50 protein-coding genes (1 of these 50 cut by a window edge) are annotated in these 56,473 nt (G+C 67.1%); 15 read left to right on the top strand and 35 right to left on the bottom strand.

Annotated elements, in window-relative coordinates:
* The 4 genes from CBM2594_RS17220 to CBM2594_RS17205 form a co-directional block, all read right to left on the bottom strand.
* Positions 1-1,515, bottom strand: the 5' portion of a protein-coding gene (locus CBM2594_RS17220; protein WP_116358044.1) for an 8-amino-7-oxononanoate synthase. It extends 534 nt beyond the left edge of the window; the window shows 1,515 of its 2,049 coding nt (coding positions 1-1,515); the start codon lies at positions 1,513-1,515; the stop codon falls past the left edge of the window.
* 20 nt (positions 1,516-1,535) lie between these two features.
* Positions 1,536-2,918: a hypothetical protein gene (locus tag CBM2594_RS17215; protein WP_116358043.1), complete on the bottom strand. Its 1,383-nt coding sequence runs from the start codon at positions 2,916-2,918 to the stop codon at positions 1,536-1,538.
* 49 nt (positions 2,919-2,967) lie between these two features.
* Positions 2,968-3,921: a hypothetical protein gene (locus tag CBM2594_RS17210; RefSeq protein WP_116358042.1), complete on the bottom strand. Its 954-nt coding sequence runs from the start codon at positions 3,919-3,921 to the stop codon at positions 2,968-2,970.
* Positions 3,922-4,179: 258 nt separating this feature from the next.
* Positions 4,180-5,226 (bottom strand): hypothetical protein, encoded by a 1,047-nt coding sequence (locus tag CBM2594_RS17205; RefSeq protein WP_232346657.1) that lies wholly within the window; start codon positions 5,224-5,226, stop codon positions 4,180-4,182.
* Here CBM2594_RS17205 and CBM2594_RS26855 point away from each other — a divergent pair.
* Positions 5,225-5,581: a hypothetical protein gene (locus CBM2594_RS26855; RefSeq protein ID WP_232346656.1), complete on the top strand. Its 357-nt coding sequence runs from the start codon at positions 5,225-5,227 to the stop codon at positions 5,579-5,581. The genes CBM2594_RS17205 and CBM2594_RS26855 overlap by 2 nt on opposite strands.
* Before the next feature lie 130 nt (positions 5,582-5,711).
* Here the strand turns inward: CBM2594_RS26855 and CBM2594_RS17200 are convergent, their stop codons facing one another.
* Both CBM2594_RS17200 and argC read right to left on the bottom strand, forming a co-directional pair.
* Entirely contained in the window at positions 5,712-6,680 is a 969-nt protein-coding gene (locus tag CBM2594_RS17200; RefSeq protein WP_116358040.1) for a threo-3-hydroxy-L-aspartate ammonia-lyase, read from the bottom strand.
* 240 nt (positions 6,681-6,920) lie between these two features.
* Positions 6,921-7,850, bottom strand: coding sequence for an N-acetyl-gamma-glutamyl-phosphate reductase (gene argC / locus CBM2594_RS17195; protein ID WP_116358039.1), 930 nt, complete (start codon positions 7,848-7,850; stop codon positions 6,921-6,923).
* Positions 7,851-7,979: 129 nt separating this feature from the next.
* Here argC and CBM2594_RS17190 point away from each other — a divergent pair, with 129 nt between their 5' ends.
* The 5 genes from CBM2594_RS17190 (at position 7,980) to CBM2594_RS17170 (ending at position 12,731) form a co-directional block, all read left to right on the top strand.
* Positions 7,980-8,864: a LysR family transcriptional regulator gene (locus tag CBM2594_RS17190; RefSeq protein ID WP_116358038.1), complete on the top strand. Its 885-nt coding sequence runs from the start codon at positions 7,980-7,982 to the stop codon at positions 8,862-8,864.
* Between the two features lie 145 nt (positions 8,865-9,009).
* On the top strand, positions 9,010-9,912 hold the full coding sequence (locus tag CBM2594_RS17185; RefSeq protein WP_116359662.1) for a LysR substrate-binding domain-containing protein: 903 nt from the start codon (positions 9,010-9,012) through the stop codon (positions 9,910-9,912).
* Positions 9,913-10,077: 165 nt separating this feature from the next.
* Positions 10,078-11,046, top strand: a complete 969-nt coding sequence (locus CBM2594_RS17180; RefSeq protein WP_232346655.1) for a tripartite tricarboxylate transporter substrate binding protein — start codon at positions 10,078-10,080, stop codon at positions 11,044-11,046.
* Between the two features lie 48 nt (positions 11,047-11,094).
* Complete coding sequence (locus CBM2594_RS17175) at positions 11,095-11,823, top strand: RraA family protein (protein ID WP_116358036.1); 729 nt, start codon at positions 11,095-11,097, stop codon at positions 11,821-11,823.
* The gene (locus tag CBM2594_RS17170) at positions 11,781-12,731 is read left to right on the top strand and encodes an NAD(P)-dependent oxidoreductase (RefSeq protein ID WP_116358035.1); all 951 of its coding nucleotides are present in this window, start codon (positions 11,781-11,783) and stop codon (positions 12,729-12,731) included. The genes CBM2594_RS17175 and CBM2594_RS17170 overlap by 43 nt, the downstream gene beginning before the upstream one ends.
* Before the next feature lie 134 nt (positions 12,732-12,865).
* Here CBM2594_RS17170 and CBM2594_RS17165 read toward each other — a convergent pair whose 3' ends face one another.
* From CBM2594_RS17165 to CBM2594_RS17150, 4 genes are all read right to left on the bottom strand, one after another.
* On the bottom strand, positions 12,866-14,191 hold the full coding sequence (locus CBM2594_RS17165) for an MFS transporter (protein ID WP_116358034.1): 1,326 nt from the start codon (positions 14,189-14,191) through the stop codon (positions 12,866-12,868).
* A gap of 78 nt (positions 14,192-14,269) precedes the next feature.
* Positions 14,270-15,127: an NAD(P)-dependent oxidoreductase gene (locus CBM2594_RS17160; protein WP_116358033.1), complete on the bottom strand. Its 858-nt coding sequence runs from the start codon at positions 15,125-15,127 to the stop codon at positions 14,270-14,272.
* Positions 15,128-15,138: 11 nt separating this feature from the next.
* Positions 15,139-16,143 carry a transketolase family protein gene (locus CBM2594_RS17155; RefSeq protein WP_116358032.1) on the bottom strand — a complete coding sequence of 335 codons (1,005 nt, stop codon included), beginning with the start codon at positions 16,141-16,143 and terminating at the stop codon, positions 15,139-15,141.
* The gene (locus tag CBM2594_RS17150) at positions 16,140-17,012 is read right to left on the bottom strand and encodes a transketolase (RefSeq protein WP_116358031.1); all 873 of its coding nucleotides are present in this window, start codon (positions 17,010-17,012) and stop codon (positions 16,140-16,142) included. The genes CBM2594_RS17155 and CBM2594_RS17150 overlap by 4 nt, the downstream gene beginning before the upstream one ends.
* Positions 17,013-17,160: 148 nt before the next feature.
* Between CBM2594_RS17150 and CBM2594_RS17145 the strand changes: the two genes are divergently transcribed.
* Entirely contained in the window at positions 17,161-18,072 is a 912-nt protein-coding gene (locus CBM2594_RS17145; RefSeq protein WP_198048166.1) for a LysR substrate-binding domain-containing protein, read from the top strand.
* Positions 18,073-18,103: 31 nt separating this feature from the next.
* Here CBM2594_RS17145 and CBM2594_RS17140 read toward each other — a convergent pair whose 3' ends face one another.
* The 5 genes from CBM2594_RS17140 to CBM2594_RS17120 all read right to left on the bottom strand — a co-directional run bounded on the left by CBM2594_RS17140 (position 18,104) and on the right by CBM2594_RS17120 (position 23,909).
* Entirely contained in the window at positions 18,104-19,195 is a 1,092-nt protein-coding gene (locus CBM2594_RS17140) for a porin (RefSeq protein WP_116358030.1), read from the bottom strand.
* A 127-nt stretch (positions 19,196-19,322) separates the two neighbouring features.
* The gene (locus CBM2594_RS17135; RefSeq protein ID WP_232346654.1) at positions 19,323-20,621 is read right to left on the bottom strand and encodes an MFS transporter; all 1,299 of its coding nucleotides are present in this window, start codon (positions 20,619-20,621) and stop codon (positions 19,323-19,325) included.
* A 137-nt stretch (positions 20,622-20,758) separates the two neighbouring features.
* Entirely contained in the window at positions 20,759-21,937 is a 1,179-nt protein-coding gene (locus tag CBM2594_RS17130; protein WP_116358029.1) for an FAD-dependent monooxygenase, read from the bottom strand.
* A gap of 34 nt (positions 21,938-21,971) precedes the next feature.
* On the bottom strand, positions 21,972-22,829 hold the full coding sequence (locus CBM2594_RS17125; RefSeq protein ID WP_116358028.1) for a fumarylacetoacetate hydrolase family protein: 858 nt from the start codon (positions 22,827-22,829) through the stop codon (positions 21,972-21,974).
* Positions 22,830-22,871: 42 nt separating this feature from the next.
* The gene (locus CBM2594_RS17120) at positions 22,872-23,909 is read right to left on the bottom strand and encodes a cupin domain-containing protein (protein WP_116358027.1); all 1,038 of its coding nucleotides are present in this window, start codon (positions 23,907-23,909) and stop codon (positions 22,872-22,874) included.
* A 137-nt stretch (positions 23,910-24,046) separates the two neighbouring features.
* On the opposite strand from CBM2594_RS17120, the gene CBM2594_RS17115 reads away from it, so the two are divergent.
* Positions 24,047-24,541, top strand: coding sequence for a MarR family winged helix-turn-helix transcriptional regulator (locus CBM2594_RS17115; RefSeq protein ID WP_116358026.1), 495 nt, complete (start codon positions 24,047-24,049; stop codon positions 24,539-24,541).
* 89 nt (positions 24,542-24,630) lie between these two features.
* Here the strand turns inward: CBM2594_RS17115 and CBM2594_RS17110 are convergent, their stop codons facing one another.
* Positions 24,631-25,428 carry an IclR family transcriptional regulator gene (locus CBM2594_RS17110; protein WP_116358025.1) on the bottom strand — a complete coding sequence of 266 codons (798 nt, stop codon included), beginning with the start codon at positions 25,426-25,428 and terminating at the stop codon, positions 24,631-24,633.
* Between the two features lie 175 nt (positions 25,429-25,603).
* On the opposite strand from CBM2594_RS17110, the gene CBM2594_RS17105 reads away from it, so the two are divergent.
* The 4 genes from CBM2594_RS17105 to CBM2594_RS17090 all read left to right on the top strand — a co-directional run bounded on the left by CBM2594_RS17105 (position 25,604) and on the right by CBM2594_RS17090 (position 30,255).
* Positions 25,604-27,364, top strand: a complete 1,761-nt coding sequence (locus tag CBM2594_RS17105; RefSeq protein ID WP_116358024.1) for an FAD-dependent oxidoreductase — start codon at positions 25,604-25,606, stop codon at positions 27,362-27,364.
* 88 nt (positions 27,365-27,452) lie between these two features.
* The gene (locus CBM2594_RS17100) at positions 27,453-28,211 is read left to right on the top strand and encodes a glucose 1-dehydrogenase (protein ID WP_198048213.1); all 759 of its coding nucleotides are present in this window, start codon (positions 27,453-27,455) and stop codon (positions 28,209-28,211) included.
* Positions 28,212-28,269: 58 nt separating this feature from the next.
* Entirely contained in the window at positions 28,270-29,625 is a 1,356-nt protein-coding gene (locus CBM2594_RS17095) for an MFS transporter (RefSeq protein ID WP_116358022.1), read from the top strand.
* Between the two features lie 126 nt (positions 29,626-29,751).
* Positions 29,752-30,255 carry a hypothetical protein gene (locus CBM2594_RS17090; RefSeq protein WP_232346653.1) on the top strand — a complete coding sequence of 168 codons (504 nt, stop codon included), beginning with the start codon at positions 29,752-29,754 and terminating at the stop codon, positions 30,253-30,255.
* Positions 30,256-30,324: 69 nt separating this feature from the next.
* Here the strand turns inward: CBM2594_RS17090 and yddG are convergent, their stop codons facing one another.
* The 13 genes from yddG to CBM2594_RS17025 form a co-directional block, all read right to left on the bottom strand.
* Positions 30,325-31,257, bottom strand: a complete 933-nt coding sequence (gene yddG / locus CBM2594_RS17085; protein WP_116358020.1) for an aromatic amino acid DMT transporter YddG — start codon at positions 31,255-31,257, stop codon at positions 30,325-30,327.
* A 32-nt stretch (positions 31,258-31,289) separates the two neighbouring features.
* Positions 31,290-33,446, bottom strand: a complete 2,157-nt coding sequence (locus CBM2594_RS17080; RefSeq protein ID WP_116358019.1) for a 3-hydroxyacyl-CoA dehydrogenase NAD-binding domain-containing protein — start codon at positions 33,444-33,446, stop codon at positions 31,290-31,292.
* 113 nt (positions 33,447-33,559) lie between these two features.
* Positions 33,560-34,723, bottom strand: coding sequence for a thiolase (locus tag CBM2594_RS17075; protein WP_116358018.1), 1,164 nt, complete (start codon positions 34,721-34,723; stop codon positions 33,560-33,562).
* A complete protein-coding gene (locus CBM2594_RS17070; RefSeq protein ID WP_232346652.1) occupies positions 34,720-35,103 on the bottom strand; it encodes a Zn-ribbon domain-containing OB-fold protein in 384 nt (127 codons plus the stop codon). The genes CBM2594_RS17075 and CBM2594_RS17070 overlap by 4 nt, the downstream gene beginning before the upstream one ends.
* A 22-nt stretch (positions 35,104-35,125) precedes the next feature.
* Positions 35,126-36,118: a tripartite tricarboxylate transporter substrate binding protein gene (locus tag CBM2594_RS17065; protein WP_116358016.1), complete on the bottom strand. Its 993-nt coding sequence runs from the start codon at positions 36,116-36,118 to the stop codon at positions 35,126-35,128.
* 247 nt (positions 36,119-36,365) lie between these two features.
* Complete coding sequence (locus CBM2594_RS17060; protein ID WP_116359659.1) at positions 36,366-37,910, bottom strand: acetolactate synthase large subunit; 1,545 nt, start codon at positions 37,908-37,910, stop codon at positions 36,366-36,368.
* A gap of 61 nt (positions 37,911-37,971) precedes the next feature.
* The gene (locus CBM2594_RS17055) at positions 37,972-38,757 is read right to left on the bottom strand and encodes a GntR family transcriptional regulator (protein ID WP_116359658.1); all 786 of its coding nucleotides are present in this window, start codon (positions 38,755-38,757) and stop codon (positions 37,972-37,974) included.
* Between the two features lie 197 nt (positions 38,758-38,954).
* Positions 38,955-39,158 carry a CsbD family protein gene (locus CBM2594_RS17050; protein WP_116358015.1) on the bottom strand — a complete coding sequence of 68 codons (204 nt, stop codon included), beginning with the start codon at positions 39,156-39,158 and terminating at the stop codon, positions 38,955-38,957.
* Positions 39,159-39,265: 107 nt separating this feature from the next.
* Entirely contained in the window at positions 39,266-39,880 is a 615-nt protein-coding gene (locus tag CBM2594_RS17045; protein WP_116358014.1) for a hypothetical protein, read from the bottom strand.
* Between the two features lie 480 nt (positions 39,881-40,360).
* Entirely contained in the window at positions 40,361-43,483 is a 3,123-nt protein-coding gene (locus CBM2594_RS17040; RefSeq protein ID WP_116358012.1) for an efflux RND transporter permease subunit, read from the bottom strand.
* A 13-nt stretch (positions 43,484-43,496) separates the two neighbouring features.
* Positions 43,497-44,690, bottom strand: a complete 1,194-nt coding sequence (locus tag CBM2594_RS17035; RefSeq protein ID WP_116358011.1) for an efflux RND transporter periplasmic adaptor subunit — start codon at positions 44,688-44,690, stop codon at positions 43,497-43,499.
* Positions 44,691-44,744: 54 nt separating this feature from the next.
* Positions 44,745-46,157, bottom strand: a complete 1,413-nt coding sequence (locus CBM2594_RS17030; RefSeq protein ID WP_116358010.1) for a TolC family protein — start codon at positions 46,155-46,157, stop codon at positions 44,745-44,747.
* Between the two features lie 342 nt (positions 46,158-46,499).
* Positions 46,500-47,657, bottom strand: coding sequence for an acyl-CoA dehydrogenase family protein (locus CBM2594_RS17025; RefSeq protein WP_116358009.1), 1,158 nt, complete (start codon positions 47,655-47,657; stop codon positions 46,500-46,502).
* A gap of 231 nt (positions 47,658-47,888) precedes the next feature.
* Here CBM2594_RS17025 and CBM2594_RS17020 point away from each other — a divergent pair, with 231 nt between their 5' ends.
* On the top strand, positions 47,889-48,137 hold the full coding sequence (locus tag CBM2594_RS17020) for a hypothetical protein (RefSeq protein ID WP_116358008.1): 249 nt from the start codon (positions 47,889-47,891) through the stop codon (positions 48,135-48,137).
* 9 nt (positions 48,138-48,146) lie between these two features.
* On the opposite strand, the gene CBM2594_RS17015 is transcribed toward CBM2594_RS17020, so the two are convergent.
* Complete coding sequence (locus CBM2594_RS17015; RefSeq protein WP_116358007.1) at positions 48,147-49,007, bottom strand: LysR family transcriptional regulator; 861 nt, start codon at positions 49,005-49,007, stop codon at positions 48,147-48,149.
* Between the two features lie 150 nt (positions 49,008-49,157).
* On the opposite strand from CBM2594_RS17015, the gene CBM2594_RS17010 reads away from it, so the two are divergent.
* Positions 49,158-49,361 carry a hypothetical protein gene (locus CBM2594_RS17010; RefSeq protein WP_198048164.1) on the top strand — a complete coding sequence of 68 codons (204 nt, stop codon included), beginning with the start codon at positions 49,158-49,160 and terminating at the stop codon, positions 49,359-49,361.
* 57 nt (positions 49,362-49,418) lie between these two features.
* Here CBM2594_RS17010 and CBM2594_RS17005 read toward each other — a convergent pair whose 3' ends face one another.
* The 5 genes from CBM2594_RS17005 to CBM2594_RS16985 form a co-directional block, all read right to left on the bottom strand.
* Positions 49,419-50,243, bottom strand: coding sequence for a class I SAM-dependent methyltransferase (locus CBM2594_RS17005; RefSeq protein ID WP_116358006.1), 825 nt, complete (start codon positions 50,241-50,243; stop codon positions 49,419-49,421).
* Positions 50,244-50,423: 180 nt separating this feature from the next.
* A complete protein-coding gene (locus tag CBM2594_RS17000) occupies positions 50,424-51,272 on the bottom strand; it encodes an EamA family transporter (protein WP_116358005.1) in 849 nt (282 codons plus the stop codon).
* Between the two features lie 95 nt (positions 51,273-51,367).
* On the bottom strand, positions 51,368-52,708 hold the full coding sequence (locus CBM2594_RS16995) for a PQQ-dependent sugar dehydrogenase (RefSeq protein WP_198048163.1): 1,341 nt from the start codon (positions 52,706-52,708) through the stop codon (positions 51,368-51,370).
* Positions 52,709-52,850: 142 nt separating this feature from the next.
* Positions 52,851-53,555 (bottom strand): glutathione S-transferase N-terminal domain-containing protein, encoded by a 705-nt coding sequence (locus CBM2594_RS16990; RefSeq protein WP_116358004.1) that lies wholly within the window; start codon positions 53,553-53,555, stop codon positions 52,851-52,853.
* 111 nt (positions 53,556-53,666) lie between these two features.
* Positions 53,667-55,460 carry a hybrid sensor histidine kinase/response regulator gene (locus CBM2594_RS16985; RefSeq protein ID WP_232346651.1) on the bottom strand — a complete coding sequence of 598 codons (1,794 nt, stop codon included), beginning with the start codon at positions 55,458-55,460 and terminating at the stop codon, positions 53,667-53,669.
* 255 nt (positions 55,461-55,715) lie between these two features.
* Between CBM2594_RS16985 and CBM2594_RS16980 the strand changes: the two genes are divergently transcribed.
* Positions 55,716-56,345: a response regulator gene (locus tag CBM2594_RS16980; RefSeq protein ID WP_116358003.1), complete on the top strand. Its 630-nt coding sequence runs from the start codon at positions 55,716-55,718 to the stop codon at positions 56,343-56,345.
* Positions 56,346-56,473: the final 128 nt, after the last annotated feature.

Genomic DNA, 56,473 nt, shown 5'->3' with positions numbered 1-56,473 from the left:
CGGCACGCACAGGTTCAGCAGCGTATGGAACGCGCCCAGGAACTTGCTGCGGCTGTCGGCCGGCTGGATGCGCGGCACCGCGCGCCCGAACAGGCGGAAGCCATACTCGTGCAGGTACTCGGCCGCGCGCCGCTCGATCGGCAGCCGGTGCTGCTCATCCTGGACCCAGCCCCAGATGATGTTGCTCACCGGCCGCAGCGGGTCCAGCTCGAGCTGGTTGAGCGGATCGCCGGGCCCGCCGGACAGGTTCTGGAAGCGGCGCGAGATGGCGTTCATGGTCTGCACCAGCTGCAGCTCCTCCATCCAGTAGCTCCAGATCAGCTCGATCAGCGGCGGCGCGCCCAGCTTGGCCGAGATATCGTTGTTCCAGTGCTGCAGCCACAGGCAGCCGTCGCCGCACGGGCCGTCGTCGCGCGGCACCAGCTCGCGCGAGTCCGACAGCGCCTCGGCGGGATGGGTGGCGGGTGCCGTGGCGCCGGAACGCGCGATGGATTCGCGCATGCCGTCGACGGTGCGCCCCGCGTCGGTGCCCTGCAAACCCTGCACCACGCGCTCCAGGTAAGGCAGCGTCGGCGACGCGCCCTTGCCGAAATACTGGCCCGCGATCTCCTCCACCTGCGCCGGCTCCAGGTTCATGCCGAGCCGGTCATTGGCCAGGTGGATCGCGGCCGGGTCGGTCCTGAGCAGCCTGGCGATAGTGCCGCTGTCGCGCACCGACGGCACCACGGCGCCCCACGTCACCACGAAGGCCTCGGTGGCCACCTTCAGCGCGCGGTAGGCATCGGTGTCCGAGAACGGCAGGAAGCGGCGCCGGCTCAGCCGCGCGGCTTCGTCGTACAGCGCCGGGCCGGCGGCTGCGCCCGCGCGCGCCGGGACCGCGCTGTTGCCGAAGAACAGCAGGTCCACCTGGCGCGCGTAGTTCTCCCAGCTCAGCATGTCGGCGTTGCGCTTGATCAGCAGCCACAGCGCCCAGTCCCCGGTCAGGTCGCGCGAAGTGCGCTTGAGGCTGAATGCCGGCTCGCGGTAGTCCTTCACGCCCACCGGGCCGGAACGCGCCCCGATCGGGTCGAACTCCGCGGCGCTGTTGTCGCCGCCTTGCGGTTCGGCATCGTCGCCGGCGTCAGGGTGCGGCGGCGCCTTCAGCCGGCCCGGCACGATGACTTCGCGCCGGCTGCCCAGCCTGGCGGCGGCGTCGAACAGCAGATCGTCCGGAACGCCCAGCGCCGCCAGCTTGCGCATGGTGTGCGCGACCTCGGTGAGCGCCGCGGGCAGCCCCTCTTCCCTTTGGCCCCAGGCAGGCGAGGGCCCGACGCGGATCTCCAGCCTGGCCTCCTTGCCGGGCTTGAGGCGCAGCTGCTCCATCTCGCGCGGCTCGCCTTCGCTGGCGTACACCGCCAGCTTCAGGTACTTCTGGCCTTCGGCCAGCCTGGTGAAGTCATAGTGCCAGTCGCCGTCGGTATTGCCCGTCGGCACCAGCGCGTACTCCACGCGACCCGACTCCGTGCTCGTGTTCATCACGTTTCTCCTTCAGCAAATCACGCGTAGGCCGCGACCGGCATGCGCACCGGCTGCCGTCGCTGGTTCAGCGCCTCGCTCAGCTGCGCGCTGCCGGCGCTCCAGGGCAGATAGCCGGCCAGTGCCCAGCGTTGCAGCAAGGCCGAGATGGTGCGCAGCTCGACGTCGGGCGCGAGCAGGCCGCTGTAGCGGGCCTGCCCCAGCACCGCGAACGCCAGCGTCGGGGTATCGGCCAGGTACTGGTGCGGGCGCGACCGCACCAGGCGCCAGAGCCGCAACAGGTTGTCGGGATGGCGGCCGGGCAGCCGCAGCGCCTGCCCCAGCGTGCGCCCGCCCAGCCGCGGCGCGCGCAACGCGAGCAGCCTGGCGACGAACGCCGGGATCGACTGGTCGAGCTGCGCGAACGCGCGCCGTTGCGCGGCGCTCATCTGCCAGCGCGGATAGAGCCGCTCCCATACCTGCTCGAGCACATCCCACTGCGGATGCGGATACAACGCCCGCCCCATCGCCACCGACAGCTTCACGCGGATCCACGGCGCCGGATGCGGGTCGTCGAGGTTGATGCGCAGCACGAAGGCGCGCGGCAGGCTCACCACGCTCATCAGCCCGCAGGTGGCGGTAATGCCCACCCGCGACACCGCCCACAGGTCGGCGACGATCTCGCTGATCCAGCGCTCCCAGGCGCGCCAGACCTGCGGCGGCACCGATGCAGCAGGCGGCGCGCCGGCATCGCCCGACACCAGCCGCAGCCCGCGGCGGCCGTCGCCCGCGGCGGCACGGCGGTACGCATTGGCCAGGTCCAGCAGCGCGGCCGCCTGGTGTCCCACCTCATGGAACAGCGACGCCGCCAGGCCGGTGCCGACCATGCGCTCGCGCGGCATGCGGATCACGGCCACCGGATTGGCGCCGCCGCCGGGCAAGCGCGTGCGCGCCCGCCGGATCGCGCCGCCATGGCCGCGTTCGACATAGCAGATCACCTCCGGCAAGGCGATGGCCACGCCGGGCTGCCGCAGCCCGTCGCGCGCGGCCACGTCCAGCCCCGCCAGCCAGACGCCGGTGCCATGCTGGCTGCGCTGCGTCAGCACTTCGGCAAAGATCTCGAAATGCGTGAGCGCGGCGTGGAAATACAGCTTGAGCATGGCATAGCGCCGCTGCGCGCGGGCCACCGCGGCCGGCTCGGGCCGCGCCGCGCGCAGTGCGCAGAGGAAGCGCGCAATGCGCCGCCGCAGCTGGTGCCGCGCCGCCTGCATATGGCGCTCGATGGCACTCATGGCCTCGTCGCTGATATTGGCGGCGGGGACCATCGGCATCTGCAGCGCGTAGGGCAGCTGCGCATCCAGGCGGGCGCGGATGCCGAGCACCTCCTGTTCCAGCAACCGCAGGGCGTGGGCGCAAGCGTTCATGACGGCGGCCTCGGAGTCGTATCGCGAAGGTGGGCAGCGTGCGCGCGGCTCAGAACATCGGCCGCGGCGGCGCCAGGTACAGGATCAGCGCGCGCCCGTTGCGCGAACGCCGCCACTGCCCGCCCATCGGCAACGCGGCCGCGCCGCCTGGCGCGGCCACCCCGTTGCCGCACGACGGGCACGACACCGCGCCGCCGTTGGCATAGCCCGCATAGCCGCCATTGGGCGCGCGCACCGCGGCGGCCAGGCTGGCCACCGGCTGCGCTGCGGCGGCGCCGCCGGCGGCCGGCCCGAAGATCGGCGGCGTGCCCAGTTGCCGCGCCGCCGCCACACCGTTCTGCGAAATCGTGCGCATGGCGGGGAGCAGGCCCGGCGCAACCTGGCGCGCTGCCTGCAGGAACGCCGCGCGCGCGGCGCGCGACGGCGGGACGTTGCGCGGCATGGTCAGCAGATTGCGGGTCGCCTGCTGGCCGATGCGCACCACGCGGCGCGCCACCTCGAACTCGCGGTCCTCGTTGCTCAGCCCCTCCAGCTCGAGCCCGAGCGCGCTGCCGGCCATGCTGGCCAGCTTGCCGCCGATCGCGCCGCCCGCCCCGGGCACCACCAGGTTGCCGAGCGCGCTGCCGACCACCGGCAGCGCCGCCTTGGCCGCCGAACGCAGGATGCCGCCCAGCGCCTTGCCCGCCGACGACTTCGCAAAGCTGCTGGCGGCGCGTCCCACCGAACGCACCAGGCCGCCCAGGAACTGCTCCATTTCCTGTTCGCTGTTGACGGCCAGCAGCTCGGCCGCCAGTTCCATCTCCTGCATCTCGCCGGAGACCTCTTGCTCGAACTCGTTCTCGAATTCCCCCTCGCCCTCGAATTCGCCTTCGAACTCCGTTGCCATGCCGCCGAGTTCCTGGCCCAGCTCGCCAGCCTCCATCAGCTCCGAGGCCAGCTCCTGTTCGAGCTCGTTGTAGCCGGTACCCCATCCGCCCGGCCTGGAAGTCCCGATATCGTGCATTTGCAGCTCCTTTCAGGTTAGGTTGGCGAGCCGCAGCGGAACTCGCGTGCCCATCTTGTGCACGCGCCGTGCCAGCCTACGCACAACGTCTAAGTCCCTGAAAAGGCGAGATATTGGGAAACGCCCCGGGGCCGGCGGCGAATCGCGCTTCGCGCGGGGCCGGCCGGGGGTGCGCGATCAGGCGAAGCGCGCTTCGCTGCCCGCCCGTCATTTGCGCAAGAGATGCGGCGGGAGCTCGTGCCCCCGCCGCCGTTCCGCCTACTTGACGCAGGCAAGGTTCACCGCAAGGCCGCCCCAGTCGGTGGCCTGGTTGTTGTCGACCTGTACCTGCAGCTTGTCGCCATGGGTGATCGTCCCGACCGGCACGGCCTCGCTGCAGTGCTGCTGGCCGTTGGTGATCTTGCAGCTCAGGGCGTTGACCGGTGCCAGCATCACGGACGCCCCGGAGCCGGTCACCTTGTGCACCGAGATGTCGAGCGTGCCCTGCACCTTGCCCAGCGTGCTTGCCGTCAGCGTGACGCGCGTGCAGTCGTAGGGAATCACGACACCGAAGTCCGACGGCAACGGTACCGCGCCGCCGGCGCCGGTCATGGCATAGCGGCCGCGGCTGAGCGAATCCGGCACGTTGAAGTTGCCGTTGTAGACGGTGCCGCTGGCCATGGTCACGCCCGTCGTCGGCCACTTGCCGTCCTGCTTGGGCCCGTACATGGTCCACGTGGTGGTGTCGAAATAGAAGTCGCCGTTCACGCCGATGTCGTCGGTCGGTGCGCCGCTGCCGTACAGCACGTGGCCGCCGTTGCCAACCGTGGTGCCGCCGGTGCCACCGGTACCGCCGCCCGGCTGGCTGACCAGCGAGACGCCTGCCGGCCATACGCCGTCGGCCTTCGGCCCGTACAGCGTCCAGGTGCTGGTGTCGAGGTAGTAGTCGCCGTTGCTGCCGAGGCCGTTATCCGGCGCGCCGGTTCCCGACAGCACCGTGCCGCCGCTGGGCGGCGGCGTGCCGGTGGCGCTGCCGAGCGGCACGCCCGCCGGCCACGTGCCGTTGGCCTTGGGGCCGAACAGCGTCGAGGTCGAGGTGTTGATGTAGTAATCGCCGTTGTTGCCGACGCTGTCGGTCGGATCGACCGAGCCGGACAGGATGGTGTTCCCCGCCGCACCGGTATTGCCGCCCGGACCCGCCAGCGAAACCCCGGCGGGCCACGCGCCATTGGCCTTGGGACCGAACATCATCCACGTCACGGTGTTCAGGTAGTAGTCGCCGTCCTCGCCGATCTCCGGCCTTGGATCGGTGGTGCCGGACAGCATGGCACTGCTGGTCGCCGCAGCCGGCGCGGGTGATGACGGAGCGGTGGGTGTGCCTGTCGACGTGCCTGTCGACGTGCCTGTCGACGTGCCCGGCGAAGTGCCCGGCGAAGTGCCCGGGCCGGCGCTGGCGCTGGTAGAGGCCGGTTCGCCCCCTCCGCCGCCGCCGCAGCCGGCGAGCGTGATGACAAGGCAGGCGAATGGCACGGCGGCCATTCTGATGTGGGCGTTTTTCATGGGCTCCCCTTCCTCGGACTCTGCGGTCGTAAAGGCCGTAACGGTCGACGGCAGCGAAGGCGCCATCGATGAACCCAATCTAGTTGGCGGAAATGGAATGGAAAATCGGCTCGAAGGATGACCCAGGTATGTGTCCGGAATGAAACGCTGCGGGCGATGCGCCGCGTCGCGCGGAACCAGTCGCCGCCACGGACCCGATCACCGGGAAAAAATGCCGGCCATCGTCGATGGCCGGCACCAAGGGAAACCGACTACGCGGACACCAGAGCGCAGAATTGCTCCAGATCGATGTTGCCGCCACTGATGACAATGCCGACGCGCTTGCCCTTGAGGGCGTCCTTCATGTTCAGGGCCGCGGCCAGTCCCAGGCAGCCTGTAGGCTCCACGATCATCTTCATGCGCGTCGCAAAGAACTTCATGGCTTCGACCAGTTCCGCGTCCGTCGCCGTCACGATATCGTCGACATCGCGCTTGATGATGGCGAAGGTGTAGTGGCCGAGATGCGGGGTCTGCGCGCCGTCGGCGATGGTCCTGGGCGTGTCGATATGGACGATTTCACCGCTGCGAAACGACTGCTGGCCATCGTTGCCGGCCTCCGGTTCCACCCCGTAGAGCTGGCACGCCGGCGCCAGCGCGCGCGTCGACAGGGCCGTGCCTGACAGCAGGCCGCCGCCGCCCAGCGGTGCGAACAGCGCATCGAGCGGGCCCACTTCCTCGAACAGTTCCTTGGCCACCGTGCCCTGCCCGGCCAGGACATCGGGATGGTCGTAGGGCGGTATCAGCGTCAGGCCTTGCGCTTGCGCCAGCTTGCGGCCGATCGCCTCGCGGTCCTCGGTGTAGCGATCGTAGTGCACGACGGTGGCACCGTAGCCCTTCGTTGCCGCCACCTTGGCGGCGGGTGCGTCGTGCGGCATCACGATGGTGGCGGGCATGCCAAGCAGCTTTGCCGACAGCGCAATTCCCTGCGCATGATTGCCGGACGAAAACGCCACCACACCCGCGCGGCGCTGCTCGGGCGAAAATTTCGACAGCGCATTGAAGGCGCCACGGAACTTGAAGGCGCCCATGCGCTGAAAATTCTCGCACTTGAAGAAAACCTCCGCGCCGATGATCTCGTTCAAGGTGCGCGAGGTGTTGACCGGCGTGCGGTTTGCAAAGCCGGAAAGACGCGCGGCCGCAGCCTCCACGTCGGCAAAAGTGGGCAGGGTAAGGTTCGTCATGGGAAATCCGATCGTCGATAAGAGTTACCAGGGCCAGGCGGCAAGCGTACCCCTGCCGCCGGCCACTGCGATTCGTAGGGAAATCGTGCGACGAAGGGATCGTGGTGCCACGCCAGGTCCGCGTTGACAGGTGGCATCATGCACTCGATTTGGACTGAGCAGCAAGCGATACTGTGGCTGGAGCATCGCCGAACCGCTATCTCGGCGGGCATCGCTTGTCGGCCAGCACGAAGACGGCCGCTATTGCCGCGCAAGCATAAGGTTCAGGTTCTGCACCGCCGCCCCGGACGCGCCCTTGCCAAGATTATCGAAAACGGCGGATAGCAGGACGTGCCCGTGTTCCGTGCTCGGAAATACGCTCAAGTGCATGTCATTCGTACCGTTCAGCGCTTGCGGATCCAGGTGTTTCAGGGCGCCCGATTCGTGCAGCGGCAAGACGCGTACGTGAGTTGCCTCGGCATAGTGGCGCGTGAGGCAGGCGTGCAACGTGGCGCCATCCACGCCGGGTGCCAGCAACTGCAACGACAGCGGCACCGTCAGCACGATGCCCTGGCGGAACGCTCCGTATGCAGGGACAAAAATGGGAGGCTGCGCGAGCCCGGCGTGCTGCCGGATCTCCGGCACATGCTTGTGCGCGAGTTCCAGGCCATAGACCTGGTATGACGGCGCTTTGTCAGCTGCCGCCCCCTCATATTCCTCCACGCCGGCGCGTCCGCGTCCGGAGTAGCCGGATACCGCATGAATGCTGATCGGGTAATGGTCCGGTATGAGCCCGGCGTGCACCAATGGACGCAGCAGGCCGATCGCACCGGTCGGATAGCAACCGGGGTTGGTGACCCGGCGTGCGTTGGCAATGCGCTCAGCCTGGCCCGGCGCCATCTCCGGGAATCCGTAGGTCCAGTCCGGCTGTGTACGGTGGGCGGAGCTGGCGTCGATCACCCGGACGGCAGGATTGACGATGGCGCCCACGGCCTCGCGCGCGGCGGCGTCCGGCAAGCAGAGGATGGCGATGTCGCAGGCGTTGATGGCTTGCGCGCGACGCCGCAAGTCTTTGCGCTCCGCTGCGGCGAGCGTCATCAGCCTGATGTCGGTCCGGTTACGCAGCCGTTCGTGGATCAGCAAACCGGTGGTGCCCTGGTCGCCGTCGATGAAAACGATGGGAGAGCTCATACGTGAATGACTCCGCTGACTGTGGGGTTGAACAGATAAGACGAGCCCCTATGTTGCGCGGACGTCTAGAATAGACAAAGTTGAATTTCATAACGAAAACATTCAGCTTTTCTGAATCTGGACTTCGTCATGCGAGAGATCAGCCTGGACCGCCTGCGCACCCTGGTCGCCGTTACCGACCGTGGTTCATTTGCCGATGCGGCGCGTGCCTTGCACCTGGCGCCGCCGACGGTCAGCCTTCATATCGCCGAGCTTGAAGACCGCATCGGCGCTCCACTGCTGTCACGCAAGCGCGGACATGTGGGACCGACGTCAATCGGCGAAGTACTGGTGGAGCGCGCGCGCCGGCTGCTGGCCGACGCGGAGCAGGCATTGGACGATATTCAACGCCAGGTAGACGGGCTCGAAGGGCGTGCGCGCCTTGGCGCGTCCACGGGCGTGATCGCGCACCTGCTGCCGCAAGCGCTCGAGGCCCTGCGCCAGCAACATCCCGCCATCGACATCCAGATTGCCGTGCATACTTCGGAAGAAACCCTGTCCCGGCTGGTGGATGGAACGCTGGATGTCGGCGTGGTCGCGCTGCCTCAGCCCCCGGTCGCCGGACTGGTGATCAAGCCCTGGCGCCGCGACCCTGTGATGGCCTTTGTGCCGGCGCATTGGCGGAGTCCGGCCCGCGTTACCCCGGAATGGCTCGCCGGCCAGCCGCTCATCCTCAATGACGCGACCACACGTCTGTCACGTCTGACTGCGGAGTGGTTCGCGGCCGCAGGGCACCATCCGGTGCCGCGCATTCAGCTCAACTACAACGACGCGATCAAGAGCCTGGTAGCGGCAGGTTACGGCGCAGCGCTGTTGCCCCATGAGGCCACTACGCCATCGCCCGATAGTCGCATTGTCATGCGGCCGCTGCGGCCGGCGTTGTGGCGACGGCTCGGTATTGCGCATCGTGCGGGGTACGTCGAGCGTTCCACGCAGCATGTGCTGGATGTGTTGTGGGATTTGCGGTTGGCGTAGGGGTTGGGCCTTTAACAAGCATCTCTTCACCCGGGACGACCGAGTCCACTCGGCGTGTTGTTGCCTCGGCACCCGCGATTCCAACGGGTCGTACAATCTATCCGGGCCGCAAGCATGCGGAAGGATGGGACAGTCACTCAATGTCATGACCCTAAAGCAACTCGAAGCGTTCTATTGGGCGGCAAAGCTGGGCAGCTTCGCCATTGCGGCGGATCGTCTTCACGTTACGCAGTCATCGCTATCGAAGCGGATTGCTGAACTCGAGGCATCCATCGGGGGAACGCTTTTCGACCGTTCAAGCCAGCGAGCGGTCCTGACCGACCTGGGCCAGCGCATGGTGCCGTTGGCAAATCAGATGCTCTCGCTGAGTGACAGCGTCAAAGGGCTGGTCGCAGCGACCGAAGGTCTGCATGGGGTCTGCAAGTTTGGCATCAGCGAACTTGGCGCATTGACCTGGTTGCCAACGTTCGTGGCCACGCTACGAGAATCGCACCCGAACCTGGTGCTTCGCCCTTACGTCGATCTTGCGCGGCAACTGGAACGCCGCGTAGCGCGAGGAGAGCTGGATTTCGCGGTGGCCCCGGGACCATCACACGATAGCGAGTTGCAGGCCGAGGTCATGAGCGAGGTCCGGTTTGCCTGGATGGCATCGCCTTCCCGGGTGGGCAGCAACCGTGTCCTGCGTCCCGAGGACTTCGAGCGGCACCCCGTGATTACGATGACGGAGGATTCTGGCCTGACGCGCGCGTTTGACAAGTGGGCGGCCGCACAAGGATTGCAGGTCCAGCGCATCCTCGCCTGCAACAGCCTGATGGCAATCACCGGGCTGACAGCGGCCGGGGTAGGCATCAGCTTCCTGCCGGCCGACTACATGCACATGTGGGTGCAGCGAGGATCATTGCGCGAACTGTCGAGCGAACCGCCTCTGCCGACGCTCGACTACTGCTTCTTGTGGCGACGCGACGACAATCGCAACCTGGTTCTCAGGCTTCGGGAATACGTACGCGAGGCTGTGAACTATTCGATCGGTCCTATGACCCGGAACTAGCTCCAAGAGGCTCATAGTTCGCTTCGGTAGCGGAATGTCGCCTGGTGATTACCCGAGTCTTTCCATTTTCGAATAACAACCCATTCGATTAAATCGCTTTTCAGCATAGAAGTGTTGCCCCATGATGTGTCCACAGCAATGACACAGAACATTCGGAGACGACACGTGAAATGCTTGACCGTCATTCGCAAGCTCGCAGGCGCTTGCCTCATCGCAGCCATCACCCCCGCCGCACAGGCGGCCTGGCCCGACGACCAGCCTATCGAGGTCGTTGTCGGCTTCGCCCCTGGCGGCGGCACCGACCTGATGGCTCGCTCTCTTGCACCGTTTATCCAGAAGCGTCTTGGTGGCAAGGCTCGCGTAGTGGTCATCAACAAGCCGGGCGCTTCCGGCGAAATCGCAAACGCATACGTCGCACGCGCCAAAGCGGATGGCTACACGCTCGGCATCATCAATGTTCCGGGCTTTGTGTTCCTGCCGCTGTCAAAGAAGACGCAATACCACGTCGAGGATTTCACTCTGCTGGCGCGAATTGTGAATGACCCAACGGTCCTTGTCGCGAAGCGCGACGCCAAATACGCAACGCTCGGCCAAACGGTCGACGCCCTGAAGAAGGATCCCGGGTCGCTCTCCTTCGGCTACAACGGCGTCGGGACGAACGGGCATCTGGCATTGATCCAGCTGCAGGCTATCGCGAAGGTCGAGGCCAACGACGTGCCGTTCAAAGGCACCGCGGAATCCAAGACGGCACTCATGGGCGGTCACGTCGACTATGCCTTTGTCAGCGCTGCAGAAATGCCCGAACTTCGGAGCGCCACCGCAAGCCTGAAAGCCGTAGCGCAGTTCGGCGAGCAACGCTCGAAGGCACTGCCGAACGTTCCGACCGCAGCGGAGGCCGGTTACAAGATGACCATGACGTCCGAGCGCGGTTTCGCTGCGCCGAGGGGGATGTCCGCTGAAATCGCCGCGCGTCTGCAAAAGGCAATCGCCGAAAGCGTCGCCGACCCCGAGTTCATCAAGATCGCAAGCAACGACGCGCCGGTTCTGTCCTATCTGTCCGGAGCCGACTGGGAAGCGTCGCTTGCCAAGCAACGTCCGGCCCTCCAAGCCATCGCAGACCGCATGCCCAAGTAACAACGGCCCCGCCATCCCTCGATTTACCTTACCCCATACGGTTTCATCATGACTAGCTTCGATTACCAGGCTGCGGCTGAATTCCCACGTGTCACGCCCGCTCAGATTGAACGCGCCAGGAGGTTCCAGGCTGCCATCCTGTGCGATGTGGCCGGTCGTCGTGGCACGCTCGATTCCCGCGTGCAGGCGCTGAACCCCAACATGCAGGTCGTTGGCCCCGCCTTCCCGGTGGAAGTGCGTCCCGGGGACAACCTGATGTTCCACGTGGCGCTGGCAGTGGCAAAGCCCGGCGACGTTATCGTGGTGGACGGCAAGGCCGATAGCACCTGCGCACTGTTCGGTGAACTGATGGTGGCGCAAGCTGAAGCGGCAAGGCTGGCAGGCTTCGTGGTCGACGCTGCATCGCGTGACACCGACACACTGGCCGCCGGCACCTTCCCGATCTTCTCGGCTGGCCGCAATCCGTGCGGTCCGACCAAGGCGCTGGCCGGTACGCTCGGCAGGCAAATCTCCGCCGGTGGCGTGGCTGTGAGCCCGGGCGACTTGGTGGTCGGCGACGTTGATGGCATCGTGGTGATTCCGCGAGAGCAAGTCGATGCCGTGCTGGACGCTGCAGAGGCAAAGCTTGCGGCCGAACGCACCCGCCTGGAAGAAATCGCACGCGGCGAACTTGTATCACCTTGGCTGAACGGCGCCCTGCGCAGCGCCTGCCTGCGCTGTAAGGAGTGGCAGCCATGCAAGTACACAAGACGAATGGTCGCAACACGATTCTGGTAACGGCCGCCGGGCTGCACCCTGATGCCGTATCGATGCTATCTGACTTCGACGTCGTTTATGCGGACGTCCGTTCCAGCGAGTCAGAACTGGCTGCTATGGCGCAAGAGTTGAAGCCCGTAGCAATCCTGGTCCGCTACGGCAACGTCTCCGGAAAGGTAATCGAGGCCGCAACCCCGCAGTTGAAGGTCATCGCCAAGCACGGGGTTGGCATCGACAACATCGATGCCGCGGCAGCGAAAACGCTGGGGATTCCGGTCATAGCCGCACTGGGTTCGAACAGCCAGGCAGTAGCTGAGCAGGCGGTATGCCTGATGATGGCTTGTGCACGTCGCATTGTTCCACTCGATGCCCGACTTCGCGAAGGCCATTGGGACAAGGACACCTACCAGGGCCTGGAGCTGGCCGGCAGCGTGCTCGGCCTCATCGGTGGAGGCTCGATTGGCATGAAGGTCGCCGCCATTGCCCACGCTATTGGCATGCGCGTTGTACTGCACGATCCCTACGCAGACCCACCAAAGCTCCCGGGATATGTGGAACTTATGGCTTTGGAGCCTTTGCTGAGGTCGGCGCAAGTGGTGTCGCTGCACTGCCCCCTGACGCCGCAGACACGCAATCTGCTCAACAGGGAACGACTGGCAATGCTAAAGCCGGGAGCGATCGTCGTGAACACCGCCCGTGCCGGTCTCTTTGAAGAGAAGGACCTGGTTGAAGCGCTGAACGAAGGGCGCGTCTTTGCTGGCCTGGATTGCTTCGATGTCGAACCACTACCACCGGGCTCCCCACTGGCGTCGGCACCGAACAGCATTCTCACCCCGCACATCGGTGGCACCACCACGGCGGCGTACCGGGAGATGGGCGTAGCGGCGGCGCAGAACATCCTCAGGGTCCTTGGCGAGGCCGCTTCGTAGCGCGCTGGCGGACTGGCAGCAGCGCCCGCCTTTCGGCCGGGGCGCTGCGCATCTTCCATATGCCAGGCGTCATGACAAGCGTTGGCCCGTCAAACAAAGCCACGGGCCTTTCGCACATCAAGCAATCTCTCCCATCAGCCCACGACAGGCCGGTGCGCCCGTGCGATCGTCGGGTCTCGTTCCGCCAGCGCTGGTGCTGTCTCACGCATGGTCAATGCGCACAGGGTGGAGATCACCCCGAGCAGCGAGAACAGCACCGCCGGACCCATCCATCCCACCATCCCGTACAAGCCGGTCGCAACGAACGGCAGCGTGCCGGCCACCAGTGATGCACCGTTGTATCCCAGCGAGATGCCGGACGATCGCACATTGGGCGGGAACTGTTCGGCAAACCAGCTTGGCTCGACTGCAAAGATCGGGTCATGGCTCAGCAACAAGGACAGCGAGATGGCGGTCACCACCATGATGGCCGCGCCGGTGTTGATCAGCATGAACATCGGGATGCCGAAGGCGATCGTAAACAGCGCGCCGATGAAGAAGACCGGGCGACGCCCGATGCGATCGCTCCAGGCGCCGTAGATCAGGTGGCTGACCAGACCAAGCGCGGAACCGATCATCGTGCCCCAGAGAACGTTTTCCCTGGTCGAGACCTGCGCCAGGACTACATATGACAGCATGAAGCTCGTCGTGATGTAATAGCCGCCGGTCTCGGCCAACCGCACGCCGATAATGCGCAGGACCTTGCGCCAGTCGTTGCGCAGCACTTCCATGGCCGGCTGTTTGACGATCGTGTTCCCTGCCTTCATCGCCTCGAAGTCCGGCGATTCCTTCACGCTCAGGCGAATGAAGATGCCGATGACCACCATCACGATCGAGACCAGGAAGGGCATGCGCCATACCCAATCGCCTTCGAACAGCGCGGCGGACAACAGGAACGCGCCATTGGCCATCAGCAGGCCCATCGGAATGCCGATCTGCGGCACGGCGCCGAAGAAGCCGCGGCGACGCGGCGGCGCATGCTCGCATGCCATCAGGACGGCGCCGCCCCACTCGGCACCAAAGCCAATGCCCTGGATCATCCGCAGCAGGATCAGGAGGATGGGCGCGATGACGCCGGCCTGTTCATAGGTAGGCAACGCGCCAATCAATACGGTGGCGCCGCCCATTGCCAGCAGTGACCAGAACAACACGGCTTTGCGGCCGATGCGGTCACCGTAATGGCCGGCCAGGTAGCCGCCAAGCGGCCGCATGAAGAAGCCGACCGCCAGCGTGGCGAAGGCAGCGAGGATGCCGACGATGGGCTCGGTGGTATGGAAAAAGACCTTGCCGAACCAGCCGGCGGCGGCCGTGCCATAGATGAAGAAATCGTAGCTTTCCACCGCGGAGCCGATCATTGACGCGATGGATACTTTGACGGCACCGTCCCGCTCTGGCGCGCCTGTGGATGTCACTGTGGTCATGGGTTGTCTCCAATCTCTTTATAGCTGGCGGCGGAGCATCTTTGCCCATGCCGCCATATGTTTGGGCGCCGGGACGCGCTATTGCCAGGTTTCGATGACCCGGCTGTCGTCATGAGCGCCCAGACCCGCGTCTGCTGCCTGGCAATAGCGTGCATGAGCGATGTCGAGAAGCGGGACCTGTGCGTCGCAGCCACGCGCCGCATCCGCGACCAGGCCACTGTCCTTGACGAAGATGTTGATCGCGCTGGTTACCTCCACGTCGGTACCCTGCAGCATGCGCGGACCCCGGTCGGACAGCATCCATGACCCGGCTGCGCCCTTTTCGATCAGCGGCAGCACTTGCGCCGGATCGAGGCCAAGCGAGCGCGCCAGGCTGAGCGCCTCCGCGGCCGCCACGATATGCACCGAGCACAGGTGCTGATTGACGACCTTGATGGCCTGGCCGTCGCCCAGCATCGCGCCCGTATGGCGCACAGCGCCCATCGCTTCCAGCACCGGCCGCACGGCTTCGATGTCGGCGGCATTGCCAGCGGCGAAGATGACCAGCTCGCCAGTGCGTGCCCGCGCCACCCCGCCGGTGACTGGCGCATCCACGACGCGTGCGCCCGCGCTGCGCAGCCGCTCGCCTTGTTCACGGACGCTGCACGGTCCGACGGTCGACATGATGATCCAGTGCTGGCCGGCCAGCCCGGCGGGCGCGGTTTCGACAGCCTCTTCGACCAGTCTTGCCAGTTGCTCCGGCGTGGCGACCATGACGACCACGGTCTCGCTTGCAGGAAGATCCGACACGCGATTGACCGCGGTCATGCCCTGCGCTGCGGCCTTCTCGCACGCAGCTTCCATGACATCCATGCCGGCGACAGTGTGGCCGGCGCGATGAATCTGCAGGGCCATGGGCAGCCCGATCGCGCCCAGTCCGATGACATTGACTTTCATGCATGCATCCTTTACTTCAGCCATTGCTCGATGTTCTGCACCATCGCCGCGGTCGAGATGCCGTAGCGGTCATGCAGCGTGGGCAGGGCGCCGGCGTCGAGAAACTGGTCCGGCAGCGCCACGACACGGAATTCTGGTTGCAGGCGTGCCTGCATCAGCGTCATGGCAACGGCTTCGGAGAGCCCGCCCACGCGGCTGTGGTTCTCCGCCACTACCACCAGTCGTCCGGCGCGGCGGCATTGTTCGATGATGGTCGCTTCGTCAAGCGGCTTGATCGTCGGTACGTGCAGCACAGCCACGTCGGCGGCGCCGCCAGACATGGCGTCAGCGACCTCCAGTGCGCGCATGGTCATCAGGCCGGTGGCAATGATCAGCACGTCCTTGCCGTCACGCAGCAGCTTGGCCTTGCCGAGTTCGAACTTGTAGTCGTATTCGTCCAGGACCAGGGGTACCTTGCCGCGCAGCAGGCGCATGTAGACCGGGCCCTTGTGCCCGGCAATGGCAGACACCGCCTGCTCGGTATCCAGCGCGTCGCAAGGATCCACGATGGTCAGGCCGGGGATGCCCCGCATCAGGGCAATGTCTTCGGTGGCCTGGTGGCTGGGGCCGTAGCCAGTGGTGAGGCCGGGCAGCGCGGCGCAGATCTTGACGTTGAGGTTCTCTTCCGCAATGACCTGATGAATGAAGTCGTAGGCGCGCCGCGTGGCGAACACCGCGTACGTGGTCGCGAACGGCATGAACCCTTCTTTCGCCATGCCGCCTGCGGCCGCCATCAGCAGTTGCTCGGCCATCCCCATCTGCAAATGGCGCTCGGGGAAGGCCTGGTTGAAGATATGCAGGTCGGTGTACTTCGACAGGTCGGCCGTCATGCCGACGATCTCGGGCCGCTTTTCGGCTTCGGCCACCAGGGCATGGCCGAACGGCGCGGTGCGCGTGCGCTGCCCTTCGGCGGCAATCGAGGCGATCATGGCCGACGTCGTCAGGCGCGGCTTGGAGGTAGTCGTGGCGGCGCTCATTGGCGGGCTCCCGTGGCGTAGTTGGCATCCAGGTCGGCGATGGCCTGTTGCCACTCGTCTGCTTCTACGCGAATGAAATGGTTCTTCTCGCGCGCTTCCAGGAACGGCACGCCCTTGCCCATCAGCGTGTCGAAGAGAATCACGCGGGGCACCGGTTCCTTCACGGCACGGGCCCGGTCAAAGGCCTCGATCACGGCCGGCAGGTCATTGCCGTCGACGCGCTGGACATGCCAGCCGAAGGCACGCCACTTGTCGTGGGCCGGCTCGAAGCCCAGCACTTCGTGCGAGACGCCGTCTGCCTGCTGGCGGTTGATATCGACCAGCGCAATCAGATTGCCAAGCCTGTGGTGCGCGGCGGACAGCGCAGCTTCCCACGTAGCGCCCTCATTCAGTTCGCCGTCGGACATCGAGTTGTAGACAAAGGCCGGGCTGCCCTTCATGCGCAGGCCGAGCGCCATGCCGACGCCGATGGCCAGTCCCTGGCCGAGGGAGCCACCGGAGATTTCCATACCCGGCGTGTACGTCGCCATCCCGGACATTGGCAGGCGGCTGTCGTCCGAGCCGTAGGTTTCGAGCTCCGCCTCGTCGATAATGCCGGCCTCGATCAGGGCGGCGTAGAGCGCGATGGCGTAGTGGCCATGCGACAGCAGGAAGCGATCCCGCCCTTCCCACTCCGGTTGCGCGGGCCGCAGTTGCATGGCATGGCAATACGCCGTTGCCAGGACATCGGCATAGCCCAGGGCCTGGCCTATATAGCCCTGGCCCTGGACCTCGCCCATGCGCAGGGCAAAGCGCCGAATGCGCCATGCATGGTGCGCGACGGTTGCGTGCGACGGGGTTGTCGCCTGAGGTGACTGAAGTGCTGTCATTGTCTCCGTTCCTTGGTTTGGCATCACTCTCGCAGGCGGCGCTCGTCAGGGTTAACGTGAGGCACGTTCATGAATCGCCGGCCCGCTGCAGAGGTTGCGTGAAGGCTATCATCGGGATTTCGGCCCTACAAAAGAAACGTTTGCAGCAATGGATGAATCCACTTCACGAATCCAGTCCCTGCGTAAGGTCCCGTTGCCGTCGTTGCGGGTGTTTGAGGCAGCGGGACGCACGTGCTCATTCGCACTGGCAGCCGACGAGCTCGACCTGTCTCCGAGCGCTGTGAGCCACTCCATCAGAAAGCTGGAAGAGATGGTCGCCTTGCGGTTATTCGAACGGAGCACCCGGGAGGTCAGGCTGACCCGCGAAGGCGAGACGCTGCTGGAGCATGTCCAACGAGGTCTGGAAGAAATGCGGCGCGGCTTTGCGCTGGTGACCGCGGACGAGCCGGCTCCACTGCGCTTGCATACCGCGCCGACCTTTGCCACGCAGTGGTTGCTGCCGCGGCTCGCGCGCTTCGTCAGAGACCATCCGCAAATCGATTTGCGAATCTCGGCGAGCACGGAGTACGCGCGCTTCGAGAATGATGACTTTGATTTCGATATCGTCTACGGCGAACCGAAGCCATCGCCATACGAGAAGGTGCCCCTGGCGATGGAAAAACTCACTCCGCTGTGCACGCCGGAAATCGCGCAGCAGATCCAGACCGCCGAAGACCTGTACCAGCAAACGCTGATCCAGTGCGACCTGCAGATGTTCCAGTGGAAGGGCTGGTTCGAAGCCAACCGGCTGCTGCCGCCGCATCACTACGGCTTGCGGTTCGACCGCAGTTCAATGGCCATTTCGGCCGCAGCGGATGGCCTCGGCGTCGTGCTGGAATCGACGTTGCTTGCCGAGCGAGAACTGGCAAAGGGCCACCTGGTGTGCCCGTTGCGCGGCAAGACCCAGGACGTGCAATACGTTGGACATCACCTGGTCTACCCCAGGCGAATTCGCCAGCACGACTCTTTTGAGGTCTTCAAACATTGGCTGTTGGCGGAGTTGGCCCAGCCTTCAGGCTAGTTCCGGCGACCGCGCACACTTGTGCCACCCACTAAAAAACTGTCTTCACCCCCAGCATCACCCCCATCTGGTTCCCTCCCGACGCAGGATTGGCACCAGGCGCCGCCGAACTGACGGAATAGTTGAGCGCTCCACGGTTATCGATATAGCCAACCGTGCTGTAAGCCGTGGTCCGCTTCGAGAACGCGTAATTGGCACGCGCAGCGAACAGCCATGCCTTGTTGCCGCTGCCGTGAAAACGCAAGTGGAACGCTTCAGCGTCCACGCTGATCGCCCGCGTAACGGCGTAGGAGCCGCCGACGAAGAACAGGTCGCTGCGGGGCGTGACGCTGGCGCGGTTGTCGCGGCGGATCCATCCGGCGCCCAGCTTGGCGTCGCCCAGCATCGCATAGCCGTTGACCGTCAGCCGGTCGTCGCGCAGCCCCGCACTGGTCAAGCCGCCAAAGGCGCCGGGGCCGCCGCGCTGGGAATCGTAGGCCACGTTCGCGCTCCAGTTCGCGGTTTCGTAGCGCAGCATGGCGGACCATTCGCGGCAGGTGCGGCTGTCGGCAGGGTTTTCTCCGGGGCAGTTGGTGCCGGACGGGCTTGGGCCGGCGTTGACGGTGTCGCGGCCGAAGCTGTAGGTACCGCCGACGGTGAAGCCACCGAACTTGCCCTTGTACGCGATGGTGTTGTCGGCGCGGGCATTGGGAAGATAGCTGTCCAGCGAGCCGGAGCTGAAGGTGTTGGGCCCCAGGATGTCGGAGTCGAGCGTCGACCAGAACAGCATGGTGTACTGGCGGCCGAACGAAAGCTGGCCCCATTGGCCCGACAAGCCCACAAAGGCCTGGCGGCCGAACAGGCGTCCGCCCTGGTTCGCCCCGCCGCTGTCGGGCGCGAAGCCCGATTCGAGCACGAACAAGGACTTGAGCCCGCCGCCGAGATCCTCGGTGCCGCGCAGGCCCCATCGGGACGGCACGGTGCCGGAGAGATTGGGCATGCGTACGACGTTGTCATGCGCGGCGCCGATCCGGTTGACGAATTCGACGCCGGTATCGACGACGCCATACAGCGTCACGGACTGCGCCCAGACGGGCGACCCGAGCAGCGACGTGGCTGCGAGTGCAACGGCTCTACGAAACATGGATGTCTCTGCTTTTTGTTGTGTTGAAGATGCGGGACGTGCGCTTCCCCCTGCCGTCTGCGCGGCATCAGGGTGTTCGGATTCGGCGAAGATGGGCCGCGAGCGTGCTGTCGCGGCCCGGGACCTGCTAGCGGGTCGGTTCCATGGCGGCCTGGAGGCCCGGCGCGCGGGCCTCGCCGGCGAGCGCAATGGCGAAGATCACCGCCGCAAGCAGCATGGGCGCGGCAAGCGCCGCCGAGTATGCGGTCCGCGACCATTCGGCAGCGATCAGGACGCCCGCGAGATAGGGGCCCATGGTTCCGCCCAGGCGGCCGAACCCCAGCGCCAGGCCGGTGCCCGTGGCCCGCACTTCGGGCGGAAAGACGCGCGGCGCCAGCGCGTAGAGGCAGACCACGGCGCCATTCATGAAGAACCCGATGATGGCGGCCATGGCGATCAGGTTGGCGGTGGTGGGCGCGATCCAGGTAAAGACCACCACGCTGGCGAAGCAGAGCGCAAAGTACGCGATCGCCATGCGCTTGAGTCCGAACCGCGCCGTCAGCCATCCCAGCGCAACGCCGCCGATCACGCCCGACAGGTTCATGACGACCGAGCCGGAGATGCCGCTCTGCACCGTCAGGCCCATGTCCACCAGCATCTTCGGCGTCCAGTTCAGCAGGAAGTAGAACGTCAGCATCACCAGCAGGAATGCGGCGGAAGCCAGCACGGTGCTGCGGCGCTGCTCGCCACGCAGCAGTGCGGCAAAGCTGAAGCCGGCAGCGCCCTGTCGCTGCGGCGGCAGTTCCGCGACGGCCGCCTGCCCGAGCCGGGCAAGAATCCGGTTCACGGCCGGGAGCGCCCCGGCAGGCCGACGGGCGACCAGGAAATCCAGCGATTCCGGCAGCAGCGCCAGCGCCACCGGAATCATCGCGATCGACAGCACGCCGCCGGCCAGGAACACCGAACGCCAGCCGTGATGGGTAACCAGGTACACCGATGCCAGTCCGCCGAGCGTGGCGCCCACCGAATACCCGACCGTCATCATGCTGATATTGAGATCACGCCGGCGGGCGGAAGAATACTCCGCCACCAGGGTGTTGATGCTCGGCAGCACGCCGCCGATGCCCAGCCCCGTCACGAAGCGCAGCAGCCCGAGCTGCAGCACATCCTGCGCGAACGATGACGCCACCATGCCGATGCTGAGCAGCACCAGGCAGGCGAGTACCGTCGGACGCCGGCCCCAGCGGTCCGCCACCGGCGCAATGGTCAGCGAGCCGATCGCCATGCCCGCGAGACTGGCGCTGAACAGCACGCCCAGTTCCGTCGGTTTCAGGCCCCAGTCCTTCGCGATGGACGGCGCGGTCAGTGCCAGCGCCAGCACGTCGAAGCCGTCGAGCATGTTGATGGTGACGCAGATGGCCACCGCGGCGATCTGGAACCACGACATATCCCGTTCCTGGATCAGTGCGCCGAGTCCGGCCCCATGCCGTGTCGATGTTTGCTGCATGATGTTGTCTCCCATTTATCAGGCGCCCTCTGGTTGGGCCGCTCCAGGCGCCGGGTACGGTCCCCGGCGCTGTTCCGTTATGGCCGGCTAGCGTAGAGCCAGTCGACCATGGCGTAGTCATCGTCGCGGCGGCTGGCCACCAGTGCGTTGCGCACGCGGGCGCCTACCGCCTCCATGTGGATGATCTCGCCGAAGAGGCGCGCGGTATGCTGGACGCGCGCCGTGCGGGGCTTGCGCGCGTCGGCATAGGTGGCCAGGGCTGCCGGCAGGTCGTGGCCATGCGAGGCGACCGCGTCCGCCAGCGCGCAGGCATCCTCGAGCGCCTGCGCGGCGCCTTGCGCCAGGTACTGCAGCATGGGGTGCGCGGCGTCGCCAAGCAGGGCCATGCGGCCGCGTGTCCATTGTTCGATCGGCAGCCGGTCGAACAGCGGCCACCGGCGGTTGGTCGCGATCATGGTCAGCGCATCCTTCACCGCGGGGCAGGCCCGCGCGAAGCGCTGCGCCATCTCGTCCTGCGTGCCCCAGTCGTCGTGGTCGGGGCTGTAGCGATCGCTGCGGAACACCGCAACCTGGTTGTACAGCTCGCCGCGCCGCACGGGATACTGCACCAGGTGCATGTCCGGGCCGGTCCACATCATGACGTTGTCGCTGCCGGCCAGCGCGGACATGCGCGCCATCGGGATCGTGCCCCGGTAGGCCACGTAGTGCGAGCACACCGGATCTGACTTCCCGGCGAGCACGGCGCGCACGGCCGAACGCAAGCCGTCCGCGCCCACCAGCAGTTCGCAGCGGTAGCGGGAGCCGTCGGCGCAGATGGCTTCGGCCTCGTCGCCGTGATCGACCACGTCAGTGACATGGCGGCTGGTCTCGAGGGTCACTGCCGGGTGCTGCTGGCACGCGACGAGCAGCGCTTCGAGCAGGTCGCTGCGATGCATGACCACGTAGGGGTAGCCATAGCGCGCCTGGAATGGCTCGCCGAGATCCATCGAGGTCACGCCCTCGCCGCTCAGCGCATCCATCCACACCAGCCGCTGCGGGAACACCGCGGTCTTGCGCACGCTTTCCAGCACGCCCAGGCGATCGAGCGCGCGCGAAGCGTTCGGTGCGAGCTGCAGGCCGGCACCTACCTCGGCGAACGCTTCGGCGCGTTCGAGCACATGCACGGTGCGCCCCTGCCTGGCCAGCGCCAGGGCCGCGGCCAGCCCGCCAATGCCCCCGCCCACCACCAATGTCGAAACCTTATTGATATTGCTCATGTCGATCCTGATCCTTCACTGGGGGGCCACGGCATCAGGCCGCGCGCACCTTCACTTCCATCTCACCGATGTTTTCGATGCTGGCGCGGATGATGTCGCCGGGCACCACGGGACCGACACCGTCCGGTGTGCCGGTGAAAATCACATCGCCCGGCAGCAGCGTGTAGTACTCCGACGCCCATGCGATCAGCTTCGGAATGCCGATCACCAGATCGCGGGTGTTGGCGCGTTGGCGCAGCGCGTCGTTCACGTACAGCTCGATGTCGAGCGCGCCGGGATCGCCCACTTCATCCGGCGTGACGATCCAGGGACCGAGCACGGAGTAGCTGTCGATCGACTTGCGCAGCGAGCGCTCCTCGGGCCCGCGCACGGTCATGTCCAGGCCGATGGCGTAGCCGGCCACGTAATCGAGCGCTGCGGCCTCGGACACGCGGTCGGCCTTCTTGCCGATGATGACAGCCAGTTCCAGTTCGTGGTCGTTGCGGCGGTCGAGGTGGCGCAGCGCCACGCCGTCGCCGGGTCCGACCAGCGAACTGCTCGCCTTCAGGAACAGGCCGACTTCCTCGATCTTCTTGAGGTGGTGCGCGTGGAACGTGGCCGGATCGCCCTGCGCTTCGGCCATGTGCTTGAGGTAGTTCACCGGCGCGGCGGGAAGCTTGGTCGCGTAGCTGACGGGGCTGTTGAGCGTGACGGACGCCAACGGCAGGCGGCGCGCCGCCGGGGCCAGTTCGGCCACGCGCTTCAGGACTTCGGGAAAGGCGGCGATCAGCGGATCGCACTGCGGCACCGGCCAGCGCGACGCCGGCAGCGCCGCCAGCGCGGCGGAGACATCCAGCACTTCGTCGCCCTGGACGAGGCCGAGCTTGTGATCATCGAAACGACAGATACGCATTGCAGATACTCCAACTTTCAAAAGGGACGGACGGCGCGTCGCTCAGGCGAACTGGCGCTCCTGGAAGAAGCCGAGCTTCCGGTGAAGGGGCTCGTCGTCGATGCGCAGCAGGCAGGCGGGTCCGCCATGGACATCGGCGCAGTGGGTGATCTCGGCAAACGCGGCAGCGGTGAACGTGTCGCGCGCGCTCCAGGAAAAGGTCTTGCCATCGACGGTCGACTCACCCTGCCCTTCGATCACATGGAAGACGGCGCCCGGCGAGCGCTGCATCGGCGCCAGCGGACGGCCGCCTGGCAGCAGCATCGCGGTGAAGCCGAGGATAGGCAGGCAGCTTTCGCCGGTCTCCGGGTTCACGTAGGTGAGCTCGACCGGTGCGCCTTCCGGGGCATGGCGCGCCAGCTCCAGCAGCGCGGCGCGGGTGCGCGCCCAGGGAAAACGCAGCATCGGATACGGGTTCGCGCGCCGCAGCGCAGCCGGCACGGCGAGGCCGTCGCGCAGCAGCTGGCTTTGCAGCGTTGCCATGGTGTGCTCGACATTGCAGCCCGGCGTCCCGGCTTCCGCATACGCGGCCTCGACGGCGGTGAAGACCGGAAGATCCAGCACGTCGAGCCACGTCACCGGGCCAGCGCCCTTGTGTCCGTGGTCGTGCCACTGGCCCGAAGGCGTCAGGATCACGTCGCCCCGCTCCATCGGACAAACCTGCCCGTTGACGACGGTGAAACCACCGCCCCCTTCGATCACCACACGCGCGGCGCTGGGCGAATGGCGATGCGTGGGCGCGGTCTCGCCGGGCAGGATCAGCTGGATACCGGCATAAACGCCACCCGTGGCCTGCATGGACGCGGGGCCGCGGCCCGGATCGCTGAGGACCAGCACGCGCCGCTCCGCTTTTTCGACGGGCACCTGCTCGCCGGCCTGCAACAGCAACGGCCGCACGTCTGCATAACGCCACAGGTTCGCGCGGGTCAGGCCGGCGGGCCTGCCGTGCGGCAGCGCATTCGACAGATGCTCCCAGAGCGGCGTCAGGCCCGCCAATGCCAGTTGCTGCCGGTATTCCGGCGACAGCGTTGTCTGTTCCATGCTGATTCTCGGTCGTGGACACCGTCCGGTTGATTGATCACCGATATGATAGTCACATCTATGATTATCAGTACTGGGGTTAACCTGAGGTACCATGCAGGCTGCATATACCCTGTCGCCAGCCACCCCGCCATCCCATGAAAGATTCGAGCCTCGAAGTCGTCCTCTACAACAAGCCGGGGCACCTGATCCGCCGCCTGCAGCAGATCGCGACCACGGTGTTCCTGGAGGAAACGGCCGAATTCGACACGACGCCGGTGCAGTACGGCGCGCTGGCGGCCATCCGCGCCTATCCGGGCACCGACCAGCTACGCGTGGCGCAGGCGATCGGCTTCGACCGCAATACGATTTCGGGCGTAGTGGAACGACTGGAAACGAAGGGGCTGATTTCCCGCGAGACGGGGACGGACCGCCGCACCAAGCTGCTCTACCTGACCGCCGAGGGCGAGGCGCTGCTCGAGCAGATGTACGCGAGCACGGAGCGCGCGCAGGAACGCATGCTGACCGGCCTGACCAAGGCCGAGCGCAAGCAATTTGTCGACATGCTCAAGCGGGTGGTCGATGCCAACAACGAAGTGAGCCGCGTGCCGGTGTCGGTGCCGGCATCGGTGCCGGCACGGCGGCGGTCTTGAAGGCGGCGTTGGGCGGCGATCAGTCGATCAGGTGGCGACTGACACCACGTCGCCACTGAGGCTAAACAGCACCACGCCCGCAAGCCCCTCTACCTGCCCCGATACCCAAGCCGCTTCGAAACCGCCTGCGCACAAGCATCCAATGCCCTGGCGACAGGTCCATCCCAATCCGTATCGACCGTGCCAGTCGGGCCCATGATAGTGATCGTCAGCGCAATGTTCCCCGAGTAGTCGAACACCGGCGCGGCAAAGGCGACGATGCCCGGCGTCGGATGGTTGACGCTGCGGGACATGTGGCGCGTCCGCGCTTCCTGGATCATTTCCTCGACCACGGCGGCGTCCAGCGGATGCGCGATATCGGGGCCGAGGCGTATGCGGTCGTCCAGCAACAGGTTCTCGGTGAACTGGCGTGGCAGGAAGGCGGAGAAGACCCGGCCGGTCGCGGTATTGGCGAGCGACATGACGGTACCGGTGCGGATGTTTGTATGGATGGGGTACGACGCCTCGATCAGCCGCACGATGACCGGCCCGAGGTTGCCCCACACGGCAAGCGCCACCGCGTGCGAGGTGTCTTCCGAAAGCGCCTCGGCGAACGGTGTGGCCTCGCGGATCGGGTTCAGGGTCTGCAGGCTGGTCAGCCCAAGCTGGATCGCCATCGGGCCGAGCAGGTAGTGGCCCGTCACCGGGTCCTGCGCGACCAGCCCGATCTTGCCGAAGCTCACCAGGTACGGATGGATCTTGCCCGACGGCATGTTCGCCGCCTTCACGAGATCACGTAGCGCCATCGGCCTGGCCTCCGAGGCCAGCACCTTCAGTATTTCTCCCCCTACTTCAATCGACTGGATGCCGCGGCGCTCGCGCTCGGGTGACGGGTCGGTCTGGTCCAAAGGTAGGCCTCTCTGCCAGGAGATGAATCGTGCGCGCAGTATATCACTAGATATTACCTAGCAGACATGCGTAGGGTTAACGTGTAGATAATTTCAATCGCGCTAGTACTAATCTAGCAAGAATGGCGCAGCCGCTATCGGCGGCCCTGCCGCACCCAATGGAACGGAGGAGTCGATGTCTACACTGCACGAAGAGAATTGTGACGTCCTGGTCATCGGATCAGGCGTAGCCGGCATGTCCGCGGCTATCACTGCCGCGAGCCGGGGGCTGAAGGTCATCGTGGCCGAGAAGGCCGACTACTACGGTGGCACCACCGCACGCTCGGGTGGCTGGCTGTGGGTGCCGAACACCCATCTGGCGCAGGCATACGGCCATCATGAACTGCCGGACCAGGCCCTGACCTATATCCGGAACCAGGCCGGCGCCGGTTTCGACGAGGCGCGTGTGCGCGCCTTCCTGGCGAACGGCCCCAAGGCCATCGAGTTCTTCATGGCAAAGACGGCCGTCCAGTTCGACATGCCGCTCACGTTCCCGGACTACCACGCCGAGGCACCCGGCGCCGCGCAAGGTGGGCGCTCGATGGTGACGCGTCCGTACGACGCGCGCGAGCTCGGGCCGCTGCTGAAAACGCTTGGCCCCGTGCTTCCGGAACTGACGGTGTTCGGCGTGACGATCGGTTCCGGCAAGGAGATCGTCCATTTCATGCGGGTGACGCGCTCGCTGGCGTCCGCCTGGTATGTCACCAAACGACTGGCCAGGCATTTCCTGGAGGTGCTCCGGTACGGGCGCGGCATGACGCTGACCAACGGCAATGCGCTGGCCGCGCGGCTGGCGAAGTCGGCGGCCGACCTGTCGGTCCCGGTATGGCTGTCATCGCCGGCCGTGGCGCTGTTGCAGGACGGCGGGCGCGTCACGGGCGCAGTGCTGCAGCGCGACGGCCAGCGGGTCCGCATCGGGGCGCGCCACGGTGTGGTGCTGGCCAGCGGCGGCTTTCCGCACGATCTATCGCGGCGCAAGGACACCTATCCGCACGTGCGCGCCGGCCACGGCCATTTTTCGCCGACGCCGCAGACCAACGTGGGCGACGGCGTGCGCATGGCCGAAGCGGTCGGCGGCGTGTTCGACAAGAGCCTGTCGAATGCCGCGGCGTGGACGCCCATGTCGCTGGTGCCGCGCAAGGACGGCACCACCGGCATCATGCCCCACTTTATCGATCGGGCGAAGCCGGGCGTCATCGCGGTCAGCCTGGACGGCAGGCGCTTCGCCAACGAGGCCAACTCGTACCACGACCTGGTGCAGGCGATGATTGCCGCGTCGAAGGGCAAGGCGGAAACGGCGTGCTGGCTGATCGCCGACCACGCGGCGATCCGGCGCTATGGACTCGGCTTCGTGAAGCCGTTCCCGATGCCGCTGGGGCCACACCTGCGCAACGGCTACCTGAAGCGGGGCAGCACGATCGAGGGGCTGGCGCAACAGATCGGCGTCGATCCGGCAACGCTCGCCAGCACCGTGCGCCAGTACAACGACAGCGCGCAGTACGGCCGCGATCCCGAGTTCGGGCGCGGCAGCAAGGCCTACAACCGTTACCAGGGCGATGCGCTGCACGCGCCCAACCCGTGCGTCGCGCCGCTGTCCACCGGCCCGTTCTATGCGCTCAAGCTCGTACCGGGTGATCTCGGTTCCTTCATGGGCATCCGCACCAACGAGCACGCCCAGGTCGTTGCCAGCGACGGCGAGCCGATCCCCGGACTCTACGCCGCCGGCAACGATGCCGCCAGCGTGATGGGCGGCGAGTACAGCGGCGCGGGCATCACGCTCGGCCCGGGCCTGACCTTCGGCTATGTCGCGGCCAACCACATCGCCGATCACGCCCACGCTGCCCCTGCGAAACAGCCCATTGCGGCGGCTGCGCGCGAGCCGCTGGCCATGCACTGATTTTGCACCGAGTGCTGCCGTGTCCGCGGCCGCATTGCGGCGGCCGCGCGGCGGCGTTCACCCCTGATTCCTCCAGCTCCTGACCATGATGATTCCCCAACTGCTGACCGGAAAGGTCGCCTTCATTACCGGCGCGGGCCAGGGCAACGGCCGCGCCATCGCCATCGGCCTCGCCCAGGCCGGCGCAACCGTCGTCGTCACCGACATGAACGAAGCCAATGCCCATGAGACGGCGGCGATGATCGATGCACGGGGCGCCGCGGCACGTGCCTGCGCGCTGGACGTCACCGATGCCGCGCAATGCCGCGCCGTCGCCGAAGCGATCACCGCCAGCGTGGGCCCCGTCGATGTGCTGGTGAACAACGCCGGCATCCTGATCCGCGAAGGCATCGACAGCGACAACGCGCTGGCCAACCTGCAGCGGGTGATGAAGGTCAACCACGAGGGCACGTTCAACGTCTGCCATGCGTGGCTGCCGGCCTTGCGCCGGACCCGCGGCGCCATTGTCAACGTCGCCTCGATCGCGTCGTTTGCGGGCCAGCCGAACACACTGGGCTACTCGCCTTCGAAGGGCGCTGTGAAGATGCTGACCCAGTCGCTGGCAGCGGACCTCGCCCGCGACGGCGTGCGCGTCAATGCGATTGCGCCAGGCGTCATTGACACGCCCATGACGGTTTCGACGCGCGCGGACCCGGCGAAGCTGGAACGCTTCATGTCGCGCATCCCCATGAACCGCGTCGGCCAACCCGAAGAGTTGGTGGGTGCGGTGCTGTTCCTTGCCTCGTCGATGTCCAGCTATGTGACCGGCGTAACCCTTCCCGTCGACGGCGGCTACCTCGCCGCCTGACCCATATAAACGAGGCAGCGCTGATATCGCGTTTGCCCGACTATCCAGGAGACAACCGATGGAACAGGCATCCCGCACGATCGACGTGCAGTCATTCATCGACGCCGAGCGCTTTTCCCCCTGCCAGTGGCTGGTGTTCGCCTTCTGCTTCCTCATCGTGGCCGCCGACGGCTACGACACGGCGGCGATCGGGTTTATCGCACCGTCGCTGGCGCAGGAGTGGGGTGTCGCGGGCGGCGAACTGGGTGTCGTCATGAGCGCCGCCCTTGCTGGCCTGAGCCTGGGCGCGATCTTCGCCGGTCCCATGGCCGATCGCGTTGGCCGCAAGGCCGTGCTGGTGGCGGCAGTGACGTGCTTCGGCGGATGGACGCTCGTTGCCGCCCATGCACAGACCGTCGGCACGTTGACGGTGCTGCGCTTCCTGACCGGGCTCGGGCTCGGCGCGGCCATGCCGACGACCATCACGATGATGTCCGAATACGCACCGGCACGCCTGCGTTCGCTCGCGGTGAATGCCATGTACTGCGGTTTCTCCGGCGGCCTGGTGGCGGGCGGCGCGGCCTCGGCCTGGCTGATTCCCCATTTCGGCTGGCGCAGCGTATTGACCGCAGGCGGCGTCGCGCCGCTGCTTCTCGCCGTACTGCTGCTTGCGCTGCTGCCGGAGTCAGCGCAGTTCCTGGCCGTGCGCGGCAGGGCGCCGGGCCGCATCGCGCGCATCCTCAAGCGCATTGCCCCTGGACGATCGCTCGAGCGCTGCGTGTTTGTCGCGCCGATGTCGCCCGCAGGCAGGGCGGGAAACGGTTCGGCGCTTGCACTCGTGCTGTCGGCCGGATACCGGCGGCGCACCTTGCTGCTCTGGCTGTCGTGCTTCATGGGGCTGGTGATCTACTACCTGATGACCAACTGGATGCCGACGCTGTTCCGCGAGGCCGGCTTCAGCGTGGAACGCGGCGCGCTGCTCGCCGCACTGTTTCCGCTAGGGGGCCTGCTGGGCAACCTCGTAGCTGGCTGGCTCATGGACCGCTTCAGCGCCAACCGCACCATCGTCATGGCATACCTGCTGGCCGCCGTGCTGGTCATCGTGGTGGGGCGCGCCGTCGACCATCCCGAATTCCTCGGCATATCGCTCTTCCTTTGCGGCACCCTGGTCACGAGCGCGGCCACGTCGATGTCCACCTACGCCGCCAGCCTCTATCCGACCGAGGCACGCACCACGGGCGTGGCGTGGATGCAGGGTATCGGGCGAATCGGCGGCATGGCGGGCTCCTTCATCGGCGCGGGGCTGCTCGGGCTGGGCTGGGGCTTCGGCGATGTCTTCGGCCTGCTCGCGGTGCCGGCGCTGCTGGCAGCGGGGTCGGTCTGGCTGATCGCAAGGCCCCGGCAGGCTTACCCGATGGCAACGGTGGTGGAGTGAGGCGGCTCGGATGCCGCGCCGTTGCGATCGTCATGTGCTGGCGCCCATGTGCCTGTGACGCCCCTGCTTGCCCATCGCGTCGCCGTACCCGCATTGAGCGCTGCACTACTATCATGGATCAACCCCATGATGAAAAACCAGCGCCGTTGTCGCCGCAACATCTTTGGGCCCGCTCAATTCGCAAACCATGGGAGTACGAGCATGGTCGCAGTCAAATACGACGATCTTTCCTCTGCTTTCGACTTCGTCAGCGCCGGCGCGCCGTTTGAGAACAACGCCTATGTCTCTCTCGACACGGGCAAGGTTTATTGGAGTTCCGATTTCGATAACGACCTCGACGAGGAGATTCCTGACGATCTTGAAACTTCAGACCGCTACCTTGAGATACCCCATAAAAACGAACTCGAATTGGGAAGAAATCTCGCGCTCAGGTTTATTGAACAACAGTTGCCTGAGTGCTACGAACAGGTGGAAGGATACTTCCGACGACAAGGGGCTTACGCGTCCTTCAAGCGTTTGCTGGAGCGCAAAGGCATGCTCGAGCTTTGGTATGCGTTTGAAGAGGCCTCGGTGGAGAGAGCGCTGCGGCAATGGTGTGCCGAAAATGGGCTGGAGGTTGTCGAGTCGTAGCGCAACAGCGCATCGGGGCTGGCTCCACCCGGAGTGGTATTCCTCTGCGTGCGCCAGCCGCCCGCCACGCTATGTCGCCTGACCGGACGCCGCGGCCGGCGCCGCGCGCTCACCCTTGCCACGCGTCGCCAGCCAGCAAAGCACCGAACCCCCGACCACCATCGCCGCCCCTTTCCAGAACGCGAACGACAGCGGCGCATGCAGCAGCGCGGCAGCCAGCGCCGCCGACAGCACCGGGATGAAATACGATGCGCCCGCCAGCACGGTCACGTTGCCGTGCAGGATGCCGACGTTCCACGCCGCGTAGCCGAAACCCATTGCGCAGGCAGCCAGGGCCAGGTAGACGACCCCCGCAACGCTGAACGCCATCGCTTCGCCGCCGGTGAACAGGTACTTGGTCCACAGCGCGAGCGCGGTCAGCATGAAGAACAGCGTGACGGCATTCTTGCCCTGCGCGATGCGGGCCGTCACGGTGCAGTAGCCCGCCCAGATGACGGCGCCCGCGAAGGCCAGTCCGTAGCTGAGCGGGTTGTCCCGCACGTTGGCGGCCATGCCTGCGGGGTCAAGCCCCTGGTCCCCGCCCAGCACCTGGCAGATCCCGAGGATGGCCACCAGCAAACCCGGCACGATCAGCCAGCTGGCCCGCTGCCGGTTGAACAGGATGGCGGCCAGCATGGTGAAGCTCGGCCACAGGTAGTTGACCATGGCCACTTCGATCGCCTGCCTGCGGCTGTTGGCGTAGCCGATCGACAGCGACAGGCACAGCTCGTACGACACGAACAGCACGCTGCCCCAGACCAGGTAGGCGCGCGGCAGCGCCCTGAGCCGGACGCTGCCGACCGAGACCCATAGCAGCGCGGAGGCAACCGTGTACATCAGGGCGGCGCCGCCCGTGGCGCCGAAGCTCTCGCTGACGCCGCGGATCAGGCCGACGATCGCACTCCACAGGAGCACCGCGACAAGCCCGACCAGGGTTGCCTGTTTTCTCTGCATGACTGCCATGGGATGAAGCTATCGATGGAACGGAAGGGGCATTACTTTACTTGAACCGCCGGCACCTCGCTCCAGGAGCCGGCACCGCCCGCGACGAGGCGTGCCAGCAGCGGCGCAGGCTCCCAATGCGCCCCATGCTGTTCGCGTAGAGCCAGTATGCGCGCCAGTACCTTCTCCAGGCCGAGCGTCTCGGCGTAGAACATTGGGCCGCCGCGCCAGGCCGGGAAGCCATAGCCATGCACGTAGACCACGTCGATATCCGACGCACGCCGCGCAATGCCCTCCTCAAGGATGCGGGCGCCCTCATTGATCAGGGCCAGCATGGCGCGTTCGACGATCTCCTGGCCGGAGATCTCGCGTCTTGCGATGCCCGCCACGCGCGCGCAGTCTGCGATGAGCGCATCGATGACCGGATCGGGAATCGGCGTCCGGCTGCCCGGCTCGTAGCGATAGTAGCCAGCACTGGTCTTCTGCCCGAAGCGTCCCAGCTCGCAAATGCGATCCGCCACCGTGGAATAGCGCAGGTGCGCCGGACGCGTCGGCGCCAGCCTCTTGCGCGTTGCCCAGTTGATATCCATGCCGGCAAGGTCGGCCATCGCCATCGGGCCCATCGCCATGCCGAAGTCCGTCAGCGCGCGATCGACCTGTTGCGGCGACGCGCCTTCCTCCAGCAGAAAACCAGCCTCGCGCCAGTACGGGGTCAGCATCCGGTTGCCGACGAACCCTTCGCACACCCCGACCAGAACCGGGATCTTCTGCAGGCGTTGTGCCATCGCCAGGCACGTGGCGATGACATCCGGGCTGGTCGCCTTGCCGCGCACCACTTCCAGCAGCTTCATCACGTTTGCCGGACTGAAGAAATGCAGGCCGATCACATCGCCCGGCCGGCTCGTGGCTGCGGCGATCACGTTCACATCCAGTCTCGAGGTATTGGTGGCCAGGATCGCCGAAGGCCTGCAAACCTTGTCCAGCCGACGGAAGATCTCTTTCTTGATGGCCAGGTCCTCGAAGACCGCTTCCACGACCAGGTCTGCCGCGGCGACGACGTCGAACTCCAGCGTCGGGGTAATGCGCGCGAGGCGCTCTTCGAGCTGCGCCGCAGTGAGCTTGCCTTTCGACGCCGTCACCTCGTAGTTGCGCCGGATCAGTGCCATGCCCCGGTCGATGGCAGCCTGCTCGCGCTCCACCAGCATGACCGGCATGCCGGCATTGGCGAAGGACATCGCAATGCCAACACCCATGGTCCCTGCCCCGAGTATCGCAACACGGTCGAGCGCGCGCAGCGCCACTTCCGCACCCTCTGCAAATTTCGGCGCCTCCCGTTCCGCAAAGAAAAGGTGGCGTAGTGACTTCGACTCGGTCCCCCTGACCAGGGCGTCGAACCGCTCGCGTTCGAAGGCAAGTCCATCGATGAACGGCAACTGCGTCGCGGCCTTCACACATAGAATGGCGGCTTGCTGCGCCCTTGCGTTACGGGCCTTGCGGTTGACCGCACCGAGCCTTGCCTCGAAATCGACGCACGATCCGTTGACTTCACGCGCCGCGGCCAACGGATGCGGCCCCGTCCGGGCCGCGGCCTGACGACAGAATTCAACCGCCAGTGCGACGACTTCCACGGCGTCATGCGCCGGCCCGTTTGTGTCGACAGCAGCGTCGGCAAGGCCGATCGCTGCTGCCACCTTGCCTGTTACCGGGGCACCGGTCTGAATCATGTCCAGAGTCCGTTCCACCCCTACCAGGCGTGGCAGCCGCTGCGTGCCGCCTCCACCGGGGACCAGGCCGATATTGACCTCCGGCAGCCCCAGACGCGCGTCGCCGGCAACCACGCGATAGTGGCAGCCCAACGCCAGTTCGAGGCCGCCGCCCAGTGCCACGCCGTGAATGGCTGCCACCACTGGCTTTGGCGAAGTCTCGAGGCATTGCTGGATATTCGCCGACAGCGGCCATGCCGTTGCGGCAGGGGTATTGAACTGACGGATATCGGCACCGCCACAGAACACCTTGCCGGCACCGGCCAGCACCACGCCGACAATGCTGTCGTCCTCCAAAGCCTGCTTCAGCCCGGCATGGATGCCCGCGCGGGTTGTATCGCCAAGCCCGTTGACCGGAGGATTGTCAAGCCACAGCACGGCAATGTCGGCTTGGCGTTCATAGCTGACGGTCGGAGAAAGTCGGAGAGATTCGGCAACGGGTGACATGTCAATGTTCGGCAATGATGAGGCGCCGGCCGGCGCAGGAAGGCCGGCCGCGACGCGAACGCCATGGTGGATTGGCTGGCGGCGCGGGCAAGGCCGGTGCCACAGGTGGATGTCTATCGGTCTAGCGCAAGGATCGCGGTCGCCTGGCTGGAGAGCACGCCGCCATTGCCATGCACGAGCGCGGTCCGGGCGGCCCTGACCTGGCGCTCTCCGGCTTCCTGGCGCAGTTGCGTGACGGCTTCGATCACCAGAAAGATGCTGTACATGCCGGGATGCACGCACGACAGGCCGCCACCGTTCGTGTTCATCGGGAAGTCGCCGCCCGGTTCGATACGGCCATCGGCAATGAACGCACCGCCTTCGCCCTTGGCGCAGAAGCCAAGGTCTTCCAGGAACAGGATCGGATTGATGGTGAAGGCGTCGTACAGCTGGACAATGTCGATGTCCTTCGGCGTCAGCCCCGCTTGCGAGAACGCCCTCGCACCGGAGTCGATTGCCGGCGTCCGTGTGAGATCCTCCATGCACGATATCTGGCGGTGCCAATGTGCATGGCCAACGCCCAGCACATAGATGGGCCGGGCGTGCAGCGCCCTGGCCCGGTCCGCGCGCGTAACGACAAAGGCCCCGGCGCCGTCGGTGACCAGGCAGCAGTCGCGCACCGTGAGCGGGTCCGAGATCATCCTGGCGCTGATGACGTCCTCAACGGTGAGGGGATCCCGTACAAAGGCGTCGGGATTCAGTTGTGCCCATTTGCGCGCTGCCACGGCAACTTCGGCAAGCTGTGTGCGCGTGGTGCCGTACTCATGCATGTGCCGCGCCGCAGCCAGCGCATAGCTGCTAACGGGATTGAACGGCTGGTAGGGATGCTCATACGGTTGCGGGTCGAGTTCCGCGCGCATGGCATTGACACGCGAACTGCTCGGGATGCTGCGCGGATTGCTGCCGTAGCAAACCAGAACGTTCTCGCATTCCCCTGCCTCGATGGCCATCGCCGCAATACGAAGGTCAGCGATGAATGAAGACCCGCCGAACATGGTGCTGTCGGAAAACCGGGGCCGGATTCCCAGGTACTCGGACATCCGCATGACCCACCACGGCGAAGTCAGGCTGGACGTGATGATGCCGTCGATCTCCGCCATGCGCAGCCCGCTCGCTGCCACGGCAGCGCTGGCTGCCTGGGCGATGATTTCCTGTTCCGTGCGGCCCCCCGCGTGTCCAAGCCCGGCCAGCCCGGTACCGAGTATTGCCACGCCACCGCGGTCAGTTGCCTTGGTCATGGCGTCTCTCCGGCGGGACGGAACACGAGCAGCGCCGCCCCGCCTGTCTGTCCGGTCTGTCCGGCGTGTTCAATGTGGGCCTTGACCCTGGCACCAATCTTTACGGCATCCGGTTCGATGCCGACCACCCGGCTCATCAAGCGAGGCCCCTCGTCGAGATCCACCAGGCAAACGTTGTGACTGTTCTCCTTGCCGCGAACCACCGTGGTCGAGTAGACCCAGCCGTAGCCGGAGGGCGCAGTCCACTGCAGTTCGGCCGAACCACAGAACGGGCACATCACGCGCGGAAAGAAGTGATACCTCCGACATTCTCGGCAGCATGGAATCTCGAACACTCCTTGCGCGAGCCGGCCGAAATAGTGGCCGTCGGCACTTCGCATTTCATGGTCCGCCATTACGTCCTCACTGGTCGATCTGCACGCCGGTGATCTTCACGGTGTCCTGCCACTTGACCACCTCGGCTTCGACATACTTGCGGAACTCCGCCGGGTTCAGGCCACCGGCTGCCTCCGCACTCTGCCGCCTGAGCTTCGCCACCGTATCGGGTGCAGCCATGATGCGATTGACCTCGGCGTTCAGGCGGGCCACGATTTCCTTCGGCGTCCCAGCGGGGGCGTACAGGCCAAGCCAGGTATAGGCGTCAAAGTTCTTGTAGCCTGCCTCCGCGATGGTCGGGATGTCAGGGAACAGCTTGCTTCGTTCTGCGCCGGTCACGGCGATAGCGCGCAACTTCCCCGCGGCAACAAAGGCGGAGACGCTCATCGAATCCTGGAAAACAACCGGGATTTGTCCCGCCACCACGGCGTTGGTCGACGGCGACGCGCCCTTGTACGGGACGTGCGCCATGGGCGCGCCGGTCATATGCCGGAACAGTTCGCCGGCCAGATGCGTCGAGCCGCCCGCCCCCGCCGAACCGTAAGGCACGCTTTCCTGGGTCTTGGCCCATTTGATGAAGTCGGGAACGGTTTGAGCCGGCACCGAAGGGTTGACCACGAGCATGTTTGGTGCCTTGGCGATCAGCGCGATGGGCTCGAAGTCCTGCACCGGGCGATAGCGGACCGACTTCTGGACAGCAGGTCCGATGACATGACCGGTGGCGCTGAGCAGCAGCGTGTAGCCATCGGCTGGCTTGCGTGCCACGTATTCCGTTGCGATCTGGCCCGCCGCACCGGGCCGGTTTTCGACGACGAAGCTCTGCTTGAGCGACTGGCTGAGCTCCGCGGCAAGGAGACGCCCGACAATGTCCGTCATGCCGCCCGGCGCAAAGGCCACCACGATGGTGACGGGCTTGCCCGGATAGGAATCGGCGCGGGCAGGCACGGTGATTGTGCCGGCCAGCGCTGCGCAAGCGCTCAAGGTTGCGACAAAGCGTCGGCGGGTCATGCCTGGATTCATGGTGTCTCCTGCGTCGTTTTTTTCCACCGGTTCGCGTGTGGCGCCGGTGCTTGCTTGTGGTCGAAGCAAGTATATTTTTCGACTGTTCGGACACCTATCCGAAAATTTCGAAGCGCGGCTTCGCGGAATTTCAACGCCCTGGAGACGAGCGTCCACCGCCATTCCCGTGCAGACGGGAGCGACAGTGGTTTGCCGAGTCCCGTCGGCCAGACGCGCGGCGGACGTGCTTGCCCGCCGCGCCCGCCGCTCAGATCACCAGCTCGATCACGAACGGTCCCTTGCGCGCATTGGCCATGCGGAACAGGTCGGCGAAGCCTTCCATGTCGGTAGCCTGGGCCCCTTCCACGCCCATGCCGCTGGCCAGCTTGACCCAGTCCAGGTCCGGGTTGCCGATATCGAGCATGTCGAGCGCGGTCTTGCCGGGGTTGGCGCCGACGCCGGCCAGTTCGCCCAGCAGGATGGCGTACTTGCGGTTGGCCAGCAGCACCACGGTGACGTCGAGCTGTTCGCGCGCCATGGTCCACAGCGATTGCAGCGTGTACATGGCCGAGCCGTCGGCCTGCAGCGCCACCACGCGCCGGCCGGGCGCCGCCACGGCCGCGCCCAGCGCCAGCGGCAGGCCCGCGCCGATGGCGCCGCCGGTCAGCTGTAGCCAGTCGTGCGGGGCCGCGTGCACGGTGCCGGGGTAGAAGGCGCGGCCGAAGCTGACGCTCTCTTCCACCACGATGGCCTGCTCCGGCAGCAGCGCGGTCAGCGTGCGCGCGACCGCCTCGGAGGTGACCGCGCCGCGCGCGGGTTCGACCGGCGCGGGGGTGGCGGCAGCGGGCAGCTGCGCCTGGCGCGCGCCGAGCTCATCGGCCAGCCGCGCCAGCGCTTCGGCCAGGTCTTCTTCCGGGCGGGCCAGCACATGCACCGCGGCATCTTCCGGATACGGGCGCGGCGACTTTCCCGGGTAGGCAAAGAACGTCACCGGCGCCGGCGCGCCCACCAGGATCACGTTGCGGATGCCGGCCAGCTTGTCGCGCGCGGCGTCGCCGGAATACGGCACGCGGTCCACCGCCAGGCGGCCGCGGCCGCGCGCCACGCGTGCGTTGGACATCGGCGAGATCAGCCGCGCGCCGGTGGCGGCGGCAATGCGGTGCGCGTCGGCCAGCGGCGCCTCGCGCAGCGCGCTGCCGGCCAGCACGATCAGCGTCGGCTGGCCCGAGCGCAGCACGCGCGCGGCCTGCTGCACGGCATCCGGCGAGACTTTAGGCACCGCCAGCGGCGGCAGCGGCGCGGCCACCACGCCGCCCGCGTCCCAGCACACGTCGGACGGCAGGATCAGGCTGGCGACGCCGCCCGGCGCGGCGCAGGCGGCCTGCACCGCGGCCGCTGCATCGGCCCCGACCGAAGCCGCGCGCGTGGCGGTACGCGTCCACACCGATACCGGCCGCGCCCAGCCTTCGGTGTCGGCGGTCAGCGGCGCGTCCAGCGGCCGGTGGTAGGTGGCCTGGTCGCCGATGATATTGACCACCGGCGTCTGCGCGCGGCGCGCGTTGTGCAGGTTGGCCAGGCCGTTGGCCAGCCCCGGCCCGCAATGCAGCAGCGTGGCGGCGGGCTTGCCGGCCATGCGCGCATAGCCGTCGGCGGCGCCGGTGACCACGCCCTCGAACAGCCCCAGCACACAGCGCATGCCGGGAATGCGGTCCAGCGCCGCGACGAAATGCATCTCGCTGGTGCCGGGGTTGGCAAAGCAGGTGTCCACGCCATTGGCCAGCAGGGTCTTGACCAGGCTCTCGGCGCCGTTCATCGGTTGTGCGTTGTCCATGTGGGGTCCGGTGGTTGGAGGGTTGGCAGGGATCAGCGGTCCGTCATGCCGGATGCGGGCGCGCGGCCAGCAGGTCGAAATCGAGGCAGACGAACTCGGTCGGGAATTCAATGCGGGCGAAATAGACGATGCGCTCCGCGCCCGCGGCCGTGGCCGGCGGCACGCAGGCAAAGCGGCGCAGCTCGGCCACCGGCGCGCCGACCGCAAGCGCCAGCGCCGCCGCCGATTCCGCGCCCGCGGCGACGATCGACAGCCGCTGCCGCGCCGTGCTGACCGACAGCCCGGGAAAGCGGTCAAGCACCGGCACCGAGGCGCCCTGGCGGAAGGCGTCGGGATCGCGCGCGAACACATCGGCCTCGATAAAGACCTCGCCCACGGCAAACGGGCGCCCGTCGACGCGGTGCAGCCGGCGCAGGAAGTGGTAGGCGGGAGCGCGCTCGCCGGCGCAGGGCATGCCCAGGTCGTCGGGCAGCGGCACATTGCCGGCCGACTCGACCATGGCTTCGGTGTCGAGCTGCGCGCCGACGGCGACGGCCTCGTCCCAGCTGGTCGACAGCGAAACCTGCCGCCGCGCCCGGCACGGCGCCTTGACGAAGGTGCCGCGCCCGCGCGAGCGCTCCAGCAGCCCTTCCTCGTCGAGCATCGACAGCGCATGGTGCATGGTCATGCGCGCCACGCCGTACTGGCGGCACAGCTGCTCCAGCGACGGGATGCGCGCGCCCTGGCGCCACGCGCCGCTTTCGATCTGGCGGCGGAAGATGGTGGCCAGCTGCAGGTAGACCGGCTGGCGGCTGCGGGACAGGAGTTCGCTGGAAAGTGGGTCCGGCATGGGCGGGTGCCCGGTGCCGGGCAAATGGAAGCGCCGGCGCATGCCAGCGTGCAGTGTCGGACAGTATAAAAAGTCTACATAAGTAGACTACTAGGGTTAACCTTGATCATCGGCTTGCGCGCGGCAGCGGCGCATGGCGAAGACGCGACACAAAAAAAGGCGCCCGGAGGCGCCCTGCAAGACCGTCGTGCGGCGGCTTACCACCGCACATCCCGTTCCCACTCCTTCATTTCTTCCTCGGCGCGCTCCTTGGTGTAGCCGTAGCGCTCCTGGATGCGGCCGGCGAGCTGGTCGCGCTTGCCGTTGATCTGCGTGATGTCGTCATCGGTCAGCTTGCCCCACTTCTCCTTGACCTTGCCCTTGGCCTGTTCCCACTTGCCTTCGATTTGGTCCCAGTTCATGTCGTGCTCCTTGGTTTCATGGCAAGGGGGCGCCGGTGCTGGCGTCCCCTTGCGAGTGGTGCGGTGGACGGCCCGCCCTGCGCGGGAGAGCCGTGGTGCTGAAGCGCTTACTTGCCGTACTTGGCCTTCACGTCGGCCTGGCACTTGTCCTTGGAATCGCCGGACAGCGCGTCGCAGCGTTCCTTGTCGGCCTTGTAGGCGGCGTCGGTGGTGTCCTTCTTCGCATCGGCGCGGGCTTCCGCCACATCGCTGCGCGAGCCGGTGGCCGCGGCCTTGTCGACCTTGGCAGCCGTCAGGGCCTTTTCATGGGCGGCCTTGGCGTCCTTCTTGCAGACGTCCTTGTCGTTGCCGGTCTTGTCGTCGCACATTTCCTTGGCGACGTCATAGTCGCGGTCGGCCTTGGTCTTCTCGGCCTTCGCCATCGACTTCTGCGTGCCGTCGCGGCGCGCTTCGGCCTGGGCCTTGGCCACGTCGCGGTCGCGCTTGGCCTCGGCCTTGCAGACGTCCTTGGCGTTGTCCTTCATGCCATCGCACTTGGCAGAGGCAGCCTTGTAGTCCGCGTCGGCCTGCTTCACTGCGGCGTCATAGTCTGCCCTTGCGCCGGTTGCAGCCGTTCCGGCCGTCGTTGCCGGTGCCGGTGCCGTCGTCTGCGCCAGGGCTACGCCTGCCGGGGCGGCAACCATCATCGAACACACTGCTGCGGTCAGCCATTTCTTCATCATGTCGAGCTCCTTTCCGGGTGATTGCGTAAGGGTACGCATGAGAGGCCGGCGGCTATGCTGCTGGCCACGCCGTAAGTACAGAGTAGGCCCGGGGGGATGGGGTCAGCAGGCGTTGGGCTCCGAAAGGAACGTCAGACTATTCCGACATAGCGAATCGGGTGAGGCACACGGCGGGGTATGAAGCTGGTTGCGGGAGGGGTTGGCGTGTTCAGCGTGTCCGGTGTGCGATGGCGGACAGGGAAGTATGAATGCCTGCCGCAGCCAACGCCGCTTGAGAAATCATGAGGTACAACGAAATGCCGCAGGCTTTCCAAATCCCGCTTGGGTACTCCCTCTCCCGCTTGCGGGAGAGGGTTGGGGTGAGGGCCAGCGCATCGACGAAGCACAACGCTGCCGCATAGCGACGGCCTGCCCTCACCCCCGGCCCCTCTCCCGCAAGCGGGAGAGGGGAGCAAACCAGCAGTGAATCGGGGCCCAGCGCTACTCCGCAATCGAAGCCGTCAACCGGTTCCCCTCGGCCGCCGCCCCCTCCTCGTCCGGCCAGTTGCGTCCCACCATCCATTCATACAAGGTCGGCAGCACGATCAGCGTCAGCACGGTCGCCGTGATCAGCCCGCCGATGATGACGATGGCCAGCGGCCGCTGCGTCTCCGAACCGATGGCACGCGAGATGGCCATCGGGAACAAACCCAGCATGGCCAGCAGCGCCGTCATCAGCACCGTGCGCAGCCGGTCCATCGAACCGGTCAGCACCGCCTGGCGCACCGGCATGCCTTCGTCGCGAAGCTGGTTGAAGTAGGTCACCATCACCACGCCGTTGAGCACGGCCTGGCCGAACAGCGCGATAAAGCCGATCGCCGCCGACACCGACAGCGGGATGCCGGTCAGCAGCAGCGCGAACACGCCGCCGATCAGCGCGAACGGGATGTTGGAGATGATCAGCGTGGCGCTCTTGAACGACTTGAACGCATTGAACAGCAGCAGGAAGATCACCAGCACCGACAGCGGCACCACGATCGACAGCCGCGCCATGGCGCGTTCCTGGTTCTCGAACTCGCCCGACCAGCCGATCTTGACGTCGTCGGCCCTGACGTTCTTCGCCACCAGCCTCTGCATGTCCTTGACCACGCTGCCCATGTCGCGGTCATGGATGAAGATGCCGATCGAGGTGGTGCGCTGGCCGTTCTCGCGGCTGATGTTCATCGCGCCGGACGCGGCGCGGAACGTCACCAGCTGCGACAGCGGCACCTGCGCGCCGTCGGCGGTCTGCATGAAGATGTTGGGCAGGTTCGGCAGCGCGCGTTCCGACGGCTTGAGCCGCACCGCCACGCTGAAGTGCTTCTCGCCTTCCCACAGCTCGGTCGCGGCCTTGCCGGCCAGCGCGGTTTCCATCAGCTCCTGCACGTCGGCCACATTGATGCCGTAGCGCGCGGCCTGGGCGCGGTCGAACTCCAGCACGTATTGCGGCAGCTCGCCGTCGCGGTCGATAAAGGCGCGCATCACCCCCTTGACCGACTGCACGTTGGCCAGGATCTGGTCGGCAACCTTCTTGTTCTGCTCCAGGCTGTCGCTCTGCACCTTGATCACGATCTGGCCCTTGATCTGCGAGATGCTCTCCAGGATGTTGTCGCGCACCGGCTGCGAGAAATTGGGCTCGATGCCGGGCAGCCGGCGCAGGTTGCGGTCGATCTCGCCGATGATGGCGCGCTTGTCGAGGCCGGCGCGCCATTGTTTCTCGGGCTTGAGGTCGACCAGGATCTCGACGGTGTTGATCAGCTTGGGATCGGTGCCGTCGTCGGGGCGACCCACCTTGGAGATGGTGGTGTTGACCTCCGGCGTCTGGCGGATCACGCTGCGCAGCCGGCGCGCCTGGTCGCGCGCCTCGTCGACCGAGACCGACGCCGGCAGGTCGAAGCTGACCCACATCGAGCCCTCGTCCAGTTCGGGCAGGAATTCGCTGCCAAGGAACTTGCCCGCGCCGACCGTAGCCACCAGCAGGCCCAGCGCCGCGCCCACCACCAGCTTCTTGTGGTCCAGCGCCCACGCCAGCATCGGCGCGTAGAGCCGCTTGCAGTGGCGCACCAGGAAGTTGTCGTCGTGCGCGATATTCTTCTTCAGCAGCAGGTGGCACAGCAAAGGCACCAGCGTCAGCGACAGGATCAGCGAACCGATCAGCGCGCCCGTCACCGTGTACGCCATCGGCGCGAAGATCTTGCCCTCGTGCCGCTGCAGCGTAAAGATCGGGATGTGCGCCGCGATGATGATGACCATCGAGAACACGGTCGGGCGGCCCACCTCGGTGGTGGCCTGCAGGATCGCGTGCAGGCGCGCGCGGCTGTCCTGGATCTGCTGCGCCTTGAGCTCGCCCAGCCGCTTGAAGATGTTCTCGACCACGATCACCGCGCCGTCGACGATGATGCCGAAGTCCATCGCGCCCAGCGACAGCAGGTTGGCCGGAATCCCCACCCAGGTCAGGCCGATGAAGGTCGACAGCAGCGCCAGCGGGATGATCAGCGCGACGATCGCCGCGGCGCGTACGTTGGCGAGGAACAGGTACAGCACCGCCATCACCAGCAGCGCGCCCTCCACCAGGTTGCCGAACACCGTGTGCAAAGTCTTGTCGATCAGCGTGGAGCGGTCGTAGTACGGCACGATCTTCACGCCCTTGGGCAGGATCTGCTCGTCGAGCAGCGCGATCTTCTGTTTCAGCGCGTCCAGCACCAGCGACGGGTTCTCGCCCTTGCGCATCACCACGATGCCCGAGACGATGTCGTCTTCATCGTCCTGGCCCATCAGGCCTTGCGGCGGCGCGCTGCCGACCTTCACCTCGGCGATGTCCTTGACCAGGATGGGCGTGCCGTTGTTCTCAGCCACCACCACGTTGGCGATATCGGCCGACGTGCGGAAGCTGCCCAGCGAGCGCAGCAGGAACTGCTGGCGCCCATGCGCCACCGCGCCGCCGCCGGCATTCGAGTTGGCGCGCTGCAGCGCGGTGAACAGCTGCGACAGCGAGATCCGGGCATCGCGCATGCGCGCCAGGTTGGGGTTGACCTCATACTGCTTGATGGTGCCGCCGATGGTGACCAGGTCGGCCACGCCCGGCACCTGGCGCAGGTTTTTCTCGACCACCCAGTCCTGCAGCGTGCGCAGTTCCTGCGGCGTATAGCCCTTGCCGGTCAGCCGGAAGCGGTAGATCTCGCCGATCGCGGTGGACAGCGGCGCCAGGTCCGGATGCACGCCGTCGGGCAGGTCGACGCTGCGCAGCCGCTCCAGGATCTGCTGGCGCGCGGCCACGTCGGTAGCCTTGTCGTTGAAGGTCACCATCATGAACGACAGCCCGAACTGCGTGTGCGAAAACACCCGCACTGCGTTGGGCGTGCCCGCCAGCGCGGTCTCGATCGGGATCGTGACCTGGCGCTCCACTTCTTCTGCGGCGCGCCCCGGGTACAGCGTGATGACGTTGACCTGGATGTCGGACACATCCGGGAAGGCTTCGATCGGCAGGTTCTTGAACGCGGCGATGCCGCCCCCGACGAAGAGGATCAGGCCCAGCCAGACAAAGAGCTTCTGGTGCAGGGCAAAGCTGACGATGCGCGAGATCATGGGGCGATCGTCCTCAGTGTTTTTCTGCTGCGCGCGCCGCGTTCACCGCGGTGGCATCGCGCAGGATGTCCTGCAGGTAGAGGTTGCCTTCGCTGACCACGGTCTCGCCGGCCTTCACGCCTTGCAGCAGTTCGGTGGTGCCGGGCAGCGTCACGCCCACGCGCACCTGGCGGCGCTCGAAGGTATTGGGCGCGGTGCGCACGAACACATAGTTGCGGTTGTCGGCCAGGAACACGGCCGTGGACGGCACCGCGATGCCCTGGAACGAGGCTGCCGGCAGCTTGGCGGTGACGAACATCTCCGCTTTCAGGCGGCGCTCCGGGTTGGGCACATCCAGCCGCACCTTGATGCTGCGCGCGGCGGGGTCGACATAGTCGGCAATCTTGACCACGGTGCCGGCAAAGGTCTCGCCGGGCCACGCGGCGGTGATCAGCTGCACCGGCACGCCGGGCTTGAACAGCTTCAGGTCGGCCTCGCCCGCATCGACCTGCGCCCACAGCGTGGTTGGATCCGTCACGAGGAACAGCGGCGCGGCGGGGGGCTGGTCGGGGCGCAGCTCCATGCCGAGGTTGAGGTTGCGCTCGACCACCAGGCCGTCGATCGGGCTGCGCAGCGCATAGCGCTGGTTGACGCCGCCCCCCCCGGCCGCGGCCGCGCCGTACTGGCTCAGCGCCGCCTGGGTGCGCTGCAGGTCCGCCGCGGCGCGCGCGGCGTCGGCCTGCGTCTGCTCCAGTTCCTTCTGCGCGATGATGCCGGCTCCATACAACTCGCGCTGACGCGCCAGCGCCCTGGCCGCGACCGCGTTGTCGGCAGCGGCCTTGCGCGCATCGGCCTGGGCCACGCCGAAGTCCGGCGAAGTCAGGTTCGCCAGCGCCTGGCCCGCCTTGACGGTGGCGCCGGGCTGCACCAGCACCTCGGTCACGCGCCCGGCGAACGGCGTCGCCACGCGCACGGTCTTGTCTTCGTTCCACACCAGCCGGCCGGGCAGGCTGAGCATGCGCTCGCCGCCGGTGGTGGCGGGCTCGACGGCGATGCCGGGCAGCGTCTTCACGCTGGCCGGGAACTGGATGGTGTTGCCGCTGACCCTGGGATCGTCATCGGCCTTCGGGGCTTCAGGCTTGCCACACGCGGCCAGCGCCAGTGCGCACAACGACATGGCGAACACAACGGCAACACGCGCCGGCAAGGCGGCGTAAGAAGATGACATGCGACGGGACATGCGTGACAGGAAAGACATGAGGAGATCGCGGGGAACGGCGGTTCAGGGACGCGCGGCGGCGGCAGTGTGGGCGGGCGAAGCGGTGGTAGAGGTCTGCAGCGCAGCGCGGTACGCCGACAGCGCCTTGGCGTAGTCGGCCTGCGCCTGGACGGCATCGAGCCGGGTCTGGCGCAACGCGCGGCGTGCATCGAGCAGATCCAGCACGCCGGTGGCCCCCTTGCGGTAGGCGAATTCAGCGCTGCCGGCGACGCTGTCCGCCGCGGGCAGCACCTCGTCACGCATCTGCCGCAGCGCCTGGCGCGCGCTCTCGAGCTGGCTGCGCAAACGGTCGATCTCGTTGCCGGCCTCCAGCATCACGCGGTTGCGGTCGTCCAGCGCGGCGTAGTAGTCGACTTCGGCGCGGCGCGCCTCGCCGCCGTTGCTGTGGCGCACCGGCAGCGGCACCGACAGGAACACGCCGAAGCTGTTGCCGGAGCCGGAGCTGTTGCCTGATGAGGTCGGATAGTGCTCGGCCTGCGCGCCAATGGTCACATCCGGCACGCGACCCGCACGAGCGAGATCGCGCGACGCCTCGGCGGCGGCCAGGCGCGCCTCGGCGGCGGTCACGTCGGGGCGGCGCCGCAGCGTGTCCGGGTCCGGCGCCGGCACGGCGGCATCGGGCGCGGGCCAGTCGGGCACCAGCCGGTTGTCCGCCAGCGTGCCGGGCACGCCCATCGCCTGCGCCAGCGCGGCCTTGTCGCGGGAATGGTCGGTGATGGCCTGGCGCAGGTCGTTCTGCGCACGCAGCGCGTCGAGCTGCAGCCTGGTCACGTCGGCGCGCGCCACGTCGCCCGCCTTCAGCCGCGTCTCGGTGGCCTGGCGGGTGCGCTCGTACAGCGCCAGTGTTTCCCGCAATACGGCCACGCGTTCCTGGCTGGCCAGCGCGTCGAAGAAGGCCTGCTCCACCATGCCGGCCTGTTGCGCCACCACCGCCTGCACCGCTTCGCCGGCGGCGGCGCTGGCCTTGCGCGCGGCATCGACGCGCAGGTTGCCCTTGTTGGCCGTCTCGATCAGCTGGTCGACGCGCACGGTGGAATCCACCGTCTTGCTGCGCAGGTTGCCCGGGCCGACACCGAGATGCGGGTTGATGTTCTCGACGCCCAGGCTCAGCACGGGGTTGGGACGCTGCGCCGCGATCTGGACATCGGCCTGGCTGGCTTCCACGCCGCGGCGCGCGGCGAGGATGGTGCGGTTGCAGCGCAACGCGTCGAGGCGCACCTGGGCCAGGGTCAGCGCAGCGTTTGCCGGCGGCGAAGCGCAGGGGCCATCGGCGGGTGCGGCGGGTGCGGCGGGCGCGGAATCAGCGGAAGAAACTGGATCGGCAGGACGTTCGGCGGCAAGGCTCGCCGCAGGCTTCGCCACGACCGCCAATACCAGCAGGGAACCTACGGCAACACGGGATAAGACAAAAGGCACGGTCAGTCAGGCTCGGTTCGAAAACGGTCTGCGGTTAAACGACCGTGCCCGCCAAACGGTTCACCTGCGGCGCAAGAAAATCATCCTGCGCCACGGCCCGCGATGCGATTGCGCAGCGTGGCTGTCTTGTTGCGCCCTCGCCCGCCGCCCTGATGCTGCCTGCCACCCGGACACGATCTCCCGCACGCATTCAAACCGAACCGCTTTACAAACGGCTTTCATTCACCTGACAAACACCTTTAGCTGCGCGAATTTGCTGAACCGTTGGAAAAAACGACGAACGGCACGGCCGTTGCCAGCCGTGCCGTCGGAACTTTCCTAACTGCGCTTATGCTTTCAACCCTATCCCTTCACGCGGTCATCCAGCCCCAGGCCGCGGCCGATGATCTCCTTCATGATCTCGCTGCTGCCGGCATAGATGCGCGAGATGCGCGCGTCGGCATACATGCGGCAGATGCGGTACTCCTCCATATACCCCGCGCCGCCGTGCAACTGCACGCCCTCGTCGACCATGCGCCCCTGCAGCTCGGAAGTCAGCAGCTTGGCCGATGCCGCGGTCTCCACCGTCAGCGTACCGGCGTTGTGTTGCAGCACGCACTGGTCGACGAAGGTCTGCAGCGCGTCCAGTTGCGCACGCAGCTCGGCCAGCTTGAAGCGCGAGTTCTGGAACGTGCCGATGGCGCGCCCGAAAGCCTTGCGCTCGCGCACGTAGTCCAGCGTGATATCGAACGCCACCTGCGCCGACGCCATGTAGCCGCAGGCCCCGATCAGGCGCTCTTCGGCGAGGTGGCGCGTCAGGTAGCGGAAGGCCTGGCCGGGCTCGCCCAGCACGTTGGCCTTGGGCACCTTGACGTTGTCGAAGAACAGTTCCGAAGTGTCCTGCGAGTGCAGGCCCAGCTTGCGCAACTTGCGCCCGCGCTCGAAGCCGGGCATGCCGCGTTCGACGATGAAGAGCGTCAGGCCGTGGCTGCGTTCCGGGTCGGTGCGGGCGACCACCACCACCACGTCGGCCAGCTGGCCGTTCGAGATATAGGTCTTGGCGCCGTTCAGCACCCAGTGGTCGCCATGGTCCTCGGCGCGGGTGCGGATGCCGGCCAGGTCCGAACCGGTCTGCGGCTCGGTCATGGCAATGGCGAAGATCGACTCGCCGCGCGCCGCCGCGGGCAGCAGGCGCTGGCGTTGTTCTTCGTTGCCGATGCGGCCGATGTAAGGCGCCACCAGGCGCGAGTGCAGCGTGCCGAAGAAGCCGGAGTCGCCGTGGCGCGCGTTTTCCTCGATCAGGATCTGCTCGTAGCGAAAGTCCTGGACGCCGGCGCCGCCGTATTGCTCGTCGGCCCACATCAGCAGGTAGCCCTGCTCGCCGGCCTTGCGGAACACCTCGCGGTCGACGCAGCCCTGTTCGCGCCAGCGCTCGCCGTGCGGGCCGACCTCGCGCTGGTAGAAGCGGCGGGCGGATTCGCGGAAGGCGTCGTGTTCGGCTTCGAAGATCAGGCGTTGCATCGGAGGTCTCCAGGTGTTTTGAGATAGACCGGGTCAGTGTCTGCCTGGCAACGCCGATGAGATTCGTCGGAACAGATGATTTTTCCTGCCGTCGCGAAACGGCCCGCCCTGTACCGAAAAGCCAGTTGAATGCAATTTTATTGATATGAAGTGCAAATAACTTTCATTTACCCGCCGGCACGCTTTGTGCCAATACTGGAACCACAGATAACGATTCGACGGAGCGGGAACATGGAAGCCATCCTCTGGGCTGGAGTGGCGCTGGCACTGGTGGCGGCGGGGGGTGCCGTCACCTGGCTGATCGGCACGCGGGTGCCGGAACCGGTGTTTGCGCGCGCGCAGCGGCACGGGCGCTTCAACGGCCTGGAACCACGACCGCCGCGCCGTGGTGGCGGCGGCGGCCGGATGCGGCGCGTGCGGCAATGGCGCCTGGTGGCCGTGCCGGCCCCGTCGGGACAACTGGTGCCGGTGCGGATCTGACGGCCTGCGCTACTGCGGGAAGTCCCAGCGCTGCGACCAGTCCGATTCTTCCCGCACGATGTCGCGCAGGATCTCCACGGCTTCCCGCGCCGGTCCCGCGGGCGGCTTGGCACGGACCAGGAACACGGGATACGAGAACTCCGGCGCGCCGGCAACGCGCGCCAGCGCCCCGCTGTCCAGGTAGCTCTGCACCACGCGCGTGCGGAAGTAGCCGCTGCCGCCGAACTGCAGGATGTACTGCAGCGCCAGCGGCCCCAGGTTGAAGTACAGCGACGCCCGCGCATATTCCGGCAACGCGCTGTCATGCTGGCGGCGGAACTCCGGACCCCAGTCGACATAGACATAGCCGCCGTCGCGCTGCGTCGAGCGGATCAGGACCAGCTTCTCCTCCATCAGCGCTTCCACATGCATGCCGGGCGCGTACTCCGGCTGGTACACCAGCGCCGCATCCAGCGCGCCCGATTGCAGCCGGCGCTGCAGCTCCGCCCCGTCACCCACCTCCGCGCGCACCGCCTGCGCCGGCATCCGCTGCCGCAGCCGCGTCGCCCATAGCAGCACCAGCGGGTTGCCCAGACTGATTTCCGTGCCATAGCGAAACAGGCTGGCCAGCCCCGCCGGCAGCGGCAGCTCGCGGCACGCCGCCTCCCAGGTCTGCACCAGCTGGCTGGCATAGCCGAGAAAACGCTGCCCGTCCGGCGTCAGCCGCGCCCCCGCCTTGTTGCGCTCGAACAGGCGACAGTTCAGCTGCGCCTCCAGGCTCTTGATGCGCGCGGTGACGGCGGTCTGCGTGACATGCAGCTTGTCGGCGGCTGCCAGCAGGCTGCCGTCGCGCACGACTTGGAGGAAGGTGCGGGCGAGTTCGATGTCCATGGAGTGGAAATTCCGACACGGTGTGGCGAATTGTAGGCAATGCGGCATGGATCTTCCGCAATGGCGGTCCCACCACTCACCCCGGCGGTGCCTGGAAGTAAGCTCCTGATTCCAGACCAAGGACAACGCCAGACCAAGGACAAAGCCACCATGCCTGACCGTCCGCTGCCCGCATCCGGCAACAAGGATGCTGCCCAACCTTCTGCAGGTTCTGCAGGCATCGCTTCGGACTCGTTGCCCAACGCTGCCGCGCCGGTACGCCGAAGCCTGGCCGGCCTGCTCGATCTGTTCGCGGCCTTCCCGCGAGACTTCATGGAAGCCGGAAGGCCGGAGCAAGAGCAGGCCGAGCGCTGACAATCCGGCTTGCGGCTTGCCAGAGCACCCCAAGGCCGGCGCCTGAGCGCCGCCGCGTCAAGGCTTCACCGCCGCCGCCAGCACCGCCGGCATCGGCACCTCAAACCCGCTGCCGCGCATGTACCCGGCAACGGTGCCGCGCAGCACGGCGCGGATTTCATCGCGGGCCTTGGGGGTCTGCGCGCGCAGCGTGGCGGCGGCGCGCACGGTGCCCTGGGCGAGCGCGTCGAACAGCTGGTCGGGCGTGGAGAAGCGCCAGACCTGCGGCACGCTGCGGCAGGTCGGCATGACGAAGCCGGCCTGCTGCAAGGCGCTGCGGCAATGGCCGGGATCGCTGAACAGGAAGAAATTCGGTCCGACCGGGATGTCGACGTCCATCGAGCCATAGGCGCGGATCGCGGCATAGACCGCGCCGAAGCCGACGGCGCGCTCCGGCGTGTCCCAGACGGTGAAGGCGATGCGCCCGCCCGGGCGCAGCACGCGGAAGGCCTCGGCCAGCGCCGCGTCCGGGTCGGACATATGGCACAGGCCAAAGCCATTGACCACGGCGTCGAAGCTGGCATCGCCGAACGGCAGCGCCTGCGCGTCGGCCTGTTCATACTGGACCTCGGGATGGAGCTTGCGCGCCAGTTGCACCTGCGCCAGCGCGAAATCGATGCCGACGGAATCGGCCCCGCGCTGCACCGCCCCGGCCGCGACGTAGCCGGAGCCGGAAGCCACATCCAGCACGCGCTGCCCGCTGGTCACATGGGCCGCGTCCAGCAGGGACTCGACCGATTGCCGGGTCACGTGCGACAGGTGTTCCTGGTACCGGCTGACCACCTCCGGGTCTTCCCAGCCGGCCAGCTCAAAGGCGCGAAACGAATCTGCGGTGCGGTCCATGCCTACTCCTCGGCGTCGATGTCCAGGCGGGCGGGCGTGTGTTCGTGATATTGGTGTGCGGATGCCGTGCGGCGGCATCCAGGGAACCCGGTCAAGCCAAGTATAGACAGCGCCGCGGCCTGGCAGCGGCCAGGCGCCCAGGCCGGCACCCGGCCCGCCTTGCCGCACGCTTTCACCCGTTCAGGCGAAGCGCAGCGTGGCTACGCCGGCGGCGATCAGGCAGGCCGCGCCCAGGCGCGCGGCGCCGACGCGCTCCTTGAGCAGCAGCGCGGAGATCAGCGCGCCGAACAGGATCGAAGACTCGCGCAGGGCTGCCACCGGCGCCACCGGCGCGCGCGTCATCGCCCACAGCGACAGCCCGTAGGACGCCAGCGTGCCGCCGCCGCCCACCAGCGCGAACACCAGGTTGCGGCGCACGTAGGCGCGCAGTTCCGGCCGGCGCGTCGCCAGTGCCCACGCCGCCAGCGGCACCGCGGTCAGCACGAAGATCCAGAAGGCATATGCCACCGGCGCGCCCGAGCGCCGCACGCCGGTGCCGTCGATCAGCGTATAGGCGGCGATCACCAGCGCGTTCAGCAGCGCCAGCCACACGCCCTCGCGGCTGCCTTGCCCGCCGCGGGCGCCGCGCGCACCGCCCGCCATGGCCAGGATGCCAAGGCTGATCACGGCAATGCCGGCCCACGCCAGTGCCGACAGGTGCTCACCCAGCCAGCCGACGCTGGCCAGCGCCACCAGCAACGGCGCGGACCCCCGCATCAGCGGGTAGGTCAGGCTCATGTCCGCGCTGCGGTAGATGCGCGCGACCAGCGCAAAGTACACCACGTGCACGCCCACGGACGCGGCGATGAAGGGCCAGCTGGCGGGCGCCGGCTGCGGCAGCGCCGGCAGCGCCAGCGCGGCCATCAGGCCCGCGGTCACCGCCACCATCACGGTGGACAGCATCTTGTCGCCGCCGCCCTTGACCACGGCATTCCACGCGGCATGCAGGAAGGCGGCAAGCAGGACGACGGCGAAGACGGTGAGCGACATGGGCGGCGGCGGGGGCGGCGCGTATGGACGGCGCGGGATCGCGCCATTCTAGCCGCGCCGGTGTGCCGTGCGACACGCCGCGCGCCGGGGCGGCCTCACCTGGCGCCGCTGACCCGCCAGACCGTATTGCCGACATCGTCGGCCACCAGCAAGCCGCCGCGCTTGTCGATCGCCACGCCCACCGGCCGCCCGCGCGCCTTGCCGTCGTCGTCGACAAACCCGGTCAGCACGTCGAACGGCGCGCCCTGCGGCCGGCCCTGGCTGAACGGCACGAAGATCACCTTGTAGCCCGCCAGCGGGCGGCGGTTCCACGAACCATGCAGGCCGACGAACATGCCTTCGCTGAAACGCGCCGGCAGGCTGTTGCCGCCGGCCGCGGCCAGGCCCAGCGCGGCGGTGTGTGCGCCCACGGCGTAGTCGGGAACGATCGCCCTGGCCACCAGCTCCGGTGCCGGCGGCTTCACGCGCTGGTCCACATGCTGGCCGTAGTAGCTGTAGGGCCAGCCATAGAAGCCGCCGTCGCGCACCGAGGTGATGTAGTCCGGCACCAGGTCGCTGCCGATCTCGTCGCGCTCGTTGACGGCGGTCCACAGCATGCCGGTGACCGGCTCCCACGCCATGCCGTTGGGATTGCGCAGCCCGCTGGCAAAGATGCGGTGCGCGCCGGTGCTGCGGTCGACCTCCCAGATCGCGGCGCGGCCGACCTCCTTGTCCATGCCGTTCTCGCCCACGTTGCTGTTCGAGCCCACGGTCACGTACAGCTTGCTGCCATCGCGGCTGGCGATCAGGCTCTTGGTCCAGTGATGGTTGAGCGGCCCGCCGGGCAGGTCGACCACCTTCTGCGGCGCGGCGCTGATTTCGGTCTGGCCGGGCTGGTACGGGAAGCGCAGCAGCGCATCGGTGGCGGCCACGTAGAAGTCGTTGCCGACCAGCGCCATGCCGAACGGCGAATTCACGTCCTTCAGGAACACCGAGCGCTGGTCGGCGACGCCGTCGCCGTTGCTGTCGCGCAGCAGCGTGATGCGGTTGGCGCTGGGCGTGCCGGCGCCGGCGCGCTTCATCACCATCTTCATGATCCAGCCCTTGATGCCCTTGCCGTCGTCGGGCTTGGGCGGGGCATTGCTCTCGGCCACCAGCACGTCGCCGTTGGGCAGCACATAGACCCAGCGCGGATGGTCCAGCTTGTCGGCGAAGGCCGTCACCGCCATGCCTTCGGCCGGCACCGGGCGCTGGCCCGCGGCCCAGCCGATGGCCGGCGCGATCTTGACGGTGGGAATGGCGGTCTGGTTGGGCGGCGGCAGCTGCGGCGTGGGTCCGAAGCCCGCTTCGGACGGCAGCTTGGCCGATTCGCCGCAGGCGGCGAGCGTGGCCAGCACGGGGACGGCGCTGGCCAGCATGGCGGTGCGCAACAGGCGCGCAAAGTTGGGCTTCGGCATGGTCCGGGCTCCTCAGGCCGCGCACGGCCGCGCGCCTGTGCTTTGGACTATAGGACGCGCCGCGCCAGGCGCTCTGTAGGCGCCGCGGAAGGCACCGTGTAGGACGATGCCCATGCCCGCGCGGCGCCCTGCCCGGTGCGCTTCAGCCCCGATGCGGCGTATCCAGCCCCTTCACCACCGCCGGACGCTGCACGAAGGCATCGAGCACGCGCTGTACGTTGACGAAGTCCTTGAAGCCGACCAGGTCGCCCGCCTCGTAGAAGCCGACCAGGTTGCGCACCCACGGCAGGGTGGCGATGTCAGCGATAGAGTACTCGTCGCCCATGATCCACGCGCGGCCGTCCAGGCGCTGGTCGAGCACCTTGAGCAGGCGCCGGCTCTCGGCCACGTAGCGGTCGCGCGGGCGCTTGTCTTCGTAGTCCTTGCCGGCAAATTTGTGGAAGAAGCCCAGCTGGCCGAACATCGGGCCGATGCCGCCCATCTGGAACATCACCCACTGGATGGTCTCGTAGCGGCGCGCCGGATCGGCGGGGATCAGCTTGCCGGACTTGTCGGCCAGGTACAGCAGGATCGCTCCGGATTCGAACAGCGCCAGCGGCTTGCCGCCCGGGCCGTCGGGGTCGAGGATCGCCGGGATCTTGTTGTTCGGGTTCAGCGACAGGAATTCCGGCGACATCTGGTCGTCGGTGTCGAAGCGCACCAGGTGCGGCTCGTACCGCAGGCCGGTCTCTTCCAGCATGATCGACACCTTGACGCCGTTGGGCGTGGGCAGCGAATAGAGCTGGATGCGGTCGGGATGCTGCGCCGGCCATTTGCGGGTGATGGGGAAAGCGGACAGATCGGGCACACGGGCTCCTGGTTCGGGCGCCTGCCGCGGGTGCGGGAAGGCGCCGGGGACATTGGCAAAGCCCGATCATAAACCGCGCCTGCGTTGCCTGCAGGGCGCGTTCAGGCGCGTTCAGGCGAACTCCGCCGGCTGCACCGCGCGCCGTAGCGCGGCGCGCAGCGCGTCGCCATGAATGGGCTTGTGCAGGACCGGGAAGCCGCTGTCGTGGAGCGCCTGCAGGCGGTCGGGCGCGGTGTCGCCGGTGACGATCAGCGCCGGCACCGCGTGGCCCACGCGGGCGCGCAGCATCGTGACCGCGTCGAGGCCCGTCAGCCCGCCGCCCAGGCGGTAGTCGGCCAGGATCAGGTGCACCGGCGCCGCGCCGTCGCGGCTGGCGGCAAGATGCGCCTCGCACACGGCGGCAACGCTGGGGCCGCCGTAGACGACATGTCCCCACACCGTCAGCAGTTCGGTCAGCGCGCCCAGCACCTGGGGATCGTCGTCGACCAGCATCACGCAAAGCGGCTCGCCGTCAGGTTCGGCCGGCGCGGCGGCAAGCACGGGCGCCGCGGCGGCATCGGCCAGCGGCACGCGCACCGAGAACATGCAGCCGCGCCCGGGCGCCGAGCGCAGGGTCACCGCATGGTCCAGCAGCGCCGCCAGGCGCCGCACGATGGCAAGGCCGAGTCCGAGCCCTCTGGTGCCGGCCTGCTCGTCGGCCTGCTCGTCGGCCGGCGTGGTGCCCGGCACCTGCACATAATCGTCGAACACGCGTGCCTGATGCGCCGGCGCGATGCCGGGGCCGGTGTCGATCACCTGGATTTCCATGGCGCCCGCGCGACGGCGCGCGCCCACCAGGATGCTGGCGCGCGGCGCATGCCGCAGCGCGTTAACGACGAGATTGTCGAGGATGCGCTTGAGCAGGTCGGGGTCGCTGTCGACCCACGCGCGCGCCGGCACGACCCGCAGCACGCTGCCGCGCTGGCGCGCCTGCCCGGCGTACTCTTCTCCGACCTCGGCCAGCAGCCGCGCCAGTGGCAGCGGGCGGCGCCGTACCGGCATCAGCCCCGCATCCAGCCGCGACGCATCGAGCAGGCCGTCGAGCAGGTGGTCCATGCGTGCCAGCGTGGCGCGCAGCCGGCGGCCGACGGCATGCGCCTGGGCGGCCGGCACGTCGCCGCGTTCACCCAGCGCCGTCAGCGCAGCCGCCTGCAGGCCGATCGCGTACACGGGCTGGCGCAGGTCATGGCCCGCGGCGGCCAGGAAGCGCGTCTTGGCCTGGTCCGCGGCGGTGGCGCGATCGCGCTCGCGCTCCAGCGCGCCGATCAGCGCCAGGTTCTCGAAGCGCAGCCTGACGCCGTCGCGCAGCGTGCGGTAGGTGACCTGGCTGTAGTAGAGGTTGGCGCCCAGCAGGCATGCGGCAAAGCCCGCATAGACGCCGTACATCGGCCCCTGCTGCATCAGGCAATACAGCGTGAACGGCAGCAGCATGGCCGCGACCGAGCCGCGGTAGGTCGGCGGATGCGCGGACAGCGACGGGATCGCGCCGCTGGACATGCCGGCCAGCACGATGCAGCAGAACGCCACCAGCTGCGGCTCGGGCGGCAGCAAGATGGACGAGCCAACCGCGCCCCACAGCAGGCTGGAGACCCAGGACAGGACCATGAAGCGGCGCGCCCACGCCTGCGGCGCCGCGCTGCCGCCGCGCCGGAAATAGCGCCACGACAGGCCGATGCGCAACGTGGTCAGCAGGTACACCGCGGCGATCCATGCCGCCAGCAGCGGCGCCGGCACGCTGGGACGCAGCACGTAGCACACCGGCAGCGCGATCACGAAGTTGGCGAACAAGACCGCGTTGGATTGCCGGTAGAGCAGGTCCACCATCGCCGCCGCCACGTCGGCGGGCTGCCGGGCCGGCGCGTTCATGACGGATGCCTGCGCCGGGCGCGGCGGCGCGGCCATGACAGCGGGACAAGGCGGCCGGAGATGGCGCCGCAGGCGTAGGAGATGGGCATGCGCGGAGGGTGAGGGCCAGTGGGGCACGCGCGGCATGCGAAGCTATAATCCGGCGGGTCGCCAGCGCCACCATGGCCAGCCTGGCGCCATGGGCCCGGGCCGCGCGCCGGGCTGCCGCTTTATACCACCTTCCCTTTCCCTTTCGCCAGCCAAGATGCCGCCGCGATGAGCCGCTTTCCCGTCCCGACCCGCGTGGCACTCGCCGACGACCATGCCATCGTGCTGGAAGGGCTCAAGCTGGTGCTGTCCGGCATCGGCAACCTGGTGATGGCCGGCGAAGCTGCCGACGGCGCGCAGTTGCTGGCACTGCTGCAGCGCGAACGCGTCGACCTGCTGGTGATGGACCTGGGCATGCCGGGCGTCGATGGGCTTGCCTTCGTGCAGCGCTTGCGCGCCCTGCACCCCGCCCTGCGCATCCTGGTGCTGACCGGCAATGCGGGGGCCGGCATGGGCCACGCGGCGATCGCGGCCGGCGCCAACGGTTATCTGATCAAGAGCGGCGATATCGGCGAGCTGGTGCCCGCGCTGATGGCCCTGTCAGAAGGGCGCAACGTCATTGCTGCCGGCGGCGCGGAGACTGCTACGGCGGACGCCCTCGCCGCGCTGACCCGCCGCGAACAGCAGATCCTGATGCTGATCGCGCGCGGCGCGACCGCGGGCGACATTGCCGCGCAGCTGGGCATCAGCCCGCTGACTGCGCGCAAGCATCGGGAGAACCTGATGCGCAAGCTGGATCTGCATAACACCGCGGAGGTGGTGGCGTACGCCGCGCGTCAAGGCATTCCGCTGGACTGAATTTCTTTCCTATTCCGCCGGTTTGCTCCCGTCGCCCGCTTGCGGGAGAGGGAGTACACAAGCGAGAGTTGGAACGTTCGAGGCAATGATCTCGCTGCCGGTTTGCTCCCCTCTCCCGCTTGCGGGAT

Source organism: Cupriavidus taiwanensis, from assembly GCF_900249755.1.
Taxonomy (GTDB): Bacteria; Pseudomonadota; Gammaproteobacteria; order Burkholderiales; family Burkholderiaceae; genus Cupriavidus; species Cupriavidus taiwanensis_D.
This window is presented reverse-complemented; position numbering and strand designations above follow the sequence as displayed.

Excerpts from the sequence above, each read along its gene's own strand:
- CBM2594_RS17095 (WP_116358022.1), top strand. The coding sequence starts at position 28,270 with ATGGAACAGGCATCCCGCACGATCGACGTGCAGTCATTCATCGACGCC.
- CBM2594_RS17080 (WP_116358019.1), bottom strand. The coding sequence starts at position 33,446 with ATGTCACCCGTTGCCGAATCTCTCCGACTTTCTCCGACCGTCAGCTAT.
- CBM2594_RS17140 (WP_116358030.1), bottom strand. The coding sequence starts at position 19,195 with ATGTTTCGTAGAGCCGTTGCACTCGCAGCCACGTCGCTGCTCGGGTCG.
- yddG (WP_116358020.1), bottom strand. The coding sequence starts at position 31,257 with ATGGCAGTCATGCAGAGAAAACAGGCAACCCTGGTCGGGCTTGTCGCG.
- CBM2594_RS17200 (WP_116358040.1), bottom strand. The coding sequence starts at position 6,680 with ATGACGAACCTTACCCTGCCCACTTTTGCCGACGTGGAGGCTGCGGCC.
- CBM2594_RS16980 (WP_116358003.1), top strand. The coding sequence starts at position 55,716 with ATGAGCCGCTTTCCCGTCCCGACCCGCGTGGCACTCGCCGACGACCAT.
- CBM2594_RS17185 (WP_116359662.1), top strand. The coding sequence starts at position 9,010 with ATGACCCTAAAGCAACTCGAAGCGTTCTATTGGGCGGCAAAGCTGGGC.
- CBM2594_RS16985 (WP_232346651.1), bottom strand. The coding sequence starts at position 55,460 with ATGAACGCGCCGGCCCGGCAGCCCGCCGACGTGGCGGCGGCGATGGTG.
- CBM2594_RS17210 (WP_116358042.1), bottom strand. The coding sequence starts at position 3,921 with ATGCACGATATCGGGACTTCCAGGCCGGGCGGATGGGGTACCGGCTAC.
- CBM2594_RS17165 (WP_116358034.1), bottom strand. The coding sequence starts at position 14,191 with ATGACCACAGTGACATCCACAGGCGCGCCAGAGCGGGACGGTGCCGTC.
- CBM2594_RS17005 (WP_116358006.1), bottom strand. The coding sequence starts at position 50,243 with ATGGACCGCACCGCAGATTCGTTTCGCGCCTTTGAGCTGGCCGGCTGG.
- CBM2594_RS17010 (WP_198048164.1), top strand. The coding sequence starts at position 49,158 with ATGCCTGACCGTCCGCTGCCCGCATCCGGCAACAAGGATGCTGCCCAA.
- CBM2594_RS17055 (WP_116359658.1), bottom strand. The coding sequence starts at position 38,757 with ATGCCGGACCCACTTTCCAGCGAACTCCTGTCCCGCAGCCGCCAGCCG.
- CBM2594_RS16995 (WP_198048163.1), bottom strand. The coding sequence starts at position 52,708 with ATGCCGAAGCCCAACTTTGCGCGCCTGTTGCGCACCGCCATGCTGGCC.
- CBM2594_RS17215 (WP_116358043.1), bottom strand. The coding sequence starts at position 2,918 with ATGAACGCTTGCGCCCACGCCCTGCGGTTGCTGGAACAGGAGGTGCTC.
- CBM2594_RS17020 (WP_116358008.1), top strand. The coding sequence starts at position 47,889 with ATGGAAGCCATCCTCTGGGCTGGAGTGGCGCTGGCACTGGTGGCGGCG.
- CBM2594_RS17190 (WP_116358038.1), top strand. The coding sequence starts at position 7,980 with ATGCGAGAGATCAGCCTGGACCGCCTGCGCACCCTGGTCGCCGTTACC.
- argC (WP_116358039.1), bottom strand. The coding sequence starts at position 7,850 with ATGAGCTCTCCCATCGTTTTCATCGACGGCGACCAGGGCACCACCGGT.
- CBM2594_RS26855 (WP_232346656.1), top strand. The coding sequence starts at position 5,225 with ATGGCACTGCTGGTCGCCGCAGCCGGCGCGGGTGATGACGGAGCGGTG.
- CBM2594_RS17015 (WP_116358007.1), bottom strand. The coding sequence starts at position 49,007 with ATGGACATCGAACTCGCCCGCACCTTCCTCCAAGTCGTGCGCGACGGC.
- CBM2594_RS17170 (WP_116358035.1), top strand. The coding sequence starts at position 11,781 with ATGCAAGTACACAAGACGAATGGTCGCAACACGATTCTGGTAACGGCC.
- CBM2594_RS17115 (WP_116358026.1), top strand. The coding sequence starts at position 24,047 with ATGAAAGATTCGAGCCTCGAAGTCGTCCTCTACAACAAGCCGGGGCAC.
- CBM2594_RS17000 (WP_116358005.1), bottom strand. The coding sequence starts at position 51,272 with ATGTCGCTCACCGTCTTCGCCGTCGTCCTGCTTGCCGCCTTCCTGCAT.
- CBM2594_RS17135 (WP_232346654.1), bottom strand. The coding sequence starts at position 20,621 with ATGTCGTGGTTCCAGATCGCCGCGGTGGCCATCTGCGTCACCATCAAC.
- CBM2594_RS17090 (WP_232346653.1), top strand. The coding sequence starts at position 29,752 with ATGATGAAAAACCAGCGCCGTTGTCGCCGCAACATCTTTGGGCCCGCT.
- CBM2594_RS17105 (WP_116358024.1), top strand. The coding sequence starts at position 25,604 with ATGTCTACACTGCACGAAGAGAATTGTGACGTCCTGGTCATCGGATCA.
- CBM2594_RS17065 (WP_116358016.1), bottom strand. The coding sequence starts at position 36,118 with ATGAATCCAGGCATGACCCGCCGACGCTTTGTCGCAACCTTGAGCGCT.
- CBM2594_RS17125 (WP_116358028.1), bottom strand. The coding sequence starts at position 22,829 with ATGCGTATCTGTCGTTTCGATGATCACAAGCTCGGCCTCGTCCAGGGC.
- CBM2594_RS17045 (WP_116358014.1), bottom strand. The coding sequence starts at position 39,880 with ATGATGAAGAAATGGCTGACCGCAGCAGTGTGTTCGATGATGGTTGCC.
- CBM2594_RS17060 (WP_116359659.1), bottom strand. The coding sequence starts at position 37,910 with ATGAACGGCGCCGAGAGCCTGGTCAAGACCCTGCTGGCCAATGGCGTG.
- CBM2594_RS17040 (WP_116358012.1), bottom strand. The coding sequence starts at position 43,483 with ATGATCTCGCGCATCGTCAGCTTTGCCCTGCACCAGAAGCTCTTTGTC.
- CBM2594_RS17035 (WP_116358011.1), bottom strand. The coding sequence starts at position 44,690 with ATGTCATCTTCTTACGCCGCCTTGCCGGCGCGTGTTGCCGTTGTGTTC.
- CBM2594_RS17175 (WP_116358036.1), top strand. The coding sequence starts at position 11,095 with ATGACTAGCTTCGATTACCAGGCTGCGGCTGAATTCCCACGTGTCACG.
- CBM2594_RS17025 (WP_116358009.1), bottom strand. The coding sequence starts at position 47,657 with ATGCAACGCCTGATCTTCGAAGCCGAACACGACGCCTTCCGCGAATCC.
- CBM2594_RS17205 (WP_232346657.1), bottom strand. The coding sequence starts at position 5,226 with ATGCTGTCCGGCACCACCGATCCAAGGCCGGAGATCGGCGAGGACGGC.
- CBM2594_RS17075 (WP_116358018.1), bottom strand. The coding sequence starts at position 34,723 with ATGACCAAGGCAACTGACCGCGGTGGCGTGGCAATACTCGGTACCGGG.
- CBM2594_RS17150 (WP_116358031.1), bottom strand. The coding sequence starts at position 17,012 with ATGACAGCACTTCAGTCACCTCAGGCGACAACCCCGTCGCACGCAACC.
- CBM2594_RS17050 (WP_116358015.1), bottom strand. The coding sequence starts at position 39,158 with ATGAACTGGGACCAAATCGAAGGCAAGTGGGAACAGGCCAAGGGCAAG.
- CBM2594_RS17120 (WP_116358027.1), bottom strand. The coding sequence starts at position 23,909 with ATGGAACAGACAACGCTGTCGCCGGAATACCGGCAGCAACTGGCATTG.
- CBM2594_RS17130 (WP_116358029.1), bottom strand. The coding sequence starts at position 21,937 with ATGAGCAATATCAATAAGGTTTCGACATTGGTGGTGGGCGGGGGCATT.
- CBM2594_RS17145 (WP_198048166.1), top strand. The coding sequence starts at position 17,161 with ATGGATGAATCCACTTCACGAATCCAGTCCCTGCGTAAGGTCCCGTTG.
- CBM2594_RS17070 (WP_232346652.1), bottom strand. The coding sequence starts at position 35,103 with ATGCGAAGTGCCGACGGCCACTATTTCGGCCGGCTCGCGCAAGGAGTG.
- CBM2594_RS17160 (WP_116358033.1), bottom strand. The coding sequence starts at position 15,127 with ATGAAAGTCAATGTCATCGGACTGGGCGCGATCGGGCTGCCCATGGCC.
- CBM2594_RS17100 (WP_198048213.1), top strand. The coding sequence starts at position 27,453 with ATGATTCCCCAACTGCTGACCGGAAAGGTCGCCTTCATTACCGGCGCG.
- CBM2594_RS17155 (WP_116358032.1), bottom strand. The coding sequence starts at position 16,143 with ATGAGCGCCGCCACGACTACCTCCAAGCCGCGCCTGACGACGTCGGCC.